Consider the following 55610-nt stretch of genomic DNA (forward strand, 5'->3'; position numbering starts at 1 on the left):
CCGATCAAGGCGGCGGGCTCCGAGCCCATCGTCATCGCCGAGGTCATTTTCAGGGCGGCGTCCGACGATGCCGCCTACACCACCGGCGCGGAATGGCTGGCGGACGGCGGCTTCATGCTCGGTCCGGTGGAGCCGTCATAGCGGCCATTGACAGCAACACCTGTATGGATGTCGTACTCGTGGCTCGCGTGGAGATGCCTGGTGCCGCCGCCCATGCGCCTGGACACATGGGTTGCCCGGAGGTTGCAGCCGCTTCAACGCACGCTGATGCCATCGAGGAACAGACCCGCCAAGTGTGCGATGCGCGACTTGGATGCGTCGCCCTGCTCAACGGCGAGCGAGATCGCCATGACCACGTACACGAGATCGTCGAAGGTCACATCGCCACGAATGACGCCGGCCTCCTGCGCGCGACGAAGCAGTCGATTGCCCTCTTCGCTGGTCGCGCGGCAACCCGGAGTACCGCTCTGGAGAACCGTCCCGAGCGATGTCGCAAGGCCGCGATAGACGTTCGTATGCACCACGAGCTCCTCGAGATAGGCACGCACCGCACATCCCGGCTCCATCTCGCCCCCCCGCGCACGGCTCACCTCTGCGAACGACAGGAGCCGCGCATTGTAGGTGGCCGCCAGAAGCGCCTCGCGGGTCGGGAAACGTCGATACAAGGTGCCGATCCCGACCCCCGCGCGCTTTGCGACGTCTTCCAGGGACGCGCCTACGCCCCGCTCCAGGAATACCTCTTCGGCCGCGGCGAGGATACGTTCGCGATTTCGTTGCGCATCGGCACGCAGCGTAGTGTCGTCGGTCAATGGTTTTCTTCTCATCACTTGAAAACTGGAGGATACCTCCATATTATAAGTGGATCAATCCTCCACTTAAACGACGAGCAGCGAAATGACCAGACAATTCGAGAACAAGATCGTGGCGATCACGGGCGGTAGCGAGGGCATCGGCTTTGCGACAGCGAAGTTGTTCGCGTCAGAAGGCGCACAGGTGTATGTGACGGGGCGCCGGCAAGAGCGATTGGACGAAGCCGTGAAAGCGATCGGCAACGGTGCCGTCGGCATCCAGGGCGACGTCGGCATCCAGGGCGACGTCGGCAACGGCGCTGACCTCGATCGACTCTACGCGCGCATCAAGCGCGATCACGGCAGGCTCGATGTGGTGTTTGCCAATGCGGGAATTTCCGAGTCCGCACCGCTCGGTGCGCTTGACGAGGCGCATTTCGATCGGCTGTTCGGCACCAACATCAAAGGCTTGATCTTCACTGTACAGAAGGCGCTACCGCTGATGACGGCCGGAAGCAGCGTGATCCTCACTGGATCCGTAGTGGGTAGCAAGGGACTCCCCAGCCTGTCGATCTACAGCGCTACCAAGGCTGCGATCCGTTCGTTCGCACGAACCTGGACAACCGACCTCAAAAGCCGGGGCATCCGCGTTAACGTGGTTTCGCCTGGCATGATCCACACGCCAGCGATGCAAACGTACCTGCAGAACAATGCGGGGGCGGAAGACGCGTTGAAGCAAATGACGCCGCTCGAGCGGCTCGGCCAGGCGGAAGAAGTCGCCAAGGCAGTGCTGTTCCTGGCTTCGAGCGATAGCAGCTTTATCGCGGGGGAGGAACTCTTCGTCGATGGCGGTTTCGTGGCGGTATAGCGTTGGATCGGCGGCGGCCACGGCGGCATGGGGCAGTACCAGGTCGACCAGATGCGGCGCTACGCCACCGACGTGACGGGCCTGGTGATGCCTGGCTGCGGTCATTGGCTGCCGGAGGAGTGCACAGCGCCGCTGAACTCGGCGGTGGTTGACTTCCTGCAGGCGCGCTGAGTCGTTGGCTATCCGTTCTCGATGCTCTTCAGATAGGCGCAAAACATGTCGGCCATGGCATTGGCATAGGTGTCGATCTCCGCTCGTGTCCGGGGCGTTTCCGAAAAGCTTTTTCCCACCGTACTGAATGTCGTGGTGATCAGTTCTCCCGCCAGTGCACGGGTGGTGGCGGAGACGTTGGGAAGCAGCTCCTCCATGAACCGTTCTAGGGTCCGGTCCGCCGAGGCGCGCGCCTGCCGCGCCTCGGGGGCGTCGCGATAGAGTGGGGCGGCGTCATTGAGGGCCACACGCATCTCCGCCTCGTCGCACTCCGAACGGATGAAGGCATGGACCAGCGCGCGCAGGCGATCGAGCGCCGGTGTCCCGGTGTCCTCGATAATGTCGCGCAGCATATCGGACGTCCGTCTCCACTCGTCGGTCTGGAGCTGGAACAGGATCGCCGCCTTGTTCGGGAAGTATTGATAGACCGAGCCGACGCTGACCCCGGCCTTCTCGGCCACCCGGGCGGTGGTGAAACGGGTGACGCCTTCCTCGGCCAGGACTTGAACCGCCGCTTGCAGGATCGCCGCGACCAACTCGGTCGAGCGGGCCTGTTGAGGTTGCTTCCGCGAAGAGAGCTGGGGACGACGTCGGTGGGTCATGGTGGCATCGGGGCGCAAGGAGCACGGCAAGTGGAAGGAAGGAGGGGACAATCGACCGGGTTCTTGATGCGATGCATCGGTCGCATTCTAGGCCGGCCTGGCCGAGACCTCAACCGGGCACTTCTATTATCCCGAACTCAAACCTGAGTCATGTCGCCGCGACCCGCCTTGCATGTCCACCCAATCGGGGGCCAGCCCACGCGCCATCAGAGGTTTCGGCGGATCGCACGGGGAAGGAGAACACGACCTGCAATGCGAATATCAAATGTGGATGTCTGGTCGTATCATTCGATTAAATGCGATTGATTGATCGCATTTTATTCCAGCCCTCGAAACAGGGCGCCCGACCCTCGACCGGACACCCCCATGACCACCACACTGACCACCTCGCCACTGGCACCCCTGCTGGACCGCCTGTTCGCCCAGGCCGATGCGGCAACCAGCCCGGCCCTGGCCGGCATTTCCCGCGAAGAGCGCGAGCGGCTGATGCACAGCAGGACCGAGTACCTCGACTTCTACGGGCGGCTGAAGGACCTCTGGCTGCCCGTATCGCGCGAAACCGGCACGCTGCTTTACCTGCTGGCGCGCGGCACCGGCGCGCGCAACATCGTCGAATTTGGCACCTCGTTCGGTATCTCCACGCTGCACCTGGCCGCCGCCTTGCGCGACAACGGCGGCGGTCGCCTGATCGGCAGCGAGTTCGAGCCCTCGAAAGTGGCGCGGGCGCGCGAGCACCTGGCCGAAGGCGGCTTCGCCGATCTGGTGGAGATTCGTGAAGGCGACGCGTTGACGACGCTGGCGGGCGATCTCCCCGACACCATCGACCTGCTGTTGCTCGACGGCGCCAAGGCGCTCTACGGCGACATTCTGTCGCTGATGGAGAGCCGCCTGCGACCGGGCGCGCTGATCGTCGCCGACAACGCCGACGACAGCCCGGACTACCTGGCGCGGGTGCGTTCGCCCGCCGGCGGCTACCTGTCCGTGCCGTTTTCGCGGGACGTCGAACTCTCCATGCGGCTGGGCTGAACGATTTCCAGGCGCGAGGCCGCGCCCCGACCGCAACAAGCTCTGCCATTCAACCCTGAATTTCCAGGAGAAAGCCATGCACGTATTCGTAACGGGCGCCACCGGCTGGGTCGGTTCGGCCGTCACCGACGATCTGTTGAAAGCGGGCCACCAGGTCACCGGCCTGGCGCGCTCCGACGACAAGGCCGCGGCCCTGGCCGCGACCGGCGCGAAGGTGATCCGCGCCACGCTCGATGATCTCGATGCCTTGCGCGACGCCGCGGCGGCGGCGGACGCCGTGATCCATACCGCCTTCAATCACGATTTCTCCAGGTTCGCCGAGAGCGCGGAGCAGGACCGCCGCGCGATCGAGGCGCTCGGAAGCGCGCTGGCGGGGTCCGCCCGCCCGCTGCTCGTCACCTCGGGGCTGTCGGGGCTGGCCCGCGGCGCCGTCGAGTCCGACCTGCCTGGTGAGGCCGGCCCGCGAATGTCGGACGCCACCGCACGGGCCTTGGCGCAACGCGGTGTACGCGCGGCGACCGTTCGCCTGCCGCCGTCGGTGCATGGCCTTGGCGATCACGGCTTCGTTGCGATCCTGATCCGTCTGGCGCGGCAGACGGGGGTGTCGGCCTATATCGGCGAAGGCCGGAACTGCTGGTCCGGCGTGTACCGGCTCGATGCCGCGCGCGTCTATCGCCTTGCGCTGGAGCACGGCGTGACCGAGCCGACCTACCACGCGGTAGCGGACGAGACGGTACCGTTCAAGGCCATCGCGGAGGTGATTGGCCGCCGCCTCGACCTGCCGGTCGAATCGCGGGAGCGCGGGCATTTCGGCTGGTTCGCCAGTATGGCCGGCGCGGAGATGTCCGTTTCCAGCGCACGCACCCGTGAGCGGCTGGGCTGGACGCCGCAAGGCCCCGGCCTGCTCGCCGATCTCGACCAGCCCGGCTACTATGCGCCGGCCCCGGCCCCGGCCGTGGCGGGGGGCGCGCGATGAACCTGAAAAGCGCCCTGTGGCGCAGACCCCTTGCCTTGTCGGGGCGTGTGGCGACGGTTTCCATCGGCTCCGTACCCCGCAAGATGCTGGTGGGTGCGTTCATCGCCATCCTGGGCTGCGGCGTGTGCGCCGCCGCCGCCGACGGCTCCGTGCAGGCAGCGCCATCGCCGGCGACCGGCGCCGACGGCAGCTTGGCTTTCGAAACTGCAAACGGTTCCGGCGCCGCGGTCCTCGACCGGGCGAATGCCTTCATGGCGACGCTCGACAACGGGCAGCGCACCGCCCTGGTCCAGGCCTACACCTTCGCCAACGCCGCCAGGTGGCACACCTATCCCCAATGGGGGCTGAGCCGCGGCCAGGCCCGGCTTGGCCTGGCCTTGGGGACGCTTTCCGACGCACAGTGGAGTGCGCTGAACGCTCTGCTTGCGGCGGCGACCGGCAGCGGCAGCAACGAAGGCTTCGATGAAATCCAGCAGCATCTCGCGGCGGACGACTGGATCCGGCGCAACGGTGGCCGAGAGGGCTACGGCAGGGGCAATTTCTATATCGCATTCTTGGGGGCGCCGTCGGACACCGGCATCTGGCAGCTTCAGTTCGGTGGACATCACCTCGCGCTGACCCACACCTACCGGGACGGGGTTCTGGTCGGGGCGACGCCGTCGTTCCGGGCGATCGAGCCCCACGCCGTCGTCGAACTCGACGGAATCACCCTTCGCCCCCAGCGCGACGAGTGGCAGGCGTTCGTCTCGCTGCTTGCCTCGCTCGACCCGGTCCAGACCGCCGCCGCCGAGCTTGGCAGGCAACAAAGTGAGCTTCTGCTGGGGCCGGAAGCACGGCGCAAGGACTGGAACTTCCCGGCCAGGGCGGAGGGCATCCCGGCGATGTCGCTGCGCCAGACACAACGCGCGCTGTTGCTCCACGCGATCGGCCTGTACGTGAACGACGTCGCCGATGCGGACGCCGAGCTGATTCTCGCCCGGTACCAGCGCGAGCTTGACGCCACGTATCTGGGTTTTTCCGGTTCCACCTCGCTCGCCCGCACCGGCGACTACGTGCGTATCGACGGGCCTTCGGTCTGGATCGAACTGGTCATGGACCCGCCTTACTCCACCGACCAGCCCCACGTCCATGCCGTCTGGCGCGACAAGCGCACGGACTATGGCGGCACCCGACCCGGCGACAGGTAGCCCTTTCGCTCCCGCGGACGCTGTTCGGCGCCGGTTGGTACATCGACGCGGGCCTCTGCGCTCGCGCATGGTGGTTCAGTCAGATCGGCTTGATTTTTTGTTTGCTAGCTAGCATAATTGTTTTATGGCAAACAAATCAGACAAGTTCCAGCACGACTCGGTTGCCGCATGGGCCAAACGCTGCTACCTCGCAGGCCGGGCTGTCATGGACGCGGCTCTTCGTCCCTATGACATCGGCTCCACGCAATGGTATGTGCTGTACCAACTGGCCCATGACGGGCCGACGATGCAGCGCGACCTGTTGCGAATGCTGCAGATCGAACGTGCGACCTTGAGCATTGTCATCGGGGCGCTGGTTCGCAAAGGGCTGGTCGAGCAGGTGCCCGACAGTATCGATCGGCGGCAGAAGCGTTTGCGGATGACGGCGGCTGGCACGACGCTATGGGGCGAGTTGCCCGATCTCACTTTCATTCGCAGGGTGGCGTTCGACGGCATCGACCAGGCCGAGATCGCCACTGCCATCAAAGTGCTCCAGACCGCCACCGGGCGGCTCGATGAGCTTTTACGAAGAGGAACCGACGCATGACGATCTTGATAACGGGTGTGACCGGACTTGTAGGCGCGCGTCTTCTGCCGCGTCTCGTGGCTGCCGGTGAGGATTGCCGCGCCATCCTGCGCGCAGGAAAGGATGTGCCTGCCGGCGTAACGGCCGTGGAGGGTGATCTTCTGAACCCTGAATCGCTCGAACAGGCGGTGGCGGGGGTCTCGGCGATCATCCATCTTGCTGCTGTGTTCCGCACCCCCGACACGGACCTGATCTGGAAGATCAACCTCGAGGGGACACGCAACCTGATTGCCGCCGCCAAAGCGCATGCGCCCAAGGCGCGTTTCATCATGGCGAGTACCAGCCACGTCTATGACCCGGACACCCCGCATCCCGGTCGCGAAGAGGATGTGACCAACCCGACCCTGGCGTATCCGGCCAGCAAGGTTTCAGCCGAGAAGGAATTGCGCGAAAGCGGGCTGAACTGGTCGGTTCAGCGCTTCGGCTTCGTCTATGGCGACCAGGATGGGCATCTTGAAGCGCTGCCCAAGCTGGCGACCAATGCCAAACTTCATCCGGCTCAAAAGATGAGCATGGTTCACCACAGGGACATTGCCACTGCCATCGATCTCGCGCTCTCGGGCGCGCTGGACGGGCGCATCGTCAATATCACCGATGACGCACCCACATCGCTCTACGAGTTGACCGCGCTGGCCGGCGAGGCGATGGAGCCATCGTCCGAGCCGTTGGCCAACCCCTGGCATCTGCACATGGACGGCTCGCTGGCGCGTCGCCTCGGCTTCCGGCCGAGTGTGAGGACCGTCTATCAGGCCGTTGAGGAAAAGTTGTTGTGATGCGACGACGCAATAAGCGGCGACAGCCCCCGCTTATGCGCCGCGCCGCCAGATGCCAATGGCCGCAGATGCCCTGGGCAGTGCCTGCCAAAACCTGAACTGTGGCTTTCAGGGTCGCTGCCACGCGTTCGGTCGAATGGGCCGTTCAAGGCTGCTTTCGCGAGGAAATCCGCGGACGGCGGCGGTGGGTCATCGGCGTGCCAGGACGGGAAAGACAATGCGAATAGGCACAACGAGCAAACCGTCATATCCTTTAATGCGACTGATTGATCGCAATCTGGCCCGCGCAGCAAAGCGCTCATCCGGCGATTGAGTTCCACTCTGACCCCATATCCAGGAGGCCATTGCCGTGCTGGCCCGATATCGCGTGCTCTTGTTCTGCCTCCTTGTGGGCGCCGCATGCCTGGCCCATGCGGAGCAGAGCGCAATGCGTACCAGCGCCGTTGCGCCCATGACCGGATTCGCGGACTTCCAGGCCTACGCGCAGGCATCGCGGAACCGGATCCAGGAAACCCGTGACTTCCAGACGGAAAACCCAGGCGATGAACTGAACTGGAACTCACCCTTCGAGCGTCGTCCCGACGCTCCCTCCCGCAAGGCGATGCTGCTGATTCACGGTCTTGGCGATTCCCCCTGGTCATTCGTCGACATCGCGCAGGATCTCGTGGCCCAGGGCTATGTCGTGCGCACGCTGCTGTTGCCGGGGCACGGCACCAGGCCCGCCGACCTGATCGATGTGCGGCTGGAGGAGTGGCAGCAACTGGTGCGGGAGCAGGTTGCGCTGCTGCATCGGGATTTTCCGGAGGTGTACCTGGGGGGCTTCTCGACGGGCGCCAATCTCGCGCTCGAATACGCCGTGGGCGATCCGCAGGTTCGCGGCCTGTTGCTGTTCTCGCCGGCCCTGCGCTCGAACGAGTATTTCGCTTGGGTCACGCCGTGGCTGGCACATGTCAGGACATGGCTGCTGTCGACGGGTCCTCATCCCCAACAGTCGCCGCTGCGCTATCACAACGTGCCCACCAATGGGTTCGCGCAGTTCCACCGCAGCAGCGTGGCGGCGCGCAGGGCCATCAGGGAGAGAGACTTCGATCGTCCCGTGGTCATGGTGCTGGCCGAGCACGATTCCGTCGTCGACGTGCGTTATGTGCGCAGGGCCTTCGATCGCCACTTCACCCATGCCGCCAGCCGTCTGATCTGGTATGGGCGGGTGGCAGACGACGCGGCTGCCTCGCCGCGCATTCTGGAGCGGACCGACTTCCTGCCGCAGGAGCGCATCAGCCAGTTTTCGCACATGGGCATCCTGTTCTCGCCACAGAACGCGCTGTACGGACGATCCGGCAGCGAACGCATCTGCTGGAACGGTCAGACGGATGAGGCCACGGCGCGCTGCCTGTCCGGCGAGCCGGTCTGGTATTCCGACTGGGACTATCGCGAAAAGGGCAAGGTGCATGCGCGCCTCACCTTCAACCCCTATTTCGACTGGCAGTCGCGGGTGATTCGGGAGGTGCTGGCCTCCACCAGCGACCTTGCCATGAATGATGCGCGGTAACCGACGAATGGCCATGACTGCAACCGACTCCATAGAACGCCGCATCCTTCGCTATGTCATCGGGTCGGTGCTGCTTACCCTGCTGGTGACCATCGCAGGCATATCCTTCGTGAATGGTCTGTTCGAGAAGAGCCTGCTGACCCGCCAGATGCAGGAAGAGCGCAGTTTCATCCTGAGCCAGGCCAATCTGCATGAGCCGTTTGTGTGGAACACGGCGACCGTGCAGGGCTTCTACGTGCCGGCGTCCATGCAGGGCGACGTCGAGATTCCGGAGATTTTTCGCTCCCCTGCATTCCCTTTCACCGGCGAAATCGATGTGGGCGAGAAAAAATACATGCTGCAAAACGCGCCTGTCGACGGCGGACGCATGTATCTGGCCAAGGACATCAGCATTTACGAAATACAGGGTGTGGCCTACAAGTGGGTGCTTGGGGCGATCAGCCTGATGCTGTTGACCCTGGCCGTGCCATTTGCCCGCATCACGAGTCGACACCTGGTCACGCCGCTGGTGGATCTGATGGGGCAGATCAAGTCCATCGAACCCGCGCCAACCATGCCCCACCTTGCCGAGGACGGTGTCGATCAGGAGTTGCTGGTGGTGGTTCGAACGCTCAACCGCTTTCTCGATGAGATGGAAACCTATGTCAAGCGGGAAAAGATGCTGCTGGGAATGGCGAGCCACGAGTTGCGCACACCGATCTCGATCATCGCGGGCGCCCTGGATGGCATAGAGGCGCGCGGGGAGACGCCCACAGCCGATGCCAGGGCCATGCGGCGCATCCGTCGCGCCGTCAATGGGATGGGCACGAGTGTTCACGCCATTCTGAGTCTGATGCGCCACGGTGATCCGGTGAGCGAAGGTGTTGCGCTCCTTCTCGTGGTGCGGGAGGAAATGAAGGATGTCGATCACATCCATCAGGGTGCACGTAAGCGGGTACGCTTGCATGGCGAGGCGGATCCCCGCCTGCTTGCCGACCCTGCGCTGGTGAGGATGCTGCTGCGCAATCTGATGCACAACGCGCTCCAGCACACGAGCGGGGCGGTCAATGTGGTCATCGATACCAACTGGATCGAGTTCAGGGATGAAGGGCCTGGATTGCCGGAGCACTACCGCGCCTTGCTGACCGCGCCACCCGTCGTACCGACGTCGGGCGCGGCGGGGCTGGGGCTGTTCATCGCCACCTTGATCTGCGAGCGCCTGCAATGGCAGTTGAAGTGGGTGAACGCTGCCGCCGGCGGGACGGTGCTGCGTGTGACATTCGGGGCCGTGCCGGCCGATGCATTCACCCGGGGAGACTGCAAGTGGCCCCGGGCCAAAGTGGCTGCCTGATGCCCCCTGCGCCCCTCACTGTCATGGGAAACCAGCATGAGAAACAAGACCCGGGTTCTGATCGTCGAAGACAACGCCGATCTGGCGGAGAACATATTCGAATTTCTCGGCGAGAATGAATATGAGCTGGAATATGCATCGGGCGCATTGACGGCGCTGCACCTGCTCGACAGTCAGAGCTTCGATGTCATCGTGCTGGACATCATGCTCTCCGGCGCCTCGGGACTCGACATCGCCCGTCGGCTGCGCAAGGACATGAACGACCAGACGCCGATCATCTTCATGACGGCAATGGGGGCGATAGAAAACAAGGAAGACGGCTATTCGAGTGGTGGTGACGATTATCTCGTCAAGCCGTTCGATCTCAGAGAGCTGGCATTGCGCATCGATGCCCTGCATCGGCGAAGATCGCGCATCGACACGGTGCTGCGCGCAGGGGATGTCAGCTTTAACCCCGGCACGCTGGAGGTCCATGTCGAGCCCCGGGGAAAGTTCCGGCTCTCGGGATTGGCCGCGCACATCTTCGAGGCGCTGATCCGCAGTCATCCGGATTTCATTTCCTATGCCTCATTGAGCGCCAGGCTCTGGCCGGAACAGGGCGTCGATGCCAATACGCTGCGCACGCATATCTGGCTGCTGCGCAAGCAGCTCCAGGAAGCCTATGGGATGCCCATGATAAAAACGCTGCATGGTCGGGGCTATATCCTCGACGTTTCGGGACAGTGAGGTATGTCCGGGTTGGATTCCCCAGGGCCACCTCGCGTTTTTGGATTGGATGAATTATTGATGCCCCCTTGACAGGGGCTTGGTGGGCAGCCCCGTACAGTTCCAATTATCTATCGTCGTATATGAATCGGCTGACGCCTGAATAGCCGACAGCATTCTGCGTACTCGATGAGTGGCCTGCGCAAGGCTGGTTCTCAGCGTGCTCCGCGCATTTTTCGATGCCCGTGCACGCAGAGATGCCGTGCAGGCACTCGTACCGAAATCGAAGACCTCGAAAAAGAGAGACCCATGGGCCGGAATATGCACCTGGCCGACACAGTCGGCTTCTTCAAAGCGTGGCTCATCGATCCCAGGCGGGTGGCGGCGATCGTCCCCTCGGGACGCGCGCTGGCCAGCCTGATCACCTCGGAGATCTCCGCGCGGACGGGGCCGGTGATCGAGCTTGGGCCGGGCACCGGCGTCTTCACCCGCGCGCTGATCGAACGTGGCGTCGCTCAGGAAAACCTGGCGCTGATCGAATACGACGCGACATTCGCCGCCAGGCTGGAGCGCCGCTTCGAGCGCGCCCACACGGTGTGCATGGATGCCGCGCGGCTGAAGAAAGCCGAACTGTTCGAGGGGATGCAGGCGGGCGCCGTGATCAGTGGCCTGCCGTTGCTGTCGATGCCGCCGCGCAAGGTCATGGCCATTCTCGATGGCGTGTTCGCCAGGCTGCGATCCGATGGGGCGCTCTATCAGTTCACCTATGGTCCGAATTGCCCGATTCCCCGCGCACTGCTCGATCGCCTCGGGCTCAAGGCGCTGCGGATTGGCCACACCTTCGCCAACGTTCCGCCCGCGTCGGTCTACCGCATCGTCCGACGCCCGCCGCGCTATGAGGCCGTTCGCCTGGTCCAGGGAACGCAGCCGTCGGCCGTGGACGCTGTTGACCGCGAGCGGGATCGACATGCCTAGCCCGTGCCGCTGCCAGCCTCCAGCGTGGCGACGCAGACAACCTGGCACCTGGCGCGCGGGTGCCCGAGGCGGGCTCCCGGCGTGCCTCTTCCTGCTGCTTGCCGCCTGTGGCGCGCCGTCCAACGATACCGGGGAAGATGCGCATGTTGCCGCCGCGCGCGTTACCGTGGCGCCAGCGGAGCCCGCCGCATTCGGCGAGCGATTCACCCTCTCCGGAACCCTGACCGCCGAGCGCCAGACACGCCTGTCGCCCCGCGCCGACGGGCTGGTGGCCCAGGTGCACGTCGATGCCGGCGACCCGGTCGAGGCCGGACAGGTGCTGCTCGAACTCGACGCCGCCATTGCCCGTCAGGCACTCTTGCGCGCCCAGGCCCAAACGGAGGAAGCCGAGGCCGCCCTGCGCGAGGCGCAGCGCCTGGTGGTCGAGGCGCAGCGGCTGATCGAACACCAGGCCATCCCGGCCACGGAGGTCGAGGCGCGCGCCGCCGCCCTGGACCTCGCCCGCGCCGCGGCGGCGTCCGCCCGCGCCAATGCGCGCGAGCAGGCGGAGCAGGTCGAGCGGCACGTGCTGCCGGCGCCGTTCGCCGGCGTGATTGCCGAGAAGCTCAGCGAGGCCGGCGAATGGGTGCAGCGCGGCACGCCGGTGCTGTCGCTGGTGGCGACCGAGCGCGTGCGCCTGGATCTGCGCGTGCCGCAGGAACGCTTTGGGCAGATCGCCGATGATGCGCAGGTGCGCGTGTTCGCCGACGCCCTTGGCGGTACGCCGTTGCAGGCGAGCGTCGGCGCGCGGGTGCCGGTCACCGACCCCGGTGCGCGGACTTTTCTGTTGCGCCTGCTGGTGGCAGACCCGCAGGGTCGGCTGCTGCCGGGGATGTCGGCGCGGGCCGAGATCGACCTGCCGCCCGGCGCCGCCGCGCCGGCGATCGACCGCGATGCGCTGCTGCGCCAGCCGGACGGCAGCCACAGCCTGTTCGTCGTCGAGGAGACCGATGGCGGGCCGGTCGCCCGGCGCCGCAGCGTGCGGATTCTCCACGACCGGGACGGCAGCGTCGCCCTCGCGGGCGACGATGTCAGGCCGGGCGAACGGGTGGTGATCCGCGGCAACGAAGCCCTGGCCGACGGCCAGCCGCTGGACCTGGTGGAGCGCTGAGCCATGGGCTTCGACCGCGTTCTGCGCCATGGCACCCTGATCGCCGTGGCGGTCCTGATCCTCTGCGTGCTGGGGGTCAGCGCCGCGCTTCGGGTGCCGGTGCAGATGATCCCCGATCTCGAAGTGCGCACCATCAGCGTCGACACGCGTTGGCCCGGCGCCTCGCCGCGGGACGTGGAGCAGGAAATCCTGATCGAGCAGGAACAGTACCTGCGCACGCTGCCCGGCCTGCGTCGCATGGTTTCCACCGCCAGCACCGGGCAGGCCAGCATCGTGCTGGAGTTCCCCTTCGGGGTCGATATCAACGAGGCGCTGATCCGCACCAACAACGCGCTCAGCCAGGTCTCCGGTTATCCGGAGAACGCGGACGCGCCTGCCTTGACCACGGTCTCGGTCTCCGAGGAGCCGTTCATGTACTTCCGCGTCGGTCCGCGCGCGGATGGCGGCGCGGACCTCGATCTGGCGATGCTGCGCGACTTCCTGCAGGACGAGGTGCGGCCACGCCTGGAGCGCGTCGACGGTGTTTCTCTGGTGGAGATCAGGGGCGCGGAAGAACGCCAGGTGCGCATCGAGGTCGATCCGCATCGCCTGGCCGAGCGCGGGCTGGACATGACCGACCTGCGCGACGCGCTGCGGGCGCGCAACCTCGACCGCTCCGCCGGCGATCTGGACAGCGGCAAGCGCAGCGTGCTGGTGCGCACGGTCGGGCGTTTCCGCACGCCTGCCGAGATCGGCGAGCTGATCGTCGCCGAGCGCCAGGGCGCCCTGGTGCGCCTGTCCGACCTGGCCGACATCCGCCTCAGCCACCACGAACTGCGCGAAAGCGCGTACTACAACGGCCTGCCGGCGCTGTTCCTGGCGGTGCGCCGCGAGACCGGCTCCAACGTGATCCAGACCAAGTACGCGGTGCTGCCCGAGGTCGAGGCGATCAACGACGCGATCATGGCGCCGCTGGGGCTGGAGATCACCCTGGCCAGCGAGGACGCGCGCTACGTCGAGGACTCGGTGGCCAACGTCTGGAGCAACCTGGTCTTCGGCGCGGCGCTCGCGACCCTGGTGATGTTCGCCTTCCTGCGCTCGGCGCGCAGCACCTTCGTCGGCGTGATCGCCATCCCGATCTGCACCATTGCCGCCTTCATCGGCCTGCTGCTGGCCGGGCGCACGCTGAACGTGATTTCCATGGCTGGCGTGGCCTTCGCCATCGGCATGACCCTGGACAACACCATCGTGGTGCTGGAGAGCATCGACCAGGCGCGGCGCCGTGGCCTGGGCCGCTTCGAGGCCGCTGTGGCCGGCGTGCGCCGGGTCTGGCCGGCGGTGCTGGCCTGCACCCTGACCACCGTGCTGGTGTTCGCGCCGACCCTGTTCATACGCGAGGAAGCGGGGCAGCTCTACTCGGATATCGCCATCGCCATTTCCGCCTCCATCCTGGCGTCCATGGTCGTGGCGGTGACCGTGCTGCCGGCGCTGGCCTCGCGGCTGATGCCCTCGGTGACGGCGGGAAAAACCGCCGACGGCGATGCGTTCGAGCGCATCGGCCAGCGCCTGGCCGCGCTCCACGCCACCTGGCCGCGGCGCGCCGCGGTGCTGGTCGGCACGCTGGTCGCCGCCGTGCTGGCCGTGACGCTGCTGACGCCGCCGGCCGAATACCTGCCCGAAGGCGAGGAAGCGAAGGTCTTCTCGCGCATGATCGCGCCGCCCGGCTACAACCTGTCCGAGATGGAGGGCATCGCGCAGGAGCTGATCGCGGCGCTGCGTCCGCGGCTCGACGACGCGCCCGGGCGTTACGCCCGTGGCGAGACGGACATGCCGGCGCTGAACGTCTTCAGCGTGTTCGTGGACCCGCAGGGCATCAGCGCGATGACCGATCCGCAGAACCCGGCCGAGGTCGATGCGCTGATCGGCGCGCTGGAGGCGCTCTACACCGCCTGGCCCGGCATGCGCGCCTTCGCCTCGCGCGGCTCGATCATTTCCAACGACGAAGGCGGCACCCGCAGCATCAATCTGGACATTGCCGGTAGCGACCTGGCGCAGATCTACCGCGTCGCCGGCCTGGCCTACGCGCGCGCCGGCAGCCTGTTCGAGGGCGCCCAGATCGGCTCCGAGCCCGGCTCGCTGAGTCTCGACCAGCCCATGCTGGAGGTGCGGCCGCGCTGGGAGCGGCTGGCCGAAGTCGGCCTCGACGCGGAGCGCTTCGGCTATTCGGTCGCCGCGCTCAGCGATGGCGCCTTCGCCGACGAGATGATCCTGGACGACCGCCGGGTCGACATCTACCTGTTCAGCAGCGCCGGCAGCGGGCAACGGGTCGAGCGCCTGCGCGACCTGCCGATCGCCACGCCGTCCGGCGCGCTGCTGCCGTTGTCCGCGCTGGCCGACCTGCATGAATCGGTCGATAGCGACAGCATCCGCCGGCTGGACGGCCGCCGCACCGTCACGCTGAACATCGTGCCGCCGCGTTCGCTGGCGCTGGAGACCGGGGTCGCGCGCGCGCGGGCCGAACTGATCGACGCCATGCGCGCCGCCGGCGAGATTCCGCACGGGGTCTCGATCGATATTTCCGGCGCCAGCGACCAGCTCGACGCCACGCGCGAGGCGGTCGCCGGCAATTTCGCCATCGCCGTGCTGCTGTGCTACCTGATGCTGGTGGCGGTCTTCCGCCACTGGGGGCGGCCGCTGTTCGTCATGGCCACGGTGCCCATCGGCATGGCGGGCGGGATCGTCGGCCTGGCGCTGCTCAACGGCGTGGGCGCCGCGTTCGGCATCCACCAGCCGTTCGACATGATCACCCTGCTGGGCTTCCTGGTGTTGCTGGGCGCGGTGGTCAACAACCCGATCCTGATCGTGCAGGAAGCCTGCACGCGTATCGAGGAGGGGGCCGCATCGGTGGTGGCGGCGGTGGACGACGCGGTGCGCATCCGCCTGCGGGCGATCCTGATGTCGAGCCTGACCACCATCCTGGGCGTGGCGCCGCTGGTGCTGATCCCTGGCGCCGGCACCGAGCTCTATCGCGGCCTGGGCGCCATCGTGATGTTCGGCATCGCCTGCTCCACGCTGGTCACCCTGACCTTCCTGCCCAGCCTGATGGTGGTGGCCATGGGCTGGCGCCGGCGCAGCGCCGGGCACAAGGCGCTGCACCCGGAGCGGCCATGATCCTTCGACCGATGACGGGCGGTGTCCTGGCCTTGCTGCTTGCCGGCCGCGCGGTCGGCACTTTGATGAATTCTTGACCCCGGCTCGATGTTTGTCTGTTGACTGGCCAGGTAGATTCCCTGGTCATGAAACAAGACGACTTCACACACCAAGGCTTTGCCGCGCCTCGTCATCCCGCCTGGCTGGCGAGATTGCCCCGGTTCCTGGCGGCCGGAGGCACGGCGACCCTGCTGCACTGGGGGGTGATGGCCCTGCTGGTGGCCTGCGGCGTTCAGGCCTGGTGTGCTACGGCCCTGGGCATGGCCGTCGGTGCAGCCGCCAATTATTTCCTGCAGCGCCGCTATGTCTTTTCCCCTGCGCGCGGATTTTCGCTTGGCGTCTATCTGCTTTCCGTCGGCATGGCCTGGTCGGTCAACCTGGTCGCCTTTCAACTCCTGCATGGCGGCGGCATGGGGATCGCGGCGGCCCAGTTCCTCAGCAGCGCAGGGGTTGCGCTGCTCAATTTCCTGTTCCTGCAAAAGTTCGCATGCCGGGCACCGGCATGGATTCGCGTTTCTTCCCGAGAGTCCCATGATGAGTGAACACCTTTCCGTCGTTGAAGCAGCCCGTTGCGTTGGATCATCGATGCCTTTGCCGTTCGATGACCTGGAGCCGGTGGTGCTGAGCGTGATCGTGCCCGCCTACAACGAGATCGCGGTACTGGAACTCTGTCATCGGCGTTTGCGTGGCGTCATGGAGGGCATCGGGCTGCCCTACGAGCTGCTTTACGTCGACGACGGCAGCCACGATGGCAGCGGCGAGGCACTGATGGCACTGGCGTCGCAGGACCGTCACGTGCGGACGATCCGGCTCAGCCGGAATTTCGGCAAGGAGGCGGCGATCACGGCGGGCCTGGATCACGCCCGGGGGGAGGCGGTGATTCTGATCGATGCGGACCTGCAGGATCCGCCCGAGCTGATTCCGGACATGCTCGCGGCTTGGCGCAGCACCGGCGCCGACGTCATCGCCATGCGCCGCCGCCACCGCTCCGGAGAAAGCTGGTTCAAGCGCGGTTGCGCCCATCTGTTCTACCGCCTTTTGAGCCGCTTGAGCGAGTTTCCGATTCCCGAGGACACGGGGGATTTCAGGCTGCTCAGCCGCAGGGTGGTCGATGCGATCAAGCGTCTGCCCGAACGCAGCCGCTACATGAAGGGGCTGTTCGCCTGGGTCGGCTTTCCCACGCATGAAATCCTCTATGACCGGGAACCGCGCGCGGCCGGGCACAGCAAGTGGGGGTTCTTCGGCCTCGTGCGTCTGGCGCTGGAGGGGGTGACCTCCTTCTCCGCGGCGCCCCTGCGCTGGGTCACCGGTCTGGGGCTGGTCACCGCGGCCGCTGGCGCGGCCTTTGGCCTCTTCATCGTCCTCAGGACGCTGCAGGGGCATCCCGCCCCGTCCGGCTATCCCTCCTCCATGGCGATGATGACGTTTCTGGGGGGCATCCAGCTGTTGTCCGTCGGTCTGCTGGGGGAGTACGTCGGCCGGATCTATGTCGAAACCAAGCAGCGCCCCCGCTATCTGGTGCGTGACATGGGCGAAACGGCCGGCAGGCCCGCATCCCGCCGGGAAAACGGCCAGGAGCCTTGCAATGAAGAGGCTTGATCTGCGTCGCCCCGCAGGCGCCATGCTGACCCTGGCGCTGGGGCTGCTGGGATTGCGGCTGGTCAGCATGCTGTGGGTTCCCTATATCGATACCACCGAGCCGCGCTATGCGGAAATCGCCAGGCTGATGGCGCAAAGCGGCGACTGGGTCACGCCGTGGTTCGAGCCGGGCGTTCCCTTCTGGGGCAAGCCGCCGCTTTCCTTCTGGTTGCAGGCGCTGTCGATGAAGTTATTCGGGCTGTCGGAGTGGGTTGCCCGCTTTCCCGCCTGGGTGGCCACCGCGCTGACCCTGTGGCCCCTGCATGCGCTGGCGCGGGCATGGGCGGGCCGCCGGGCCGCCGCCGCTGCCGTGCTGATTCATGTGACCTGTGCGCTGCCGTACATGATGGCCGGCGCGGTACTGACCGATCCCTTCCTGGCACTGGGCACCACGCTGTTCATGGCCGGACTGATGCTGCCGCAATGGCACTGGCGCCTGCTGGCCGCCGTGGGCCTGGCGATCGGCCTGCTCGCCAAGGGGCCGCTGGCGCTGGTTATCGTCGCGGGTCCGGCGGCCCTGTGTCTGCTGGCCTACCGCCGCCGGGTATGGCCGGCGCTATCGATGCGCGGATGGCTGGTCGGCCTGTCGCTGGTGGCATCCCTGGTCGTGCCCTGGTACGTCATCGCCGAGATCAGGACGCCAGGCTTCTGGGACTACTTCCTGATCGGCGAGCATGTACGGCGGTTTCTGGAACCCGGGTGGGCCGGCGATCTGTATGGAACCGCCCATCGGCGGGCCATAGGGGCCATCTGGCTGGGCTGGCTGGCCGCCACGCTGCCCTGGAGTCCCCTCGCCCTGGCGATGCTCGCCGCCGCGCTGCGCCATCGGCGTGGCCGCGGGGCCTTGCTGCGCCTGATCCGCAGACCGATGACCGGCTACCTGATCGCCTGGGCGTTGTTCGTGCCGCTGTTCTTTACGCTGTCCAGAAACATCCTCTGGACCTACGTGCTGCCGGCGTTGCCCGCGTTCGCCATCCTGACCGGCCGGGCGCTGGTCCTTGTCCAGCGACGGTTGAGGCTGGGACGATCACCCGCATTGCACGCGGTCGGCACCGCGCCAGCCTTGTTCGTTCCGGTCGTGACGCTGCTCGCGACGCTTGCGATCTGCTTCAACCCGGGATCGGTCAAGACCGAGAAGGCACTCATCCGCCAGGTGATGTCCGTGGCGCCGCCGGGCGCCACCCTGTGGTTCGTCGACAGCCGATCCTTCTCGGCCCGTTACTACTCGCGAGGGCAGGCATTGCTGATCTCGAGCGAAGAACTGCCGGCGCTGGTCGCCGGGACGGAAGGTGCGATCTTCATCGCCGCTCGCCCGGATGTCATGGCGCGCTTGCAGACCACCTTGCCATTGACCGCCTTGCCGCTGGCGGATAGCCGCCGGTATCGGGTGGGCAGGATTCGCTAGCGCTCGACGCCTGGCTGGCAGGGAAGGGCGCCTGCGTGGCGGCGATGCCGTCGAGCTGCGTCGCTGGCAAGAGCGAGAAGGCCGAGCGCATGTGTCGTGCTTCCTGGCAGGAATGAACCTATCCGACGAGGTGCGGGGGGGCCACAAATGCATCCTGCAAGCCTGCCTCATCTTTAGTTGGGAGATTCGAGAAATGAGCAACAAGACCTGGTCGATTACCGGCGCCGCCCGTGGCCTGGGTGCTCAGATCGCGCAAGCCGCCCTCGCGGCGGGCGACAACGTCGTGGCGACGGCGCGCAATGTGGAAGCCGCCCGCGGTGCGTTCACGGAACATACCGAGAGGCTTTTGATCCTGCCCTTGGACATGACCGACCCCGCCGGGCCGCAAGCCGTAGCGGAGGCGGCCATCGAGCGCTTCGGCACCGTCGATGTGCTGGTCAACAACGCCGGCTACGGCCAGCTTGGCATCCACGTCACCGTGGTGGAGCCCGGCTACCAACTGGCGAACGCGCAAACCCCGCCGTTGCACTTGTTGATTGGCTCCGATGCCGTCAGTATCGCGCGTCAGGAGCTGACCGAGCGCCTGTCTGAGATCGCTGCATGGGAGAGTCTGTCGACCTCCACGGATCACGATGACGTTGCATCGAATCGCTGATTCCACGCATGCCGGAAGCGCTACCGTTGGCTTCACCGGGGGATGCTCCAAAGCCGCTCGCGCAGCGCGCTTGTCGCGGGCTGAGTCCATCGATGTCGAGTTCGGCCAACGCCTCGATCACCCGGCCAGGCGCAGCCAGAGCGGTAGGGTGGCCATGGCCAGCAGTGTCTGCCCGGTGATCAGTGCCGCCATCAGCTCGGCATCACCACCCAACTGTCGCGCCAGGATGTAGGCGGAGGTGGCGGTGGGCAGGGCGGCGAACAGCAGGGCGACGTCACGGGTCACCGGGTCCAGCCCCAGTATCAGGGCCAGCACCAGTACCAGGGCCGGCATCATCACCAGCTTTACCAGGTTGGATGTCCAGACACCGCGGTCCAGGCGTATCAGTGCCTGAGGGCGAAGCGCCACCCCCACGGCCACCAGCCCCAGCGGCAGGGCGGCTCGCCCCAGCAGTTCCACCGCGGACCCGCTCCAGCCGGGCAGGCCGATACCGGAAAGGTTCAGGGCAATCCCGGCCAGGCAGGCAAGAATCAACGGGTTGCGTATCAGCGCCGCCAGGCTCTTGCCCAGGCTGGAAGGGCCCAGCGTACCGGCGGCGATAAAGCTGATGACGCACAGGACATTGACGACCGGAACCATCAACGCCACGGCGACCGCCGCCACGGTGACGCCTGGCGCGCCATGCAGCGCCGCGGCACCGGCAACCCCCACGTAGGTATTGAAACGCAGGGCGCCCTGAAAGACTGAGGTGAAGGCGGCTGCCTCGAGTTTAAGCTGTCGGCGAATCGTCCATAGCAGCCCCGCGAAGGCCAGCATGCTGCCCAGCAGTACCAGGGCCATGCGAACCACCGGCACCTGGCCGACATCGGCGGTCGCCAGGGTGGATACCAGCATGGCGGGAAAGAGCAGAAAGTAGATCAGCCGTTCCATTTGTGGCCAGAAGTCGCCGCCAGGCTGGCGTCTCCAGCTCAGTAGCGTGCCAAGCAGTATCAGTAGAAACAGTGGTCCCAGCGCTCCTGCAACGCCTTCCATGTCGGCTCCTCTTCTCGCCTCGCCTGCGACAACCCTACACACGGTTTGTCATGGGTAAATGCTGTTAAGCTTACCTTCTGTCGCCGTTCATTGAAGTGCTGCTTTCGCCGTCATGAGCTCATCCACTCTGCCCGACTCCTGTGAGCCTCGCTTTCCCGGGCTTCGCCTGATGATGCTGATTACCCTGCTCACGCTGGTCGTGGCGCTGTGGTATCTGGCCTCGCATCTTCTGCGTGGCGACCAGGATATCACCTGGTACGCTGTCGACGGCCCCTGTAATCTACACCGCTCGGCCTGCTCGACGCCGGTCGGCGACGATGGTCGGCTGCGACTGGCCATTGAGGGGCCAAATGGCATTCGAGCGTTGGAGATGATGACATTGACGGTTACGCTGGAGGGTGTCGCGGCCGAGGCCGTTCATGTGGACTTGGTCGGCCGTGACATGGACATGGGCTTGCACCGTTTCCCTTTGGAAGCGCGGGGTGATGGCCGCTTTCAGGGGTTGGGCCAGGTACCGATCTGTACTGAGGCGGTCATGCCGTGGCGAGCCCAGGTAGTCGTTGAAACCCCGAATGGTCGGCTGGGAAGCCGGTTCGACCTGGATGTGGAGCGGAGTGTGCCATGAAGCGGCAACGAATCTGGATGGTGCTTGGCATCGCGATGGTGCTGGCAGTCGCCCTTGCCGGCTACGGCTGGTACCAGCAGCAGATGGGTGGCCAGGATGGTGAGCCTCGTGGCGGCCCCGTCGAGCTGGCCTCCGCGCAGGGGGATTTTTCCCTGACCCAGCTCGAGGATGACCAGCTGGCGGTACTGTTCTTCGGTTATACCTACTGTCCGGATGTTTGCCCCATGAGCATGTCGGTGATGCGCCAGGTCATGCAGGGCCTCGACGACGAGCTGCGGCAACGAGTGGTGCCGGTCATGATCTCGGTCGATCCGGAGCGTGACACGGTGGAGCGGCTCGAGGAGTACGTGGGTTACTTCGGAGACGACTTCATCGGCATCACCGGCAGCGAAGCGCAGCTCGAGGAGCTGGCGGAGCGCTATGGCATCGTCTGGCGGCGAGTGGAGACGCCGGATTCGGCAATGGAATATACCGTCGACCACAGCTCGTCACTCTACCTGGTCGACCGTGACGGCAAGATCCGCCAGCGGGTACTCTATTCGCCCACTCCCCACCTGCTGCGCTCGGCACTGGAAAGCGAACTGGGCAGCTGACGCGAACGCCGCCCTCGGGCGGCGTTGCCTCGGGTCGGAATGGTTCACTCCTGGTCCGAGCTGTTTGTCCGGGTCAATGGCCGAGACTCAGTCGTCCGGGGCCTCTTCCAACCGGTCGATCATGGCCATCAGCGCTCGAACCTGAACGCCCTCCCGGGTGTCATGCAGGGGATCGAGCTGCCAGGTACTTTCGGTAAAGCCCCACCAGTCCCAACAACCCTGTGGATTTGCCAGGCTGGTTTCCGCCTGGGGATAGAGCACCACGCGCCGGTTGGCAGCTGCCCATTCGTTCAGACCGCTGTGACGGACGAAGGCCTCGCCGATCTGCTTGCTGTCCATTCCGCAGCCGTGCAGCGCCACCGTCAGGTCGCAGCCCCCCGGTTCGCACTCGTCGGGAATCAGGAGATAGCCAACCGACCCGAAGCCCCGTACGGCAAAATCATCCTGGTCGAAACGCATCAATGTCGCGGAATCCGACGCTGCCGGGGGTGTCAACTCGCCATGCAGCCAACCCAGTGCCTGGCCGGAGATATCCATGCCGCATGCCAGCAGATGTGTGCCGCCACCAGTGCGGCATTCGGCCAGCCAGCTCGGTGGGATCTGCTCGTTGGACTGTATGGGCCAGCCATGCCCCACGCCAGGGGAACGGGCCACTTTCAACTGCTCGTCAGGGCTGGCCAGCCAGTTGCCCAGTTGCTCACTCAATGCGTCGGAGAGCGATGGGGCCACGATGGTGTCGGCTTCTCCGTGCCAGACAAAGGCACGCAGTCCGGCCAGGCCGGCGGCGTCGCCCACCAGTTCGTGGGCCTGATAGTCACGGAGACGCAGGTTCAGGCTCTCCAGGTCGGGAGGGCCGCGCCGGGTGGCCATGCACTGGCCAAGCGCACGCCCCAGGCTACCCTGGGCGCAGCTCCAGGGGCCGGCTGCCAGTACGGCAAGCCCCTGGAAGCGCTCGGGCCAGGCCACGGCCAGCTGGGTAGCCATATAGCCACCCGAGGAGATACCGATCACGCTGATAGTGCCGGGGGTTGTGCCGAGAGAAGGCAAGTCTGCCAGCGGTTCATCGGCCACGACACCGGCCGAGAGCAGCAGCCCGACGATAAATGGGGGGAAGGCTTTCATGTGTCGGTAGTCAGTCCGTGACGTCGAGCAGTTCGACCTGGAAGATCAGCGTCTCGTTGGGTCCGATTGGCCCCTGGCCCTGGGCGCCATATCCCAGCTCGGGGGGGATGTAGAGCATCCAGGTATCGCCGACGCTCATTAGCTGCAGGGCTTCCTGCCACCCCTCGATGACCTGGTCGACACGAAAACTGACCGGCTCGCCGCGATCGATGGAACTGTCGAATACAGTGCCGTCGACCAGGGTACCTTCATAATGCACCTCGACATGGGATGAGGGGCCAGGGTTGGCGCCGTCCCCGGCTTCCAGGACTTCGTATTGCAATCCCGACGAGGTGGTTTCCACTTCTTCGCGTTCGGCATTCTCGGCAAGGAAGGCCTCGCCCTCGGCCAGATTCAGCTCGGCCATTTCCTGGGTCTCGGCCTGACGGGTCGCCATGGCCTCCTGCTGGAAGCGGCTCAGCGTCTCGGCCATCTCATCGCTGCTCATGGCCAGGTCATTGTCTGCGATGACGTCACGGATGGCTGCGGTAAAGGCGTCCACGTCCAGATCAGCGTATTCCTGGGCGATGCTCTGGCCGTAGGCAACGCCCAGGCTATAGCTGAGGCGCTCGTTCTCGGTTTCCGGCGCGGCCAGGGCGAACGGTGCCGAGGCCACCAGGGCGACCAGGGAGGCGGAGGTCAGCAGTGTCTTCATGCGGAGTCCTATAGTGAGTGAGGCATGGGGCGCAAAGAAACCCGTGGGCAGCTACTCGGACTCTAACAGGGACGGACCGGTTCCGCACCCGCGTGACAGCGCAGTGGGGAAGCCGGTCCGGCAGGCGATACTCAGACGATCAGGGTCGGGCAGTGGGCGCCGCCGGCGACCCGCTGGGATACGCTGCCCAGCAAGTTATCGCCATTGGTGCCCTGGGCACCGATCACGATCAGATCACACTCTCGCTTCCTGGCAAAGCGCACGATGGTGCGCGAGGGGCGCCCACCCTTTACGAAGGCACGCAGCTTGTCGGCGGGCACGCCCAGTTCCAGTGCGTTCGTCTTGGCCTGAACGGCGATCTCGGTGGCGTATTCCTTGAGAGCATCGTCCGGAATATCGAGCTTGTCGGGCCTAACCATCGACAGTGAGGCCTCGAGCAGGCTGTGATGCTTGAAGACACAGAGTATGTATAGCTCGGCCCCGGTCAGCATCTGCAGCCCGACGCCTTTTTCCAGTGCCCGAAGGGCACCCCGGGATCCGTCGACTGGTACGAGTATCCGATTGAACATCACGATCTCCTCGATCAACGGAAGGCCAGGTCACGCAGGAACAACGCAATCTGCGGGAACATGATGATCAGAGCCGCTGCCAGTATCAGTATGAAGATGAAAGGCGGCGTACCGCGAATGACCTCCCAGTAGGGTCGCTTGAAGATGGCGATGGCGGTGAAGATATCGCAGCCGAAGGGTGGCGTCGCCGACCCTATCGCTACCTGTAGGGTGATCAGCACACCCACCAGCACCGGGTCGAGGCCCGAGGCGGCGATGGCGGGGGCGAAGATCGGGGTGAGGACCAGGATCACCACGATGGGGTCGACGAACATGCAGGCCACGAAGAAGGCGATGGAAATGACCACCAGCACGCCGACCGGACCTGCCTCGTTGATTCCCACCGCCGCCAGAATGGTCTGGGGAATCTGGGCGAAGGAGATGATCCAGGCGAAGGAGTTGCCCACGGCGACCAGGATGAACACCACGGCGGTAATGAGGCCGGTGGACCTGGCGATGGTGAAGATGTGCGAAACCTTCAGGGAGCGGAAGATCAGGAACTCGAGAAAGAAGGCATAGAGTACACAAGCCGCCGCCGCCTCGGTGGGGCTGAAGATCCCGCCGTAGATGCCCCCCACGATCAATATCGGAAAGCCCAATGGCCATAGCGCCCGCTGTGTGGCAGTGAGCCTTTGCCCCCACGTTGCCTTGGGCTCCGTGGGCACGTTATGGACCGTTGCATAGATCACGCTATAGATCGCAAACATCAGCAAAATCAGTAGGCCAGGGCCGATGCCGGCGATGAACAGCTCGCTGATGGATGTGCCGGACACGATGCCGTAGATGATAAAGCCGATACTCGGCGGTATCAGGAAGGCAATGTCGCTGGAGTTGATAATCAACGCCAGGGTGAAGGAGTCCTTGTAGCCGGCCTTGAGCATGCGTGGTCGCAATGGCCCGCCTACCGCCACCACCGTGGCCTGGGTGGAACCGGAAACGGCACCGAACAGGGTGCAGGAAGTCGCAGTACTGACGGCCAGGCCCCCCTTCACGTGGCCGACGAAGCTCATGACCATGTCGATCAGGCGGTTGGCCGACTGGCCTCGCGTCATGATGTCGGCGGCCAGGATGAACATGGGAACGGCGATCAATGCGGTGGGGCGGATTCCCCCCATCATCTGCTGGATGAGGGTTTCCATTTGTCCGGTGCCGCCAAACGTCATGTAGAAACCGACGAAGGCTGCGGTGATCAAGGGGATCATCATCGGGAAGCCAAGCAGGAGCAGCACGATCATGATGGTGATGATAATAGTCGTCATGGTGGATCCTCGCGAGCCCTGCGTCAGACTTCCGTTTCCGTATCCTTGTAACCATCGATCACATGGGTCGACAGGTATACGTCACGGGAGGTGAGATTCTTGACTGCGGTGAGCAGGTACTGGATGGCGGTGATGATGAAGCCGACGGGTACCCACACATACATGACCCACACCGGAATGCTCAGCGACGGCAGCACACGACCGCGGCCATAGACGGTCTGGATATAGCCGATCGAGTAGTAGCAGAGTATGAGCATCACCGTGGCCGTGAACAGGCAGATGAAGATCATCAACCAGCGGCGTCCCCCGATGGGCAGGGCATCATAGATGGCCGACATGCGGATATGGCGGCCGTGGCGAGCAGCGTAGCCGATGCCGGCAAAGGTCACCATCACGATCAGGATGCGGTTGACCTCTTCGGAAAAGTGCAGGCTTTCTCCGAAGACGAAGCGGCTGAACACGTTGGCCACGGTGTTGAGCGCCATGAGGATGACCCCTATGGCTAGAATCACCGCCTCGACGTTGCTGATCCAGGTATCCAGCAGACCGAGCGGTCCCGGCAGGGTCGAGCGGTAGTTTTTCTCGGCAATATCTTCTTCGCTTGTTTCCATGTCGGTTGGCTCCGATGGATTCCTACGTACGGTTCATGTCGTTGGTTAACGGGTCTCGTCATGCCAGGACACTGGCTGGCACACCGGTAGGCAGGGTGGTGAGAGGAAATCGCCTGCCCCAAAGAACAAGAGGGCAGCCAGCCGGCTGCCCTCTTGCACGCTCATGGTGAGTCGCCCTGGGCTTACTCGCCAGTTACGGCTTCCAGGTCCGCCTTGAACTGTTCCAACAGCTCGGCACCACGGTCGCCTGTCATCTCGACGAAACGCTCTTCGACCTGCGGGGCACGCTCGCGGAAGGCCTGGATCTCATCCTCATCGAGGCGGGTCACGGTGACCTCATCGGAGGCTTCCTGGATCTTGGCCAGCGAGTCGTCAGCCAGGCCGGAGATGTGCTCCAGGGTGTGCTCATAGGCCGCCTCGGTGGCGTCACGCACCAACTGCTGTTCTTCCTCGGACAGGCCGTCGAAGAAGTCCTGGTTGGCCATCATGGCGGTGGTGAACCAGCCATGCCCAGTGAATACCAGGTGCGGAGACACCTCATAGAGACCGCCGGATTCGATCCAGAAGATCGGGTTCTCTTGGCCCTGGATGATGCCGGTCTGCAAGCCGCCATACACTTCACCCCAGGGCAGTGGCGTCGGGGTGGCCCCGAAGGCCCGGTAGGTCTCGGAGAGCAGTGGGTTGGTCATGGTGCGAATGTTCTTGCCACGCAATTCTTGCGGAGTGCGGATCGGCTCGTCGACGGTAACGACCATCTCGCCTTCCGGGTACATCTTGAGAAGCTCGAGACCCTGCTCGGCGTAGAGTTCCGGGAAGGTTTCGTTGATAGCCGTACTGCTGTTGAAGAACTCGATGACGGTTTCTTCATCGGTGGGGAGCAGATAGGGAATGAAGAAAATCTGTGCTTCGGGAATCAGTGAGCCGGTAAAACCGGGGGATTGGTTGACGAACTGAAGGATGCCGGCCTGGGTTTGCTCCATGATGTCATCGGATTCACCCAGCTCGCCGAAGCGATAGATCTGTACCGTATTATCGGAATTTTCTTCGATATACTCCTTGAAGGCGACGGCGAATACGTCCTGTACATCTCCCTCGAATTCCTCATGCGCATAGCGCCAGTTGGCGGAATGAGCGGCAGCCGACATGCCGAACAGCAGCGCGCCGATACTGGCAGTGGTCAACAGCTTGGTTGCCTTCATTATTATGTTCTCCTCGCAGGTTGGGCCCGTGAAAAATTTCACATCAGCAGGCATCGGGCAGCCTCTCGGGCTGCACAACTGTTTTTAGGCTAGCGTGGCCCCCAGAGAGGGTCAAGCTGGCATTCAAGGGTTTGCAAAGCTAAAAGTTGCGCTTTTTTCTGTAGTTGCCAGCGAAATGAGAGAGAAGTTTTCAGACTTGGCCGTGGCTCTGGGAGGGGGCTCAGGGTTTGAAGGCGCTCGGCCAGAGCCTGTAGACGCTCAAGAGTTTCCCGCTCTGCCGCGAGCTCGGCTCGCTGCAATTGACGACGTACCTCGGCCACTCCGGCACGCTCCTTGGCGTCGGATTTCAGATGACGGCGCAGCGTTCGCAGCACGACCGTGACCTCCTTCTGCCACTGACGGATCGATGCCAGTTCGGCGGGTTCTTCATCCAGCCTCAGGCCATGGCGATAGAGCCAGCAGTGCCAAAGGAGCTCGCAGACATCCATGCCAGCCTCGTCCTGAAGCTGCAGACAGGCCGTTTCCACACCGTCCCTCGCGTAGAATGCCAGCGCGTAGTCCCATAGCGGGTCGGCGGCAAGCCGAGTCCGCAGATCGTCGGCCATTGGGGTAGAATCGTCGCTCATGATCAGGCTGGCGCCGACGGCGTCGGCTTCCTTAATTCGCCACTTGGAGTCTGCATGATTGCACTGCGCCAGGTCGCCCTGCAACGCGGCACCCAAATCCTGCTCGAGGAAGCCGAGCTGACCCTGCATGCCGGCCACAAGGCCGGCATTGTCGGACCCAACGGGGCCGGCAAGTCGAGCCTGTTCGGCCTGCTGCTGGGCCATCTCGCACCGGATCGCGGTGATATCGAGATGAGTGGGGGACAGCGGATCGCCCATATGGCTCAGGAGGTGGAGGCGCTGGAGCGTCCCATCGTCGACTATGTGCTCGATGGTGACCAGGAACTGCGCCAGACCGAGGCGGCATTGATGCGAGCCCAGAAGGAGGACGACGCCCATCGCGAGGCAGAGCTGCATGGCGCCATCGAGGCGCTGGACGGCTACAGCGCACCGGCTCGTGCCGCCCAGTTGCTGATCGGCCTGGGCTTTACCCAGGCCGATCTCGCACGTCCGCTGTCGGACTTTTCCGGTGGATGGCGCATGCGGGTCAACCTGGCACGAACCCTGTTCATGCCATCGGATCTGCTCCTGCTCGATGAACCCACGAACCATCTGGACCTCGATGCCCTGCTCTGGCTCGAGCAGTGGCTGATGCGCTACCCCGGCACGCTGCTGCTGATCTCGCATGATCGCGACTTCCTCGATGCCGTATGCGATCACATCGTGCATTTCGACCGTCAGCGGCTGGTGCTCTATCGTGGAAACTATTCCACTTTCGAGCGTACCCGCGCCGAGAAGCTGGCCCTGCAACAGGCGGAGGCCGCCAAACAGCAGGCACGCCGCGAGGAGATCGAGCGCTTCGTGGCACGCTTTCGAGCCAAGGCTACCAAGGCCCGCCAGGCTCAGAGCCGGTTGAAGATGCTCGAGCGCATGGGCGATATCGCCATGGCCCATGCCGACTCCCCCTTTCACTTCACGATCCCTTCCTCGGACAAGATATCCCACCCGTTGCTGGTGCTGGATGAGGCGCGGCTGGGCTATCGCAACGCTCAGGGCAACGAGACGGTCCAACTGGAGGGCGTGAAGGCAAGTCTGCTTCCGGGACAGCGAATTGGCCTGCTGGGCCCCAACGGGGCCGGCAAGTCGACCCTGATCAAGTCGCTGACCGGCGAGCTGCCGTTGCTGGCCGGCAAGCGCGTGCCCGGCGAGCACCTGGCCATCGGCTATTTCGCTCAGCACCAGCTCGAGAGTCTCGATCTTGGTGCTACGCCGTTCCTGCATGTGCAGCGGCTCTCGCCCACCGCCAGCGACCAGGCGATTCGTAACTTCCTGGGGGGCTTCGGCTTCCATGGCGACACCGTCTTTGCCGACGTGTCGAGTTTTTCCGGTGGCGAGAAGGCGCGCCTGGCCCTGTCGCTGGTGGCCTGGCAGAAGCCCAACCTGCTGCTGCTCGACGAGCCGACCAACCATCTGGACCTGGAAATGCGCGAGGCGCTGACCGAGGCACTGGCTGCCTTCGAGGGCACGGTGATCATCGTGTCCCACGATCGCCACTTGCTGCGTGCCACCGTGGATGAGTTCTGGCGGGTGGCGGATCACCGGGTCGAACCCTTCGACGGAGACCTGGAAGACTACCGTGCCTGGCTCAAGGCTCGTCTGGAGGGCGTGCGCCGCGAGGCTCGGGCCGACAAGGCCGAGCGTCAGGCGGAGAGTGCCGCGCCGAAGGAGGACCGCAAGGCGGCTCGCCGCGCGGCGGCCGAACTTCGCGAGAAGCTCAGGCCGCTGAAGCGGGAGCGTGACCAGGCCGAGAAGGCCATGGAGAAGGTGCAGGCCGAACTGGGCAGTGTGGAAGAGGCCCTGGGCGACGCCGAGCTGTATACCGACCCGGCGCGCAAGGCGGAACTCACCGAGCGGTTGGCCCGCCAGGGCGAACTCAAGTCGCGGCTGGAGACGCTGGAGGCCGAGTGGCTGGCTGCCGAAGAGGCGCTGGAGGAACTGGAGGCGGAGTTGAAAGAGGCGTAAGCGGCACGTAGCTGCCTTCCCCGCGACTGACCCCGGGAGACAGGGACGGAGGAGGCGCACCGAGCCCATCCATGGAAGCTACCGGCGCCATCCATGGGCCGGACCTCCTCCTTTCCCTGTCTCCCGGCGCCGCTGTGCCGTGGCTCAACGTGTTGTGCTCAACTATCCAGCAAAAACGTCACCGGCCCGTCGTTGACCAGTTCGACCTGCATGTCGGCGGCGAACTCGCCGCTCTCGACCCGGGGCCAGGCCACCCGGGCACGGTCGAGAAGGTAGTGGAACAGCCGCTCGCCGTCGGCGGGCGATGCGGCGCTGGAGAAGCTGGGGCGCAGCCCCTTGCGCGTATCGGCGACCAGGGTGAACTGGGAAACGAGCAGCAGCCCGCCGTCGACCTGCTGCAGGTCGAGATTCATCTTGCCCGCTCCATCGGCGAAGACCCGATAGTGCAGCAGCTTGTGCAACAGCTTGTCGGCGGCGGCCTCGTCGTCGCCCTTCTCCACCCCGACCAGTGCCAGCAGGCCCTGGTCGATGGCCCCCAGGGTTCGTTCATCGACCACCACGCTGGCGCGACGCACGCGTTGAATCAGGGCTTTCATCCGGCGACCTTCCTTCTGGCTGTGGATCAGCCGGCAAGGGTAGCACGCACCCTCAAAGGAGAACGAAGAGGCTTTACCAGGCGCGGCACAGCATGATATCGCAGTGGGGTTCGGAGAGCAGCGCCTCGGTGATGTGGCTATGACGGCCCAGTTGACCGCGGCTGCCCAGGGCCAGCAGGTCTGGCGGCTGGCGGCGTAATCGGGTCAGCAACACTTCCAGCGGATCACCCTGCTCCAGCACCAGCTCCAGCTCCGGTACGCGATCGAGCTCGCCCATCAACTGATCGGTTTCACGCTCCAACTGGCCGCGCAGGCGATCTACCTCCCGGTCGCGCCAACGGGCGTATTCCCGATCGGAGCCCAGCTCCCGCTCGCCGGGGATGTCCCAGGCATGCAGCAGCGTCAAGCGGGCCTCGGGGAAGCGCTTGAGGGTCTCGCGCAGGATGTGGCGGCTGCCCAGGGAGAAGTCCACCGGCACCAATATGTCCTGCCAGTCGCGATTGGCCGGCTGGCTGACCGTGAGTACCGGGCATGGGGCGCTGCGCAGCACCCGTGCCAGAGTCGTGCCGACGACCAGGTCGGGCTGGCCGCGCTTGCGGTGGGCGCCGAGAATGATCATGTCCACTTCGCGGTCATGGGCTTCCCGGATGATCTCGGCATAGGTGGCGCCAGCGACCGTCTGCAACAGGGTCTGTGGTTCCGGCAGGGCATAGTCCTCCCGGATATCTGTCAGGGTGGCCTGCATGTCGGCCACTACCGCTTCCTCCAGGCTGTGAAGGACGCGGCGCGGCAGGTAGGGGTCCAGCACGTGGATGACATCGAGCCGTGCACCACTTTCCGTGGCCAGCCGAACGGCACGGGCGTAAGCGGCGCGATTCTCGGCAGAGAGGTCGCAGGCAAACAGCAGAGTCTGGGTCATGGTGTCTCTCCATGAAGGATGAGCCTGACAGGACAGACTTCAGCATGGGTGGGAGCTGGCGTAGGCGCAAGCCGGGTTTGCTACCACCAGCCATGGAAGTGGTGTACCGGGCCATGACCCTGACCCACGTCAAGGTGATGGCTCTCGGCGAGAGCCGCTTCGAGCCAGCGCTTGGCCGATATGATGGCCTCGGGGAGGGTGTCTCCCAGCGCCAGGCGGGCCGCAATGGCGGAGGAGAGCGAACAGCCGGTGCCGTGCAGGTTGGACGTGGCGATACGCGTGCCCTCCAGCCAGCGGGTTCCATCGGGGGTGATCAACAGGTCGGGGCAGCACTCGCCTTTCAGATGTCCGCCCTTGAGCAGCACCGCGCCGGCACCCAGAGCCGCCAGTGCCGGTGCCATGGCTTCCATGTCGGCACGTGTCGCGGGAGAAGGGCAGTCCAGCAGTACGGCGGCCTCCGGCAGATTGGGTGTCATCAGGTCGGCCAGGGGGACCAGCACCTCCCGTACCGCGGCGATACCGACGTTATCGACCAGAATATCACCGCTTTTTGCCACCATGACCGGATCCAGTACGATCCAGCGCGGACGACGGGCTTCGAGCGAGTCACGTAGTGTCTCGGCCACCTCGCGGCTGGCGACCATGCCGATCTTGACGGCATCGAGGGACACGTCGTCGAGCAAGGTATCGAGCTGAAGGCGAATGAAGTCCTCTGGCACCGGATGCACGCCCTTGACGCCCAGGGTGTTCTGGGCGGTCAGGGCGGTGATCACGCTGGTACCATAGGCGCCCAGCGCCGAGAAGGTCTTGAGGTCGGCCTGGATGCCGGCGCCGCCGCTGGGATCGGAGCCGGCAATGGTCAGTGCATTGGGTATCGAGCGCTCGGGGGTCATGATGATGGAACCGTCCTGTGACATGGGGCGCATGGATCACGCCATGGGCACGGCGTGTCGCGCATGTTGAGTCTTTTCGTGGTTGCGCTGGTCAGTGCCACTTTGCTGCCGGGTGGCTCCGAGGTGTGGCTGGCGCGACTCTGGTGCCTGGGGGAGCCGGTCTGGATGCTGTGGCTGGTGGCCACGTCCGGTAATACGCTGGGCAGTCTGATCAACGTCTGGATGGGGCGCTATGCGCGCCGCTTTCAGGATAGGCGCTGGTTTCCCGCTTCGCCTCAGGGGCTGGCCCGGGCCGAGCGCTGGTATCACCGCTTCGGCGAGTGGAGCCTGCTGCTTTCCTGGGCCCCGGTGATCGGCGACCCGCTCACCGTGCTGGCCGGCGTGTTCCGGCTGCCCTGGTGGCGGGCCATCCTGCTGATCTCCCTGGCCAAGGGGACCCGTTATGCCGTGGTGCTGTACCTGGCGCAGGCCTGGCTGGTGCCCCTTTGCCAATGAAACCGCCACCGGGCTGAACTCTCCATGCAACAGGAGAGTTCAGCCCGTGTCTGCCGAATTACAGTACGGAAGGCAGCCAGGTGGCGAGTTGCGGGAAGATGGCCAGGGCCAACAGTACCCCGAGCTGCAGTATGATGAACGGTATCACCCCCCTGTAGATTGTCGACGTGGGTACCGAAGCCGGTGTGACGCCGCGGAGGTAGAAGAGGGCAAAGCCAAACGGCGGGGTCAGGAAGGAGGTCTGCAGGTTCACCGCTATCATGATGCCGAGCCAGATGGGATCGACCCCCATCATCAGCAGCACCGGGCCGACGATAGGCACCACCACGAAGGTGATCTCGATGAAATCGAGGATGAAACCAAGCAGGAAGATCACCACCATCACCACCAGGGTGGCCCCCACCACACCGCCGGGAAGTGCCTCGAACAACTCGGTGACCAGCTCCTCGCCTCCATAGGCGCGGAACACCAGCGAGAACAGCGCGGCACCGATCAGGATCAGGAACACCATGCTGGTGACCTGAGCGGTGGTGCGTACCACCTCGCTCAGCATGGTGAAGTCGAGGCGACGGCTGGCCAGTGCCAGCACCAGGGCACCGAAGGCGCCCACCGCAGAGGCTTCGGTGGGCGTGGCGAAGCCGCCCAGAATCGACCCCATGACGGCCACGATCAGAAGCACGGGTGGAATCAGCCCCTTGAGCAGCAGCGGCCAGATGCTGCCGGTGTGGCCGAGTTCACGCTTCAGTGCGTCTCGGTCGGCGGGCGGAGCGCTTTCCGGTTTTAGCCAGGCGGTGAAAATCAGGTAGGCGATGTAGGCCACCACCAGCAGCAGGCCCGGAATCACGGCACCGGCGAACAGGTCTCCCACGGAGACGGTCTTGGGGCTCCACACCCCCATCGCCAGCTGGGCGCGCTGATAGGCGTTTGACAGCACGTCACCGAGCAGTACCAGGGCGATGGAGGGCGGGATGATCTGTCCCAGCGTGCCGGTGGCGCAGATGCTGCCGGTGGCAAGTGCCGGTGAATAGCCCCGCTTCAGCATGGTGGGCAGCGACAGCAGGCCCATGGTCACCACGGTGGCGCCGACGATGCCGGTGGAGGCCGCCAGCAGCATGCCGACCAGGACCACTGAGATCCCCAGCCCTCCACGCAGTGAGCCGAACAGCAGTGCCATGGCGTCGAGCAGGGTCTCGGCGACCCGAGACTTCTCCAGCAGCACGCCCATCAGCACGAACAGCGGCACGGCCAGCAGGGTCGCATTGGTCATGATGCCGTAGAGACGGTTGGGCATGGCTCCCATCATGCGTGTCTCGAAGGGCACCGGCACACCCATCTGCAGCAACAGGTAGCCAAGGCCGGCAAAGATCAGCGCGGTGCCCGCCAGCGACAGAGCGACCGGATAACCCAGCATCAGCACCACACAGATGGAGAGGAACAGGAACAGTGGCATGAATTCCAGCAGAGCCTCCACGTTAGAGTGCCTCCCCGTGGTCATGCGTATTGCCCGGCAGCTTACCGCGCAGTATCAGTACCTGTCGGATGGCTTGGGCAACGCCCTGGATCAGCAGCAGCAACACCATCACCAGTATCAGTGTCTTGAGGAGATAGACAGCGGGGATACCACCATCCGGGGAGCGCTCGAGGATGGCCCAGCTGCTTCTCACGTAGCCGTAACCGCCGATGCCGATGAACAGCATGACCGGGAAAAGCAGGAAGAGCGTGCCGCACAGGTCGACCCAGGCGCGACCGCGATCGGAAAGCCTGCGATAGAAGATATCGACTCGCACATGGCCGTCATGTCGCAATGTCCAGGCGGCCCCCAGCATGAACACGGCAGCGTGCATGTACATGACCGACTCTTGCATGACGGTGCTGTGGATGCTGAAGGCATAACGCATCACCACGATGGCGAACTGCACCACCATCATGACGATGACGAGCCAGGCAATGGAGCGACCCACGACCTCGGTGAAGCCGTCGAGCCAAGTGAGCAGGACCGGTTCACGGTTCGCAGTTGGCATGGGGGGATTCTCGTCCAGAAAGAAGTAGGGGACGCATCATCGCCGATTCGACGCGATGCGTCATCCCCGTGCCTCAACTCCCTGGGTCGAATCCGTCATCCAGGCAGGGAAGCGGGTGCATGTGGCAGGAACGCTAACGGGTCTGGTGCTTGAGCAGAGCGGTGAGGTTCTGGAGGCAGGCCGCCGGCAGTGCCACATCCACGGCAATCGGCAGATGGTCGGAAAACAGGTGATCGAGCACGCGGACGTCCCGGGCCACCAGGGAACTGGAGATCAGGATGTGATCCAGGGCGCGGCGCGGTTGCCAGGAAGGGTAGCTGAGCAGTGGGCGCACCGGGTGCAGCGGCAGGGAAGCACAGAACCGGGAGTGAGTGTGCAACTGGTCCGGCGTGCAGTTGAGATCGCCCATGACGACCACATGGCGCAGCGGCTGGATGATCTCGCTGAGGTAGTCGAGTTGGCGGATTCGACCGCGGTGGCTCAGGGCCAGGTGGGCGACGAAGAGGTGCAGGGCATCGGGGCCATCGCCGTAGCGGGCATGAATGGCGCCTCGGCCAGGCAGCGTACCCGGCAGTCGATGCTCCTCGATCTGGGATGGTGTCAGGCGCGAGAGCAGCCCGTTGCTGTGCTGGGCGAAGCGGCCAAGGTTGCGGTTGAGCTGCTGGAAATGGTGTGGAAACCCGCCTCGGGTGGCCAGGTATTCGACCTGGTTGATATGGCTCGATCGGAAACTGCCACCATCGACCTCCTGGAGGCCCACGATATCGAACCGCCCCAGGACGTCGCTGACCATGTCCAGGCGGTGCCTGCGCTTGGGGTGCGGCAGCAGGTGCTGCCAGCTCCGGGTCAGATAGTGATGATAGGCCGACGTCTGGATTCCCACCTGCATGTTGAAGGTGAGCAGCTTGAGGTGCCCACCTTCCAGGGTGGGCGTCCTGGCGTCGGCCAGGTGTGACAGTTCAGTCTGCACGGCTTCGGTCTGCACGGTTCAGTCTTCGCGCTCCTGGCGCACCTTCTCGATCAGGGCATCGGCGATCTGTGGCATGTTTTGCAGGCTGCCGGCACTGCTGGGCGTCACCAGGTAACGGCCATCCACGACCAGGGCCGGGACCCCCATCAGGCGCATGGCGCGCATGCGGGAGTGGGCCTGGTTGACCTGGGACTTGACGGCGAAGGCATCCATGGCCTGGCGGGCCTCGTCTTCGCTGACACCATAGTCGCTGAAGAAGGACGCGATGCTGTCGGGATCGGTCAGCCTCTGGCCGTTCGCATGGATGGCTTCGAAGATATCGGCGTGAGCCTCTTCGCGAATGCCCAGCTCCTCGGCCGCATAGAAGACCGCCGCATGGGTGTTCCAGTCGCCGCCCATGGTGGCCGGCAGGTGCACCACGCTGACATCGTCTCCCAGCGTTTCGTACCAGTCGGCGACGGGGCCCTGCAGGTTGTAGCAATGGGGGCAGCCGTACCAGAAGGCTTCGGTCACCTCGATCTGACCATCGTCGACGCGGGTCTCGACGGGCTCGGGAAGCACCTCGTAGTGCTGCCCTTCCACCAGCGTGGCGGCCGAGGCGAGCGTCGATAGGCCGAAGCCTGCCAGGGCAAGCAGTGCGGTCTTGAGGATGAGGGGGGACTTGAACATGCGAGATTCACTCCTTGGAGGGCCGGGTACGCTTGGCGGTACCGTCGGTTGCGTCGACAACTTGGAGCGCGCCGGCAAGCCAGGGTTCCCGGCTGCTGCCCGATAATGGCGAAGGCGGCCATCGGCCGCCTTCCGGTTCGGCCGATGGCCGGCATGCGCTGCAGGCCAGGCGGTACACGGTTGTCTGAAAATGTCGCTCGCTCGTCGGTTTTTCGGGCAAGGCTTAGTGCAGGCCGAGAATGTAGTTGGCCACGGCTTCCATGTCGGCATCGCTCATCTTGGCGGCGATGTCGCCCATCATGTTGCCGGGGTCGTTGACCCGCTCGCCCGAGGCGAAATCCTGCAGGGTAGCGACGGTATATTCGGCGAACTGGCCGGACAGGGCCGGATAGAGAGCGGTGTGAATACCCTCGCCTGTGGGGCCATGGCAAGCGGCGCATGCCGGGATGCCCTTGGCCATGTCGCCGGCGCGGTAGAGCTCCTGGCCACGGGCGATCAGTTGCTCGTCAGGGTCGGCCTGGCCGATGTTGGCATCCTGTTCGGCATAGTAGGCCGCCACGTCCCAGGCATCCTGGTCGGAAAAGTCATCCACCTGGCCAACCATTTCAGGCACCAGGCGATCACCGTCGCGAATTTCCATGATCTGCTTGGCCGTATAGGACATCTGCTGGCCTGCCAAGTGCGGGAAAGCGCCGGATGGGCTGATGCCGCTTTCTCCATGACAGGCGGCGCAGGTCTGTGCCAGCTCGCGTCCGGCTGCCGCATCGGCATCCGCTTCCAGGTCCGCGTGGGCGGCGCCAACGGCGCCCATGGTCAGTGCCAGGCTTGCCAGTAACTTTCTCATCGCAGTTTCACTATGCCGTTGTGTTGTTTACCGGTACGCATCCTGGGTGCTCCGGGCCCCGCAGGTTCCAGGCCGGGTTTGCCCCGCTGCCCGAAGCGCCGACTGCATCGGTCGCTGCCGGCAAGAGCACGGTGGTACACTAGCGCGCCCAGGTCGCAGAGAAAAGACACCGCATTATAACGAATCAAGCCCGCCTCGGGAATGCAGGCCAAGAACCCGGTGGCGGGGCGCTCTTACTACTTTCGGCAGGATCTCGTTGCCATGTCCCGACTCAGCCAGTCCCAATCGCTCAACTACCAGACCGCGCGCTTCATGATCAGCGCGCCGACGCTTGCCCAGTGCCCTCCGGATGACGGCGCCGAGGTGGCCTTTGCCGGTCGTTCCAATGCCGGCAAGTCAAGCGCAATCAATACACTGACTCGGCAGAAAGCGCTGGCGAGAACCTCGCGTACCCCGGGGCGCACCCAACTGATCAACCACTTCTCGCTGGGTGACGACACCTCCCGGCGCCTGGTGGACCTGCCCGGCTATGGCTTTGCCAAGGTGCCGGAAGAGGTCAAGCGTGAATGGCAGCGACACCTGGCGGAGTACCTGCGCGGGCGCCGTTCGTTGAAAGGTGTGGTGCTGGTGATGGACGTTCGCCATCCCCTCACCGAATTCGACCAGACATTGCTGGGCTGGGCCGACGATCAGGACATGCCGGTGCACATCCTGCTGACCAAGGCGGACAAGCTGAAGTCCGGTGCGGCCAAGCAGGCGCTGCAACAGGTGCGCCAACGGCTGCAGGAGTGGGAAGACCTGGTGACGATCCAGCTCTTCTCGTCGCTGAAGCGTGAGGGCGTCGATGAGGCCAGCGCGCGTCTCGATGCCTGGCTGGCGACCGAACCGGGGTAGATCGCCGCCTCGCTCACCGTATCAGTCACGCCCCGTGCCGGCCAGCCGGTGCAGCAGGCCGGGCAGTTCCCGTACGTGGTTCAGTCGGTGAATGCCGGCCGGCAGGGCCATATCGTCGATATGAGGGGAGATCCAGGCGACCTGCATCCCCAGCCGGCGAGCCGGTTCCACGTCCTCACGCCAGGAGTCGCCCACGTGCAGGGCCCGGGAGGGCGGCGTGCCGAGCCGAGACAGGGCGGCCAGGAAGGGCCGTGCATCCGGTTTGGGGGCGAATAGCTCACCAGCGGCGATGGCCACCGGGAAGTGATGGCTCAGTGCCAGTCGACGAACATCCACGTTGCCGTTGGTGATGCTGGCCAGCCGGTAGTACCGGCCCAGTTCCGACAGCAGCGGCTCGACTTCCGGGTGGGGAGCGACCCGATGTCGCAGGGTCATGAAGCGCGACATGGCGGCGCTGGTCCACAGCCAGGCGGCCGAGTCATTCAGTCCATAGTCCCGCAGCAGCGCCAGCAGGGCCCGCTCCCTCAGCCAGGTGAAATCCCCGCGTCGAAGCGGGTTGGCGGCGGCCAGTTCACGCCGTCGGTCGGCGAAGGTCTCCAGCGGAAAATGCTCGGCGAAGCGCCGTATCGGGGCATTCCCGCGACTGCGCTGCCACTTCTCCAGTGCCTCGTCGAGCCAGTTGTAGTGGCCGGTCTCGGTATCGACCATCACCTGATGGTTGTCCCACAAGGTGTCGTCGAGGTCGAAGGTCAGGGCCTGGAGCCGTCTCGTTGCGCTCATCTCGGTCACTTCCCGGACGGTTCGGGGCGTCGGCGTGCTCGGGGGTGGGCCGCGTCGTAGGTGGCGGCCAGGTGTTGCCAGTCCAGCTTGGTGTAGACCTGGGTGGTGGACAGGTTGGCGTGACCCAGCAGCTCCTGGACGGCACGCAGATCCTGGCTCGACTCCAGCAGGTGGCTGGCGAAGGAGTGACGCAGCCGGTGCGGATGAAGGTGCTCCGGCAGGCCTCGGTGCCGAGCCAGCTCTGCCAGTCGTTTCTGGATGGCGCGATGCCCCAGGCGGGAGCCGCGAGCGCCCACGAAAAGCGCCGTCTCCCCGGCGTCCGCCAGCGCGGGGCGCAGTGCCAGCCACAGGTCGAGCGAGCGTCGCGCACTACCGCCAACCGGAACCTGGCGGGGCTTGCTGCCCTTGCCCATCACCCTGACCCGGCGCGGCTGCAGGTCGGCCAGGTCGAGGCCGGCCAACTCGGCCAGCCGCAGCCCGCTGGAGTAGAAGAGTTCCAGCATGGCCTGGTCGCGGGTGGCCAGCGGCGAACCGTCATGAGGGGTATCGAGCAGGTGCGCCAGTTGGTCCACATCCAGCGGCTTGGGCAGATGGGCGGGTTGACGCGGGGTCGATACCAGCTCGGCGGGGTTGTGCCCGAGAAGCCCGGCTTTCACCAGATGATTGGCAAAGTGTGATGCGGCGGCCCGCCGCCGGGCCAGGCTGCGCGGGGACAGCCCCCGGGCTCGCTCGGCCCCCAGGAAGCGGCGCATCAGGCTGGTCTGCAGCGCGGCGCCATCCTCGATGCCCCGCTCTTCCAGAAACAGGGCCAAGGCCAGCAGATCCTGCCGATAGGCCGTCACGGTGGCGGGGCTCGCGGTACGCGCCAGTTCGCTCAGGCAGTCATCGAGCTGGCGCCGCAGGGCGGTCTCAGCCATGGGGCGAGGGGCTCAGGCTCATCAGCAGACGTGCCAGCACATCGCTGAGGTACTCGGTGAACAGGGTATCCATGCTGGCGCGGAAATGATCGGGATCGGGGCTGGCAAGGACCAGGTAGCCCATCGGTTCGCCCAGCGTCAGGCGGGCCAATACGCAGGAGCCGGCCTGTCGCGGTGCTTTCGCATGGGGCAGCAGACGGCTCCAGTCAGTGGGCGTCAGCCGGGTGCAGCGACTGGTGCGCCCGTCGAGCAGGGCCGCCAGACGCACGCCGGCATGGTCATCCAGCACCTGCCTGGGCGCCTGGGGAGGCAATGGCTCATGGTTGGTGAGCTCGGACGGACACCACAACGCCACCGCCGGGGTCTGGAAGTGTTCGGCCATCTGGGTGGCCAGTGCCTGGCCCAGGGCGTCGGCATCCTCGGCTTCCAGCAGCGCAAGCACCAGTCCGCGGGTGCGACGGAACTGGGACTCGTTATGGCGAGCCGACTCCAGCAGCTGTTCCAGCCGCCATTCGGCCTGCTCGGCACGTCGGCGAAGGTCGTACACCAGGCGCTCCAGCAACGACGTGGTGCCCTGTGCTTCGGGGTGCGGCACCTTGAGCTGTTGCAGCAACCCCTCGCGGCCGACGAAGAAGTCAGGATGGCGTGCCAGCCATTCGGCGACTCGGTCCGGGTCCAGGGTCTTGCGCGGTTCGGGGACGGCTCGGGTCATGCAGGACTCCTTGTTGTTGGGACATCAGCCGGCTCTGTCAGGACAGGGCGACTCGACCGTCGAAGACACGCTCGGCAGGACCGGTCATACGCAGCGAGGCGTTGTCACCTGCCCATTCGATACGCAGGTCACCACCGCGCAGATGGACCGTGACGGGGCTTTCCAGCAGCCCCTGACGAATACCGCAGGCCACGGCGGCACAGGCGCCCGTGCCACAGGCCAGGGTTTCGCCGCTGCCGCGCTCATGGACCCTGAGTCGGATGTCGTGGGGCGACACTACCTGCATGAAGCCTACATTGACTCGCCGTGGAAAGCGCGGGTGATGCTCGATCGCCGGACCGAGTCGCTCCACCGGCGCCCGATCCACATCATCGACCCGCAGTACCGCATGGGGGTTGCCCATGGACACCGCACCGATCTCGAGAGACTCGCCGTCCACCTCGAGCCCATGACGTAAACGGTCTTCATCGGCCTTGAAGGGCAGCGCATCGGGGGTAAAGCGCGGCGCACCCATGTCCACGGTGACCTGCCCATCATCCTCCACCAGCAGCGTCAGCGGGCCGCCACTGGTTTCCACCCGTATCTCGTGCTTGTGCGTCAAGCGCTGGTCGCGCACGAAGCGGGCGAAGCAGCGGGCGCCGTTACCGCAGTTTTCCACCTCGCTGCCGTCGGCGTTGAATATCCGGTAGCAAAAGTCCATGTCGGGATCGCGGGGGGGCTCGACGATCAGGAGTTGGTCGAAGCCCACGCCGAAGCGACGGTCGGCCAGTTGGCGGATCTGCTCGTCGCGCAGCCTGGCCCGCTGGGTGACCAGATCGATCACCATGAAATCATTGCCGAGGCCATGCATCTTGGTGAAGTGCAGCAGCATCAGCGTTCACCCTCCGCTTCCCGGTGGGAATCCCGGGGCAGCAGCGACTCGCCGGCCCACAGGGATTCGACGGACTCGCGCTGGCGGACGATGTGATAGCGGTCGTCGTCCACCATGACCTCGGCAGGCCGCGGGCGGCTGTTGTAGTTGGACGCCATGACGAAACCGTAGGCGCCCGCCGAGCGTACCGCCAGCAGGTCGCCCGGGGCGATGGCGAGGGCACGGTCCTTGCCCAGGAAGTCGCTGGTCTCGCACACCGGGCCTACGACATCGTAGGTCTCGACATCGCGGGAGTGGCGTACGTCCACCGGCAGGATCGCCTGCCAGGCCTGGTAGAGCGAGGGCCGGATCAGGTCGTTCATACCGGCATCGACGATGGCGAAGTTCCTGGTTTCGCCTGGCTTGAGGTATTCCACCCGGGTCAGCAGGACGCCGGCATTGGCGGCGATCGAACGACCCGGTTCGAACAGCAGCGTCAGGTGAGCGCCATGTGGCCACTGGGCCAGACGCTCCAGCAGCGAGGCGGCATAGTCGAAGGGCTGGGGTGGGCGCTCGTTGTGATAGGGTACGCCCAGCCCGCCGCCCAGATCCAGGTGTTCCACCGTGATGCCGCGCTCGCGCAGCCGCTCCAGCAGGATCAACAGCCGGTCGAGGGCATCGAGGAAGGGAGCCAGTTCGGTGAGCTGTGAGCCGATATGACAGTCCAGCCCCACCACCTTCAGGCCGGGCAGGGTGGTGGCCAGCTCGTAGACAGTGAGCGCTTCCTCGACGGGAATGCCGAACTTGTTGCCCTTCAGGCCGGTGGAGATATAGGGATGGGTGCCGGCATCAACGTCGGGATTGACCCGCAGCGACACCGCAGCCACCTTGCCGAGCCGGCTGGCCACGGCGCTCAGGCGCTCGAGTTCCGGGCGTGATTCCACGTTGAAGCACTTGATGCCCACTTCCAGGGCGCGAATCATCTCGGCTTCCTGCTTGGCTACGCCGGAAAAGACCACCTTGGCGGGGTCGCCGCCGGCGACCAGTACGCGCTCCAGCTCGCCCACCGAGACGATGTCGAAGCCGGCCCCCAACTGGGCCAGCAGGCCCAGCACCGCCAGATTGGAGTTGGCCTTCACCGCATAGCAGATCAGGTGAGGATGGCCGCCCAGCGCCTCGGTGTAAGCGCGAAAGTGCCGTGCCAGGGTCGCCTTGGAGTACACATAGCAGGGGGTGCCGACCTCGTCGGCCACCTGCGTGAGCGGGACTTCCTCGCCGTAGAGCACGCCATCGCGGTATTCGAAGTGATCCATGTTCAGCTCTCGTCGTCGGAGTTGGCCGCATCCGGGGAGGCCGGGCCGCCGTAGCGCTCGGCGGCCTGCTCGTCGTCCGGCAGGTAAAGCGGGCCCGCCTGGCCGCAGCCGGCCAGCAGCACCAATAGCAGGGCGGCCAGTGCCAGATACCCTCTCATGCCTGGCTACCCGGGTTGCTGGAAGACAGCGCGGCCAGGGCCTCGCGGGCGCGCTGGGCAGCGGCGCGGACCTGGTTCGGGGCGGTGCCGCCGATATGATTGCGAGCGGCCACCGAGCCTTCCAGCGTCAGCACGTCGAAGACATCCTCCTCGATGATGTCGGAGAACTGCTTGAGCTCCCCAAGACTCATCTCGGAAAGGTCCTTGCCTTCGCGCAGGCCGAAGGCCACCGACTGGCCGACGATCTCATGGGCATCACGGAAGGCCACGCCGCGGCGCACCAGGTAATCGGCCAGGTCGGTGGCGGTGGAGAAGCCGCGGCGGGCGGCATCAAGCATGCTCGCCTTGCGCGGCGTAATGGCCGGTACCATGTCGGCGAAGGCCTTGAGACAGTCGCGAGCCGTATCCAGGGTGTCGAACAGCGGCTCCTTGTCCTCCTGATTGTCCTTGTTGTAGGCCAGCGGCTGGGACTTCATCAGCGTCAGCAGCCCGATCAGGTGGCCATAGACGCGGCCGGTCTTGCCGCGCACCAGCTCGGGAACGTCGGGGTTCTTCTTCTGCGGCATGATCGAGGAGCCGGTACAGAAGCGGTCGGGCAGGTCGATGAAGTCGAACTGGGCGCTGGTCCACAGCACCAGCTCCTCGCTCATGCGCGAGAGGTGCATCAGCAGGATGCTGGCGAAGGCGGTGAATTCGATGGCGAAGTCGCGATCGCTCACGGCGTCCAGGGAATTTTCGGCGGGACGCGAAAAACCCAGCAGCTCGGCGGTGACGTGGCGGTCGATGGGATAGGTGGTGCCGGCCAGGGCCGCCGCGCCCAGCGGCATCACGTTGACGCGCCCCCGGCAGTCCAGCAGCCGCTCGTGGTCGCGGGCCAGCATCTCCTGCCATGCCAGCAGGTGATGGCCGAAGGTGACCGGCTGCGCGGTCTGCAGATGGGTGAAACCGGGCATGATGGTGCCCGCCTCGCGGTCGGCAAGCTCGATCAGCCCTTCACGCAGCCGGATCAGCTCCGCTTCCACCACGTCGATCTCGTCGCGCAGGAACAGGCGAATGTCGGTAGCCACCTGGTCGTTGCGTGAGCGGCCGGTGTGCAGCTTCTTGCCGGTGATGCCGATCTTGTCGGTCAGTCGCGCCTCGATGTTCATGTGCACGTCTTCAAGCGCCACCGACCACTGGAACGCGCCGCGCTCGATCTCGCCTCGGATCTCGGTGAGACCGGCGACAATGGCGTCACGCTCCTCGTCGGTCAGCACACCCACCCGGGCGAGCATGGTGGCGTGGGCGACGGAGCCCTGGATGTCCTGCAGGGCAAGGCGCTGGTCGAAATCGACCGAGGCGGTGAAGCGTTCGACGAAGGCGTCGGTGGGCTCGCTGAAACGACCGCCCCAGGACTGGTTGGTGGCTTGGCTCATCGGCGTGGGCATCCTGCGTGGTTCGTGCTTTGGCGTTCATGGGCGGAGCTGCGCACGGCGGCCCCGGATCATGGTTTCGCAGTGTACCAGAGTCGGCGGGAGTGGCGAGGGGCACCGCGTTGGGGACATGCCGTACGGACGCGCGGAGGCGGTGAGTTTTTCCTGTCTCGCCAGGTGCTTTATGATGAAGGGTAGTGACTATCATTGGCCGCGACCGTTTGCGGCGCCAACAGCAGAGCAGGGTTCGTCCGGACCCGCTGCATGGGGAGAACCACGTGCGATCCATCAATACGCTGCGCATTGCGACCCGCAAGAGCCAACTGGCGATGTGGCAGGCAGAACACATTCGAGACCTGCTCATGTCCCAGCATCCTGGGCTGGCAGTGGAGCTGGTGGCGATGTCCACCCGTGGTGACAAGATCCTCGATACGCCGCTGGCCAAGATCGGTGGCAAGGGCCTGTTCGTCAAGGAGCTGGAAGAGGCGATACTTGACGGTCGCGCGGATATCGCCGTGCACTCCATGAAGGACGTGCCCATGCACTTCCCGGAAGGTCTCGGGCTGTCGGTGATCCTCGCCGGCGCCGAGCCCACCGATGCCTTCGTATCCAACCACTACGGCTCCCTGGACGAACTGCCCGAGGGTGCCAGGATCGGGACGGCCAGCCTCCGGCGCGGCCTGCAGATGCGTGAGGCGCGCCCCGACCTGGAGATCCTCAATCTGCGCGGCAACGTGCAGACTCGCCTCGGCAAGCTGGATGCCGGCGAGTACGATGCCATCCTGCTGGCTACCTCGGGGCTCAGGCGCCTCGGTCTCGAGTCACGCATTACCCAGGAGCTGCCGCCGGAGGTGTGCCTGCCGGCCTGTGGCCAGGGCGCTCTGGGTATCGAGTGCCGCATCAACGATCCCGATCTGGTTAGCCTGCTGGCACCTCTGGACGATCCGGTCACGGCGACGCGGGTGCGCGCCGAGCGTGCCATGAATACGCGTCTCGAGGGTGGTTGCCAGGTGCCGATCGGCGGCTACGCCAGCTTCGAGAACGATGGTCAGACCCTGTGGCTGCGGGCGCTGGTCGGCAATCCCGAGGGCACCGAGGTGCTGCGTGCCGAGGGGCGCGGCTCCATCCATGAACCCGAAGCGCTGGGTATTCGTGTCGCCGAAGATCTGCTGGAGCGGGGGGCTGGCGACATCCTGGCGCAGGTCTACGGCGGCTGATGCCCGCCTTGCAACCGGTATTGATCTGCCGTCCGGGCGGGCGGGCCCGGGCACTGGCCGAGGCCATCGAGGCCGCCCGGCTTCCGGTGGCCCATCTCGACGTCATGGCCTTGGAAAGGCTGCCGGAAACGCCCGAAATGCGCAGCGCCTGGCTCGACTTCGATCATTTCCACAAGGTGGTGGTGGTTAGCCCCTTCGCTGCCGATTGTCTCCACGAGGCGCTTGATCGCTACTGGCCGCAGCTGCCGCTGGGTACGGCCTGGTATGCGGTGGGGGCCGCCACCGCGGAAGCGCTGCATGCCTGCCTGGGCGTGCGTGTGCATGTGCCGCCGGTGCGGGCCGGCGAGGATACCAGCGAGGCCCTGCTTCAGCTGGCATCGCTGCGCTCACTCGAGGGCGAGCGGGTCCTGCTGGTGGCGGGCGAGGGCGGGCGCACGCTGCTGGCCGATACCTTGACCTCGCGCGGTGGGCGAATCACCCGCCTGGCGCTCTACCGGCGCCGGCTGCGGGAGCCTTCACCGACGATGCAGGACAGGCTTGCCAGTGGCGATTTTCGCGCCCTGGTGGTCAGCAGCGGAGAATTACTCGAACATCTGGCAAGATGGTGTACCGAGGCAACCTTGAACCAACCGCTAATCGTGTCCAGTCGCCGTTTAGCTACACTGGCCGACGACCTGGGGTTTTGCACGCCCGTGGTGGCAGCGGGCGCCACACCGGCTGCTTTGGCTGAGGCGGTGGCCGAGGCCTGCGCCCCGGAGGATGCCGATGTCGATCACGACGATCTCGAAAAGGGCTAGCGACAGATGAGCAAGCAATCCAACGAGCAGGATGAACAGAAGGCGCCTTCCGGCGAGGCCAAGGCCACGGACAAGACCGACGGCACCTCGGAGAAGAATCGCTCGCGAAGCAGCGGTAAACCGTCGCAACCCATGGGCGGTGCCGACGAACCGGTGAATGCCCCGCCGAATCGTTCGGGATCGACCAGCGAGACACCTCCGTCCAGTCAGGCGCCCGAGCCCCGGCCTTCCGAAAAGGCGGCTACTGGCCAGGCTGGCGGCAATACGCCAGCGGGAAGCGAAAAGGCGCCGGAAGGCACGTCATCGAGCGCCACCGTCGACAAGGCCGCGGCGGGCAAGGGCAAAGGCCAGCCGGCAGCTGCCAAGCCTGCCGGTGACAAGCCAGTCGGCAGTGACAAACCCGCCACTGATACGTCCAGGGCCGCCCCGCCGGACGGGAATCGTGCCACACCGCCTCCCACTGCCACTGCCGATGGAGGCAAGGGTGGCGGCGGCAAGGGCACCCTGGCCCTGATTCTGGTGTTACTCCTCGGCATTGGCGCCGCGCTGTTTGCCTGGCAGGCCTGGGACAGGTTGGACAGCCAGCAGCAGCGGCTGGATGAGCTGGAAGAGCGTGCCGGTACCGCTGCCACCGCCGACGAGCTCGGCGAGTTGGAAAGGCGTGTCGAGGCCGGGGAGAGCGAGCGTGACGCCGAGCTGGCTTCCGCCCTGGAAACCCTGCGTGAGGAATTTGCCAACTATCGCAGCGAGGTGGATGGCACCCTGGACCAGGTCCTGGACGAGCTCTCCAGCGAACAACAGACAGACGAGCGCGAGTGGCTGCACGCCGAGGCCGCCTATCTGCTGCGCCTGGCCAACCAGCGTCTGCAGCTGGAGCGCGATGTCGAAGGGGCCGCGGCCCTGCTGCGTACCGCCGATGCCCGCCTGAACGAAGCCGACAACCCGGCCCTGCTCTCCATCCGGCGTGCCATTTCCTCTGAACTGTCGATCCTCGAAGGCGTGCCCCAGGTCGATCGTACCGGCCTCTACCTGGCGCTCAACGCCCAGCAGGAGCGACTGGCGATGCTGCCGCTGTCACGGGAGCTGGAGGAGATTCCGGCCCGCTCCGGCATGGAGGAGGCTCCCGCCGGGGGCTGGCAGGAACAACTTTCACGCTTCGGCCAGGAACTGAGGGATCTGGTGGTCATTCGTCACCATGACGAGGCACTGGAATCCCTGATCACGCCCGAGCAGGAAAGCTATCTGCGGCAAAGCGCGAGGCTGGTGCTGGAACAGGCTCAACTGGCCTTGCTGCAGGAGGAGCAGGACCTCTATGAGGCCAGCCTCGACAAGGTGCTGACCCTGATCCATGGCTACTACGACACCGACCGTGACGAAGTCCAGGCCGTGATCGGGCGTCTCGAAGCGCTCAAGGCCGAAACCATCCGGCCCGAGCTGCCGGACATCAGCGGCTCCCATCAGGCCCTGGGCATTTTCATCGAGCGTCGTTTCGGCTCGCGTGGCGAGCGGGGAGATGACGCATGAGAAAGCTGCTCCTGATCGTTCTCCTGGGCCTGGCGCTGGGGGCACTGTTCGGCCAGTTGATGGTCTCGGTGCCGGGCTACTGGCTGGTGCGCGTGGGGGACACCTCCTTCCAGACCTCTTTCTGGTTCGGCTTGATACTCCTGCTGGCGGCCTTCCTGGCGCTGCATTTCACCCTGCGCATTCTGACGCGCATGAGCTATCCGATCAGCCGGCTCAAGGTGTGGAACAGCCGGACTCGTCAGCGTAATGCCATGAAGCGTACCGTGCGTGGTCTGGTGGCGCTGGCGGAAGGCCGCTGGAAACGCGCCGAGAAGTCGCTGGTCAAGGCGGCCGACGACTCCAGCACGCCGCTGGTCAACTACCTGTCGGCCGCCCTGGCGGCCCATTACCAGGGTCACTATGACCAGGCGGATACACTGCTCAAGAGGGCCCACCTCAGTACCCAGGGGGCCGATACCGCCGTTGGCCTGATGCAGGCTCAGCTCATGCTGGATCGCCAGCAGTACGAAGAGGCGCTGGCCATCCTCACTCGACTGGACCGCCAGTTGCCCAACCATCCGCAGGTCCTCAAACAGCTCAAGCAGGCCTACCTGAGCGTCAGCGACTGGGATGGCCTGCGCCGGCTGATGCCACGCCTGGCAGCCCGCCAACTGATCTCCCCGCAGGAGCGCAATCAGCTGGAACTGCGCGCCTACAAGGAACTGCTCGTCCAGGAGGCACGCGACCCGGGCAATGTGGAGCGGGTTCGCAGCCTGTGGGCCGACATGCCGGACCCGCTGCGCAACAACGTCGAACTGGTGGCGCTCTATACCGAAGCGCTGGTGCATGGCAACGAGGAGGGGCTTGCCGAACGCCTGCTGCGCCATTCCCTCAAGGAGCATTGGGACAGTCGTCTGGTGCTTCGTTATGGCCTGCTCAACGTCGACCCGGCACGACAGCTGGTGCATGCCGAGAAGTGGCTGCAGGAGCGCCCCAACGATCCGGACCTGCTCCTCACGCTGGGACGCCTGGCGTTGCGCAATGCCTACTGGGGCAAGGCTCGGGAATATTTCGAGGCGAGCCAGCGGCAACGCTCCAGCGGCGTGGTCTGTGCGGAACTGGCCCGGCTGTTCGCCAACCTGGGCGAACACAACAAGAGCCAACTCTACTATCGCCAGAGCGTCGAGCTTCTCGACAAGTCATTGCCGTCCCTGCCTCAGCCTGACGAGCAGGCCAACGGTGAAGAGAGCAAGAGCAGGAAGAAAGCATGAAGCAGTCTGAGGGGCGCCAAGGCGCCCCTTTCTCGTGGCCGTTCTTGTCATTGGCCGCGGAGAGCGGCACTCAGCTCTCGTCGAAGTCGCCCTTGAACTTGGGGTTGGGCTTTGCCCTCGGGTCGTAGCGGTCGTCGGCATGGCTGTGCTTCGACTTGGGCTGGCCCGCAGGGCTGCCGTCGATGGTGAAATCCTGCTGCATGACACGCAGGTTGGCGGGTGCTGCCGATCCGGTCTTGTCCTGCCCGAAGTAGAGCGTCGTGTGGGGGAAGGGGATCTCGATGCCCTTGGCATCGAAGTGCAACTTGACCAGGCGGTTGTAGGCACGTCCAACGCCCCACTGCATGCCCGGCGTGGTCTTGATGCGCACGCGGACATTGATCGCACTCTTGTCGAGCGCCGTGACCCCGGCCACCTCCAGAGGCGCGAGGATATCCATCTTGTGCTCATCGCTCGCGGCCAGCTCATCGAAGGCTTCGCGCAGGACGATGATTGCCTCGTCGATGCTTTCACGGTAGGCAATGGCGTACTCGCCCACATGGTAGCCGAACTCGCGCATGTAGTTCGACACGGTGTCGACGCTGGAGAAGGGCACGATGTGGTAGGTGCCCGACAGGTCGCGAATGCCAACCGAGCGGATGCTGAGCCGTTCGGCGGTGCCGGTGATGCCGCCCACCGTGACCACGTCACCGGTGTTCATGGCGTTCTCCACCTGGATGAAGATGCCGGTGATGATGTCCTGCACCATCTTCTGGGCGCCGAAACCGATGGCCAGGCCAAGCACACCGGCACCGGCGATCAGAGGCCCGATGTTGATACCGATTTCGGCCAGCACGATCATCGTCGTCATGGTGACCAGGGCGATGGCCAGGGCATTGCGGAACAGGGAGAGCAGGGTCCTGGCTCTTGCCGTGGGTTCACCGGTGCCGGTTTGGTTCAGTTTGTGCTCGATCAGGCTGGCCAGGCCCAGCCAGACGGCAATGGCGACGATCAGGATCGTCGCCACGCTGATCAGTATGCCAACCAGGTTGCGACCCGCCTCGGAGGCATACCAGGCCGCCAGGTCGAAGGCGCCCCAGGCGCTGAGCACCAGCAGGATCACCATGATCAGGATGAGCGTGCGAATGGCGCGCAGGGCGTTGGGCACGTAGCTGTTGAGGCGTGGCTCCAGCATCGGCAGCTTGCGGCACACGTCGTCGGAGAGCCGGATGCGCCGTCCGATGGTCTGGGTCAGCAGGTTCGACAGGAGCATGCCCATGATGATTGCCGCCAGGGACTTGAGGGTGGCGAAGAGAACGAAGGGCAGTGCGTCGGCTGGTTGGGTCAGCGTCAGTACCAGTACCATCAGGAAATAGGCCAGGGCGAACAGATGCCAGGTGCGGGCGAACAGCTGCAGGGAGACCCGGGTCGCCGTCAGGTCGCTACGGGCCGCCAACTCGTTGAGGTTGTCGCGAATCCGTATCCGGTTCTTGATCACTACCGCCACGGCATAGATGAAGGCGCCAAAGATGACGAGGGCCCCGATGCCTCGCCCAAGGGCCGGTGCCAGGTAGACGTTGGCCAGGGGCACCACCACCATCAGGCCGTATCCCACCAGGCCAATGAGGCGGGCGATCCAGCGATTCCAGTAGGAAGCCTCGGTAGCCGAGATGGGCAACAGCCTCAATCCCTCGTAGCGTGATGAGAACAGCATGCGGACCGCAGCCTTCAACAGCTCGATGACGAGGAAAGCGTTGAGGAACAGCGAGGCTCTCGTGGAGAGGTCCCCGGCTTCACCGATGGCGAACGTGGCGATCAGATTGCCGGCCATGTAGGCCAGCGCCACGACCAGGATATCCACCAGGGCGGCCAGCGTCACGCAGAGAACCAGGCGCAGAACCGGGGTCATGTCGCTGCTCTGCTGCGACCAGCTGCTGAGGCGGGTGAACAGCGGCCTGGCGAAATGACGGAACGAGACGAAGAAGACGAGGGTGGCGAGGATCACCAGGCCCAGATTGATCGCCGCCGAGGTAAAGGCACCCGTGTCGAAGGCCGAGGCGTCAGTTTCGCCGGTGAACAGGTTGCCGACGATGCTGACCAGGTTGCGAAGCTCCCCCCCGATATCGCTGGCGACGCGGCTGGTCAGCTCGGCCAACTGCCTCGGCAACGACACCAGTTCGGGTTCCTGGTCCGTCTGGGTGGCTTCGGCCGCCGCCCGGGCCCGGTCATCGATGGTCTGGCTGCGCAGTTGCTCGATCAATTGCTGGCGGGCTTCATCGTCCTCCAGTATGTCGGCCAGTGTCGAATACGCCGGGCCGCTGGTGGCATCGGCCGGCTGGGCCAGGGCAGGCGTGACAGCCATGAGGGTCATCAGCAGGCAGCCAATGAGCCAGGGGAAGAGTCGTGTTGATGTCACGCGGTGACCTCCATTTCGGGCGTGTTGGCAGGGGTATCGATCCTGAGTGGCATATATAGTACGGACTTTGGCATCATGCGACTAACGGGGCTGTGTGTTTTTTTGGTCACCGTCCGGGGGTGGTGTCGAGGTGGCGGAGGGGCAGGTCCGGAAACGTTCGCGCACCAGCGCCAGCAGCCCCTGCGTGGAAGCATCGAAGTCCTGGGTCTGGGTGTCCAGGCGTTCGCTGATCTCGCCGGCGATACGCTTGCCCAGCTCCACCCCCCACTGGTCGAAGGAGTTGATGTTCCAGATCACTCCCTGGACGAAGACCTTGTGCTCGTAGAGTGCGATCAGGGCGCCGAGGTTCTTCGGCGTCAGTTCGTCGAGGAGCAGCACGCTGGAGGGGCGGTTGCCCGGGCAGCTGTAGGGATCGAGCCGTCCGCCGCCCTCGCCCTTCCCCTTCAGGCTTCCCTCCATGAAGGCATTGGCCTGGGCCAGCATGTTGGTGAGCAAGGCGAAGTGGTGCTCCTCCACGCCGGGTTCCGGCTTGAGGGAGGCGATGAAGTCGATGGGCACGTAGCGGGTGCCCTGGTGCAGCAACTGGAAGAAGGCATGCTGACCGTTGGAGCCGGTCTGCCCCCAGACGATGGGCCCGGTCTTGTAGTCGACGGGGTGGCCGAAGATATCCACCGACTTGCCGTTGGATTCCATGTCCAGTTGCTGAAGAAAGGCGGGCAGCTGATGCAAGGCCTGATCGTAGGGCACGATGGCCTGGGTCTCGGCACCGTGGAAGTTGAGGTTCCAGATGCCGACCAGTGCCATCAGCACCGGCATGTTCTCGGCGAAAGGGGCGGAAAGGAAATGCTGATCCATCTCGTAGGCGCCTTCGAGCATTTCCATGAAGCCATCGAAGCCCACCGAGAGTGCGATAGGCAGTCCGATCGACGACCACATGGAATAGCGTCCGCCGACCCAGGCCCAGAACTCGAAGACGTTTTCTTCGCGGACCCCGAAGTCCATGGCGGCCCGGCGGTTTGTCGAGGCGGCGACGAAGTGGGCGCCCACGTCGGCGTCGGGACCGGCGTTCTCGAGGAACCAGCGTCGCGCCGTCTTGGCGTTGAGCAGCGTCTCCTGGGTGGAAAAGGTCTTGGTGGAGACGATGAACAGCGTGGTGGCCGGGTCGAGGCGGCTCAACACCTTCTGGATATGGGCACCATCCACGTTGGAGACGAAATGGAAGCTGAGCTCCGGATGGCGGTGCTTGAGCAGCGCCCGGCTGGCCATGTTGGGGCCAAGGTCGGACCCGCCGATACCGATGTTGACCACGTCCCGGATGCGTTCACCGCTATAGCCCTTCCATTCACCGCTGCGCACGGCATCGGCGAACTGGCGCAGCTGCTCCCATGAACGGCGGATCTTCGGCATCACATCCTTGCCGTCGACCATTACCGGGTTGTCCCCGAGATTGCGCAGGGCGGTATGCAGTACCGGGCGATCCTCGGTGACATTGATGATATCGCCAGAGAACATCTGTGCCCGGCGCTGTACCAGCGCCGAGTGGTCGGCAAGCTCCAGCAGCTTGATCAGTACCGCGTCGGAAACCAGATGCTTGGAATAGTCGAGAAACAGGCCGCCGACACGCAGGCTCATCTTCTCGAAGCGCTGCGGGTCGGCAGTGAAGTAGTCCTTGATCCTGTCGTTGGCCGTTTCCTGCTGGAGCTGTTTCAGGGCTTGCCAGGTGACACTGCGAGTAAGCTGGAACATGCGGTTTCCTCAGACGCGACAATCGGGCGAGGCCGGCGCAGGCCGCCTGTCAACCCTGTGAGCTACGGGATGCCGCCCAGGCCTTGGCATCGGGAATGGTCATTTCATAGGGCTGGCCCAGCCAGGGTGAACTGGCCAGGAAGTCGGCGCTGGCGGCATTGCACGCCACCGGGATGTTCCACAGGGCCGCGAGTCTCAGTAGCGCCTTGACGTCCGGGTCGTGGGGCTGGGGAGCGAAGGGGTCCCAGAAGAAGATCAGCAGGTCGAGAGCCTGGTCGGCGATGCGGGCGCCGATTTGCTGGTCCCCGCCCAGCGGGCCGCTCATCAGCCCTTCCACGGCCAGGCCGATCTCACGCGAGAGGCGACCGGCGGTGGTGCCGGTACCGACCAGGTCGTGGTCGGCCAGGGTGTCGCGCCAGCGCGCGGCCCACTCCAGCAGTTCATCCTTCTTGCCGTCATGGGCAATCAGCGCAATGCGCTTGCGGGCCGGCAGGGTGCGCTGCACGGTGCGATGCGGGCGCGGGTCACTCATGGCTTCACACCTCACGTATCTTCAGGGTATGGGTACCGCAGTGGGCGTTCATGTGGTCGCCCGGGTCAGAATGACATGATCCCCCGGCATGGCAATCCCCGCTCCACCAATAATGCGGATTAAATGTAATGTTACTACATTCCCTCCATTGAACCATCTCCCCTGCGCCTTGGCCGCCTGGTTGCCCTATGATTGTATAGCACAAAGCATGTTGCGCTGTAGGAGAGCACGAAGGGCCAGGCCGGTCTGCAATGGATGTTGTAATATTACCAAAAACCTTGAGACTCTACGGCTAATGCATCACATTGAAGAGAAAGTAGAGCCCACCTCCCGGGAGGAAGATGCCATGATCCTCAAGATCGCCATCAACGGTTTCGGCCGAATAGGTCGAAACGTGCTTCGCGCGCTGTACGAAAACGGTTACCGCAGCCGTGTTCAGGTAGTCGCCATCAATGATCTGGGCGCCCCAGCCCTCAACGCTCACCTGCTGCGCCATGATACCGTCCACGGTCGCTTTCCCTTCGCCGTGGAGCATGACGAGGAGAGCCTGACCGTGGATGGTGATCGCATCGCCATCTTGTCTGAGCGCGATCCGTCGGCCTTGCCCTGGAAAACTCTTGGGGTCGACCTGGTCATGGAGTGCACGGGGCTGTTCACCAAGCGCGAGGCGGTGGCGAAGCATCTGTCAGCTGGCGCCGGCCGCGTGCTGATCTCGGCGCCGAGCTCCGATGCCGATGCCACGGTGGTCTATGGCGTCAACGAGGGCGTGCTCCGGCCCGGGCACAAGGTGGTATCCAACGCCTCCTGCACCACCAACTGCCTGGCGCCGATCGCCCAGGCCCTCAACGAGGCGGTGGGCATCGAGAACGGGCTGATGACCACCGTGCATGCCTACACCAACGACCAGAACCTTTCGGACGTCTACCACCGCGACCCCTACCGGGCGCGCAGTGCCACCCAGTCGATGATTCCCACCAAGACCGGTGCCGCTGCCGCGGTCGGGCTGGTGCTGCCCGAACTGGCCGGCAAGTTCGATGGCCTGGCGGTACGCGTGCCGGTCATCAACGTGTCGCTGGTGGACCTGGTGTTCACTGCCGGTCGTGGCACCACCAGGGAGGAAATCAACGCCATCGTCACCAGGGCGGCGGAAGCCTCCCCGGTGCTGGCGGTCAATGCCCAGCCGCTGGTCTCCATCGACTTCAACCACGACGCCAATTCGTCCATCTTCGACGTCAACCACACCCGGGTGAATGGCCGCCTGGTCAAGGTGATGGCCTGGTACGACAACGAGTGGGGCTTTTCCAACCGCATGCTCGACACCGCCCTGGCCATGCAGACCGCTTGCGACACCAGGCAGGATACCGCCTGACGCGGTGAGTTGATCATTGCCCCCCTCCGCGATCCTTGACTAGGGCGAGATGACGAGGCCGCGCCTGCCGAAGCAATCGTCGGGGGTGCGGCCTTTCGATGAACAGCTATCCTGGTCCCTGCTCAGTCGGGGATATACCAGGTTTCCGGGCACTCCACGGTTCGGAACAGCCGCTGGGCGGTAGTGGCGTTGCGGCGCTCGACGAGCACGTCTCGTCCTTCGCTCAGCCGTTCCAGTATCGACCCGCTGGGATGTCTGACGGTAAGCAGGGTCAAGCCCTCCTGCCGCTGCAGCGTGTAGTCGGCATCCAGTGACT

55 protein-coding genes and 1 pseudogene (1 of these 56 running past the window's edge) are annotated in these 55610 nt (G+C 64.9%); 27 read left to right on the forward strand and 29 right to left on the reverse strand.

Annotated elements, in window-relative coordinates; all coding sequences use genetic code 11:
- Positions 1–254 precede the first annotated feature (254 nt).
- Positions 255–809 carry a TetR/AcrR family transcriptional regulator gene (locus C1H69_RS22395; protein WP_102655599.1) on the reverse strand — a complete coding sequence of 185 codons (555 nt, stop codon included), beginning with the start codon at positions 807–809 and terminating at the stop codon, positions 255–257.
- Positions 810–894: 85 nt separating this feature from the next.
- Between C1H69_RS22395 and C1H69_RS22400 the strand changes: the two genes are divergently transcribed.
- Entirely contained in the window at positions 895–1656 is a 762-nt protein-coding gene (locus C1H69_RS22400) for an SDR family oxidoreductase (protein WP_102655600.1), read from the forward strand.
- A 27-nt stretch (positions 1657–1683) separates the two neighbouring features.
- The gene (locus C1H69_RS23355; protein ID WP_133155006.1) at positions 1684–1827 is read left to right on the forward strand and encodes an alpha/beta fold hydrolase; all 144 of its coding nucleotides are present in this window, start codon (positions 1684–1686) and stop codon (positions 1825–1827) included.
- Between the two features lie 8 nt (positions 1828–1835).
- Here C1H69_RS23355 and C1H69_RS22405 read toward each other — a convergent pair whose 3' ends face one another.
- Positions 1836–2468 carry a TetR/AcrR family transcriptional regulator gene (locus tag C1H69_RS22405; RefSeq protein WP_102655601.1) on the reverse strand — a complete coding sequence of 211 codons (633 nt, stop codon included), beginning with the start codon at positions 2466–2468 and terminating at the stop codon, positions 1836–1838.
- A gap of 366 nt (positions 2469–2834) precedes the next feature.
- On the opposite strand from C1H69_RS22405, the gene C1H69_RS22410 reads away from it, so the two are divergent.
- From C1H69_RS22410 to C1H69_RS22480, 15 genes are all read left to right on the forward strand, one after another.
- Positions 2835–3494 (forward strand): O-methyltransferase, encoded by a 660-nt coding sequence (locus tag C1H69_RS22410; protein ID WP_102655602.1) that lies wholly within the window; start codon positions 2835–2837, stop codon positions 3492–3494.
- A gap of 76 nt (positions 3495–3570) precedes the next feature.
- Positions 3571–4470 carry an SDR family oxidoreductase gene (locus C1H69_RS22415; protein WP_102655603.1) on the forward strand — a complete coding sequence of 300 codons (900 nt, stop codon included), beginning with the start codon at positions 3571–3573 and terminating at the stop codon, positions 4468–4470.
- Positions 4467–5657 (forward strand): DUF3500 domain-containing protein, encoded by a 1191-nt coding sequence (locus tag C1H69_RS22420; protein ID WP_205738591.1) that lies wholly within the window; start codon positions 4467–4469, stop codon positions 5655–5657. Before C1H69_RS22415 ends, C1H69_RS22420 begins: the two co-directional genes overlap by 4 nt.
- Before the next feature lie 124 nt (positions 5658–5781).
- Positions 5782–6243: a MarR family winged helix-turn-helix transcriptional regulator gene (locus C1H69_RS22425; protein WP_102655604.1), complete on the forward strand. Its 462-nt coding sequence runs from the start codon at positions 5782–5784 to the stop codon at positions 6241–6243.
- Entirely contained in the window at positions 6240–7055 is an 816-nt protein-coding gene (locus C1H69_RS22430; RefSeq protein ID WP_102655605.1) for an NAD-dependent epimerase/dehydratase family protein, read from the forward strand. Before C1H69_RS22425 ends, C1H69_RS22430 begins: the two co-directional genes overlap by 4 nt.
- Positions 7056–7404: 349 nt before the next feature.
- Positions 7405–8604: an alpha/beta hydrolase gene (locus C1H69_RS22435; protein WP_205738592.1), complete on the forward strand. Its 1200-nt coding sequence runs from the start codon at positions 7405–7407 to the stop codon at positions 8602–8604.
- 13 nt (positions 8605–8617) lie between these two features.
- The gene (locus C1H69_RS22440) at positions 8618–9934 is read left to right on the forward strand and encodes a sensor histidine kinase (protein WP_165789567.1); all 1317 of its coding nucleotides are present in this window, start codon (positions 8618–8620) and stop codon (positions 9932–9934) included.
- 36 nt (positions 9935–9970) lie between these two features.
- The gene (locus C1H69_RS22445; RefSeq protein WP_102655607.1) at positions 9971–10660 is read left to right on the forward strand and encodes a response regulator transcription factor; all 690 of its coding nucleotides are present in this window, start codon (positions 9971–9973) and stop codon (positions 10658–10660) included.
- A gap of 288 nt (positions 10661–10948) precedes the next feature.
- Complete coding sequence (locus tag C1H69_RS22450) at positions 10949–11614, forward strand: class I SAM-dependent methyltransferase (protein WP_240610051.1); 666 nt, start codon at positions 10949–10951, stop codon at positions 11612–11614.
- Between the two features lie 166 nt (positions 11615–11780).
- Complete coding sequence (locus C1H69_RS22455; protein WP_240610052.1) at positions 11781–12764, forward strand: efflux RND transporter periplasmic adaptor subunit; 984 nt, start codon at positions 11781–11783, stop codon at positions 12762–12764.
- Positions 12765–12767: 3 nt separating this feature from the next.
- On the forward strand, positions 12768–15914 hold the full coding sequence (locus C1H69_RS22460) for an efflux RND transporter permease subunit (protein WP_102655609.1): 3147 nt from the start codon (positions 12768–12770) through the stop codon (positions 15912–15914).
- Between the two features lie 125 nt (positions 15915–16039).
- Positions 16040–16495 carry a GtrA family protein gene (locus C1H69_RS22465; RefSeq protein WP_102655610.1) on the forward strand — a complete coding sequence of 152 codons (456 nt, stop codon included), beginning with the start codon at positions 16040–16042 and terminating at the stop codon, positions 16493–16495.
- Positions 16496–16538: 43 nt separating this feature from the next.
- Positions 16539–17552 carry a glycosyltransferase family 2 protein gene (locus C1H69_RS22470; RefSeq protein ID WP_102655653.1) on the forward strand — a complete coding sequence of 338 codons (1014 nt, stop codon included), beginning with the start codon at positions 16539–16541 and terminating at the stop codon, positions 17550–17552.
- The gene (locus C1H69_RS22475) at positions 17539–18996 is read left to right on the forward strand and encodes an ArnT family glycosyltransferase (protein WP_165789568.1); all 1458 of its coding nucleotides are present in this window, start codon (positions 17539–17541) and stop codon (positions 18994–18996) included. The genes C1H69_RS22470 and C1H69_RS22475 overlap by 14 nt, the downstream gene beginning before the upstream one ends.
- Positions 18997–19189: 193 nt before the next feature.
- Positions 19190–19651 (forward strand): SDR family NAD(P)-dependent oxidoreductase, encoded by a 462-nt coding sequence (locus C1H69_RS22480; RefSeq protein WP_102655612.1) that lies wholly within the window; start codon positions 19190–19192, stop codon positions 19649–19651.
- Positions 19652–19768: 117 nt separating this feature from the next.
- On the opposite strand, the gene C1H69_RS22485 is transcribed toward C1H69_RS22480, so the two are convergent.
- Positions 19769–20683: an AEC family transporter gene (locus tag C1H69_RS22485; RefSeq protein ID WP_102655613.1), complete on the reverse strand. Its 915-nt coding sequence runs from the start codon at positions 20681–20683 to the stop codon at positions 19769–19771.
- Between the two features lie 112 nt (positions 20684–20795).
- Here C1H69_RS22485 and C1H69_RS22490 point away from each other — a divergent pair, with 112 nt between their 5' ends.
- Both C1H69_RS22490 and C1H69_RS22495 read left to right on the forward strand, forming a co-directional pair.
- Positions 20796–21308: a hypothetical protein gene (locus C1H69_RS22490; protein ID WP_102655614.1), complete on the forward strand. Its 513-nt coding sequence runs from the start codon at positions 20796–20798 to the stop codon at positions 21306–21308.
- On the forward strand, positions 21305–21901 hold the full coding sequence (locus C1H69_RS22495) for an SCO family protein (RefSeq protein WP_102655615.1): 597 nt from the start codon (positions 21305–21307) through the stop codon (positions 21899–21901). Before C1H69_RS22490 ends, C1H69_RS22495 begins: the two co-directional genes overlap by 4 nt.
- Before the next feature lie 87 nt (positions 21902–21988).
- On the opposite strand, the gene C1H69_RS22500 is transcribed toward C1H69_RS22495, so the two are convergent.
- The 7 genes from C1H69_RS22500 to C1H69_RS22530 all read right to left on the reverse strand — a co-directional run bounded on the left by C1H69_RS22500 (position 21989) and on the right by C1H69_RS22530 (position 28149).
- Positions 21989–23023 carry an alpha/beta hydrolase family protein gene (locus C1H69_RS22500; RefSeq protein WP_102655616.1) on the reverse strand — a complete coding sequence of 345 codons (1035 nt, stop codon included), beginning with the start codon at positions 23021–23023 and terminating at the stop codon, positions 21989–21991.
- 10 nt (positions 23024–23033) lie between these two features.
- Positions 23034–23717 (reverse strand): BamJ family beta-barrel-assembly machinery protein, encoded by a 684-nt coding sequence (locus C1H69_RS22505; RefSeq protein ID WP_102655617.1) that lies wholly within the window; start codon positions 23715–23717, stop codon positions 23034–23036.
- Between the two features lie 131 nt (positions 23718–23848).
- Entirely contained in the window at positions 23849–24286 is a 438-nt protein-coding gene (locus tag C1H69_RS22510; protein WP_102655618.1) for a universal stress protein, read from the reverse strand.
- 14 nt (positions 24287–24300) lie between these two features.
- Positions 24301–25584, reverse strand: a complete 1284-nt coding sequence (locus C1H69_RS22515) for a TRAP transporter large permease (protein ID WP_102655619.1) — start codon at positions 25582–25584, stop codon at positions 24301–24303.
- 23 nt (positions 25585–25607) lie between these two features.
- Complete coding sequence (locus C1H69_RS22520) at positions 25608–26195, reverse strand: TRAP transporter small permease (RefSeq protein ID WP_102655620.1); 588 nt, start codon at positions 26193–26195, stop codon at positions 25608–25610.
- 182 nt (positions 26196–26377) lie between these two features.
- Positions 26378–27394: a TRAP transporter substrate-binding protein gene (locus C1H69_RS22525; RefSeq protein ID WP_102655621.1), complete on the reverse strand. Its 1017-nt coding sequence runs from the start codon at positions 27392–27394 to the stop codon at positions 26378–26380.
- An 89-nt stretch (positions 27395–27483) separates the two neighbouring features.
- Positions 27484–28149, reverse strand: a complete 666-nt coding sequence (locus C1H69_RS22530) for a TIGR02444 family protein (protein WP_240610053.1) — start codon at positions 28147–28149, stop codon at positions 27484–27486.
- On the opposite strand from C1H69_RS22530, the gene C1H69_RS22535 reads away from it, so the two are divergent.
- Positions 28075–30021, forward strand: a complete 1947-nt coding sequence (locus C1H69_RS22535; protein WP_102655622.1) for an ATP-binding cassette domain-containing protein — start codon at positions 28075–28077, stop codon at positions 30019–30021. The two genes, C1H69_RS22530 and C1H69_RS22535, sit on opposite strands and share 75 nt — an antisense overlap.
- Positions 30022–30179: 158 nt before the next feature.
- Here C1H69_RS22535 and dtd read toward each other — a convergent pair whose 3' ends face one another.
- The 3 genes from dtd to thiD all read right to left on the reverse strand — a co-directional run bounded on the left by dtd (position 30180) and on the right by thiD (position 32429).
- The gene (gene dtd, locus C1H69_RS22540) at positions 30180–30617 is read right to left on the reverse strand and encodes a D-aminoacyl-tRNA deacylase (protein WP_102655623.1); all 438 of its coding nucleotides are present in this window, start codon (positions 30615–30617) and stop codon (positions 30180–30182) included.
- A gap of 73 nt (positions 30618–30690) precedes the next feature.
- Positions 30691–31536, reverse strand: coding sequence for a universal stress protein (locus C1H69_RS22545; protein ID WP_102655624.1), 846 nt, complete (start codon positions 31534–31536; stop codon positions 30691–30693).
- Positions 31537–31616: 80 nt separating this feature from the next.
- On the reverse strand, positions 31617–32429 hold the full coding sequence (gene thiD / locus C1H69_RS22550) for a bifunctional hydroxymethylpyrimidine kinase/phosphomethylpyrimidine kinase (RefSeq protein ID WP_102655655.1): 813 nt from the start codon (positions 32427–32429) through the stop codon (positions 31617–31619).
- 63 nt (positions 32430–32492) lie between these two features.
- On the opposite strand from thiD, the gene C1H69_RS22555 reads away from it, so the two are divergent.
- Positions 32493–32924, forward strand: coding sequence for a YqaA family protein (locus C1H69_RS22555; RefSeq protein WP_102655625.1), 432 nt, complete (start codon positions 32493–32495; stop codon positions 32922–32924).
- A gap of 58 nt (positions 32925–32982) precedes the next feature.
- Here the strand turns inward: C1H69_RS22555 and C1H69_RS22560 are convergent, their stop codons facing one another.
- From C1H69_RS22560 to C1H69_RS22580, 5 genes are all read right to left on the reverse strand, one after another.
- Positions 32983–34386, reverse strand: coding sequence for a TRAP transporter large permease (locus C1H69_RS22560; protein ID WP_240610055.1), 1404 nt, complete (start codon positions 34384–34386; stop codon positions 32983–32985).
- 10 nt (positions 34387–34396) lie between these two features.
- Positions 34397–34945 carry a TRAP transporter small permease subunit gene (locus C1H69_RS22565; RefSeq protein WP_102655627.1) on the reverse strand — a complete coding sequence of 183 codons (549 nt, stop codon included), beginning with the start codon at positions 34943–34945 and terminating at the stop codon, positions 34397–34399.
- Between the two features lie 133 nt (positions 34946–35078).
- Positions 35079–35834, reverse strand: coding sequence for an endonuclease/exonuclease/phosphatase family protein (locus C1H69_RS22570; RefSeq protein ID WP_102655656.1), 756 nt, complete (start codon positions 35832–35834; stop codon positions 35079–35081).
- A gap of 99 nt (positions 35835–35933) precedes the next feature.
- Positions 35934–36584 carry a thiol:disulfide interchange protein DsbA/DsbL gene (locus tag C1H69_RS22575; RefSeq protein WP_240610054.1) on the reverse strand — a complete coding sequence of 217 codons (651 nt, stop codon included), beginning with the start codon at positions 36582–36584 and terminating at the stop codon, positions 35934–35936.
- 223 nt (positions 36585–36807) lie between these two features.
- On the reverse strand, positions 36808–37428 hold the full coding sequence (locus C1H69_RS22580) for a c-type cytochrome (protein WP_102655628.1): 621 nt from the start codon (positions 37426–37428) through the stop codon (positions 36808–36810).
- 261 nt (positions 37429–37689) lie between these two features.
- On the opposite strand from C1H69_RS22580, the gene yihA reads away from it, so the two are divergent.
- Positions 37690–38322 carry a ribosome biogenesis GTP-binding protein YihA/YsxC gene (gene yihA / locus C1H69_RS22585; RefSeq protein ID WP_102655658.1) on the forward strand — a complete coding sequence of 211 codons (633 nt, stop codon included), beginning with the start codon at positions 37690–37692 and terminating at the stop codon, positions 38320–38322.
- 21 nt (positions 38323–38343) lie between these two features.
- Here the strand turns inward: yihA and C1H69_RS22590 are convergent, their stop codons facing one another.
- The 7 genes and pseudogenes from C1H69_RS22590 to argH form a co-directional block, all read right to left on the reverse strand.
- Positions 38344–39102, reverse strand: coding sequence for an HAD family hydrolase (locus C1H69_RS22590; protein ID WP_102655629.1), 759 nt, complete (start codon positions 39100–39102; stop codon positions 38344–38346).
- 5 nt (positions 39103–39107) lie between these two features.
- Positions 39108–40019 (reverse strand): tyrosine recombinase XerC, encoded by a 912-nt coding sequence (locus C1H69_RS22595; RefSeq protein WP_102655630.1) that lies wholly within the window; start codon positions 40017–40019, stop codon positions 39108–39110.
- Positions 40012–40731: a DUF484 family protein gene (locus tag C1H69_RS22600; protein WP_102655631.1), complete on the reverse strand. Its 720-nt coding sequence runs from the start codon at positions 40729–40731 to the stop codon at positions 40012–40014. Before C1H69_RS22600 ends, C1H69_RS22595 begins: the two co-directional genes overlap by 8 nt.
- Positions 40732–40768: 37 nt before the next feature.
- On the reverse strand, positions 40769–41602 hold the full coding sequence (dapF, locus tag C1H69_RS22605; protein ID WP_102655632.1) for a diaminopimelate epimerase: 834 nt from the start codon (positions 41600–41602) through the stop codon (positions 40769–40771).
- On the reverse strand, positions 41602–42894 hold the full coding sequence (lysA, locus tag C1H69_RS22610; protein WP_102655633.1) for a diaminopimelate decarboxylase: 1293 nt from the start codon (positions 42892–42894) through the stop codon (positions 41602–41604). Before lysA ends, dapF begins: the two co-directional genes overlap by 1 nt.
- 47 nt (positions 42895–42941) lie before the next feature.
- Positions 42942–43052, reverse strand: a pseudogene (gene lptM, locus C1H69_RS23735) (LPS translocon maturation chaperone LptM); the annotation flags it as partial.
- Positions 43049–44467 (reverse strand): argininosuccinate lyase, encoded by a 1419-nt coding sequence (gene argH / locus C1H69_RS22615; protein ID WP_102655634.1) that lies wholly within the window; start codon positions 44465–44467, stop codon positions 43049–43051. The pseudogene lptM and the gene argH, both read right to left, overlap by 4 nt.
- 275 nt (positions 44468–44742) lie before the next feature.
- Here argH and hemC point away from each other — a divergent pair, with 275 nt between their 5' ends.
- From hemC to C1H69_RS22635, 4 genes are read left to right on the forward strand one after another with little or no spacing between them, the layout of a single operon-like run.
- Positions 44743–45681: a hydroxymethylbilane synthase gene (gene hemC, locus C1H69_RS22620; RefSeq protein ID WP_102655635.1), complete on the forward strand. Its 939-nt coding sequence runs from the start codon at positions 44743–44745 to the stop codon at positions 45679–45681.
- Positions 45681–46478 (forward strand): uroporphyrinogen-III synthase, encoded by a 798-nt coding sequence (locus C1H69_RS22625; RefSeq protein WP_102655636.1) that lies wholly within the window; start codon positions 45681–45683, stop codon positions 46476–46478. Before hemC ends, C1H69_RS22625 begins: the two co-directional genes overlap by 1 nt.
- Positions 46479–46484: 6 nt before the next feature.
- On the forward strand, positions 46485–48002 hold the full coding sequence (locus C1H69_RS22630; protein WP_102655637.1) for a uroporphyrinogen-III C-methyltransferase: 1518 nt from the start codon (positions 46485–46487) through the stop codon (positions 48000–48002).
- The gene (locus C1H69_RS22635; protein WP_102655638.1) at positions 47999–49252 is read left to right on the forward strand and encodes a heme biosynthesis HemY N-terminal domain-containing protein; all 1254 of its coding nucleotides are present in this window, start codon (positions 47999–48001) and stop codon (positions 49250–49252) included. Before C1H69_RS22630 ends, C1H69_RS22635 begins: the two co-directional genes overlap by 4 nt.
- Positions 49253–49322: 70 nt before the next feature.
- Here C1H69_RS22635 and ybiO read toward each other — a convergent pair whose 3' ends face one another.
- The 3 genes from ybiO to C1H69_RS22650 all read right to left on the reverse strand — a co-directional run bounded on the left by ybiO (position 49323) and on the right by C1H69_RS22650 (position 53925).
- Positions 49323–51647, reverse strand: coding sequence for a mechanosensitive channel protein (ybiO, locus tag C1H69_RS22640; RefSeq protein WP_102655639.1), 2325 nt, complete (start codon positions 51645–51647; stop codon positions 49323–49325).
- Between the two features lie 81 nt (positions 51648–51728).
- Complete coding sequence (pgi, locus tag C1H69_RS22645) at positions 51729–53393, reverse strand: glucose-6-phosphate isomerase (protein WP_102655640.1); 1665 nt, start codon at positions 53391–53393, stop codon at positions 51729–51731.
- Between the two features lie 49 nt (positions 53394–53442).
- Positions 53443–53925 carry a methylglyoxal synthase gene (locus C1H69_RS22650; protein WP_102655641.1) on the reverse strand — a complete coding sequence of 161 codons (483 nt, stop codon included), beginning with the start codon at positions 53923–53925 and terminating at the stop codon, positions 53443–53445.
- Positions 53926–54271: 346 nt separating this feature from the next.
- On the opposite strand from C1H69_RS22650, the gene gap reads away from it, so the two are divergent.
- Positions 54272–55294: a type I glyceraldehyde-3-phosphate dehydrogenase gene (gene gap / locus C1H69_RS22655; RefSeq protein WP_102655642.1), complete on the forward strand. Its 1023-nt coding sequence runs from the start codon at positions 54272–54274 to the stop codon at positions 55292–55294.
- A 122-nt stretch (positions 55295–55416) separates the two neighbouring features.
- Here gap and C1H69_RS22660 read toward each other — a convergent pair whose 3' ends face one another.
- Positions 55417–55610, reverse strand: partial view of an aspartate kinase gene (locus C1H69_RS22660; protein ID WP_102655643.1) — the end only. 1105 nt of this gene lie beyond the right edge of the window; 194 of the gene's 1299 nt are visible here — the last part of the coding sequence; its start codon lies beyond the right edge, outside the window — the gene reads right to left on this strand; it ends in the stop codon at positions 55417–55419.

The organism is Billgrantia endophytica (genome assembly GCF_002879615.1).
Lineage (GTDB): Bacteria > Pseudomonadota > Gammaproteobacteria > Pseudomonadales > Halomonadaceae > Halomonas > Halomonas endophytica.

What these genes read in the sequence shown, in the direction of transcription:
- C1H69_RS22420 (WP_205738591.1), top strand. Translation starts at nt 4,467, where the DNA reads ATGAACCTGAAAAGCGCCCTGTGGCGCAGACCCCTTGCCTTGTCGGGG.
- C1H69_RS22465 (WP_102655610.1), top strand. Translation starts at nt 16,040, where the DNA reads ATGAAACAAGACGACTTCACACACCAAGGCTTTGCCGCGCCTCGTCAT.
- C1H69_RS22440 (WP_165789567.1), top strand. Translation starts at nt 8,618, where the DNA reads ATGACTGCAACCGACTCCATAGAACGCCGCATCCTTCGCTATGTCATC.
- C1H69_RS22470 (WP_102655653.1), top strand. Translation starts at nt 16,539, where the DNA reads ATGCCTTTGCCGTTCGATGACCTGGAGCCGGTGGTGCTGAGCGTGATC.
- C1H69_RS22630 (WP_102655637.1), top strand. Translation starts at nt 46,485, where the DNA reads ATGAGCAAGCAATCCAACGAGCAGGATGAACAGAAGGCGCCTTCCGGC.
- C1H69_RS22400 (WP_102655600.1), top strand. Translation starts at nt 895, where the DNA reads ATGACCAGACAATTCGAGAACAAGATCGTGGCGATCACGGGCGGTAGC.
- C1H69_RS22500 (WP_102655616.1), bottom strand. Translation starts at nt 23,023, where the DNA reads ATGAAAGCCTTCCCCCCATTTATCGTCGGGCTGCTGCTCTCGGCCGGT.
- gap (WP_102655642.1), top strand. Translation starts at nt 54,272, where the DNA reads ATGATCCTCAAGATCGCCATCAACGGTTTCGGCCGAATAGGTCGAAAC.
- C1H69_RS22530 (WP_240610053.1), bottom strand. Translation starts at nt 28,149, where the DNA reads ATGCAGGGTCAGCTCGGCTTCCTCGAGCAGGATTTGGGTGCCGCGTTG.
- C1H69_RS22495 (WP_102655615.1), top strand. Translation starts at nt 21,305, where the DNA reads ATGAAGCGGCAACGAATCTGGATGGTGCTTGGCATCGCGATGGTGCTG.
- C1H69_RS22515 (WP_102655619.1), bottom strand. Translation starts at nt 25,584, where the DNA reads ATGACGACTATTATCATCACCATCATGATCGTGCTGCTCCTGCTTGGC.
- C1H69_RS22565 (WP_102655627.1), bottom strand. Translation starts at nt 34,945, where the DNA reads ATGCCAACTGCGAACCGTGAACCGGTCCTGCTCACTTGGCTCGACGGC.
- C1H69_RS22570 (WP_102655656.1), bottom strand. Translation starts at nt 35,834, where the DNA reads ATGCAGGTGGGAATCCAGACGTCGGCCTATCATCACTATCTGACCCGG.
- C1H69_RS22600 (WP_102655631.1), bottom strand. Translation starts at nt 40,731, where the DNA reads ATGACCCGAGCCGTCCCCGAACCGCGCAAGACCCTGGACCCGGACCGA.
- lysA (WP_102655633.1), bottom strand. Translation starts at nt 42,894, where the DNA reads ATGGATCACTTCGAATACCGCGATGGCGTGCTCTACGGCGAGGAAGTC.
- C1H69_RS22480 (WP_102655612.1), top strand. Translation starts at nt 19,190, where the DNA reads ATGAGCAACAAGACCTGGTCGATTACCGGCGCCGCCCGTGGCCTGGGT.
- C1H69_RS22525 (WP_102655621.1), bottom strand. Translation starts at nt 27,394, where the DNA reads ATGAAGGCAACCAAGCTGTTGACCACTGCCAGTATCGGCGCGCTGCTG.
- C1H69_RS23355 (WP_133155006.1), top strand. Translation starts at nt 1,684, where the DNA reads ATGGGGCAGTACCAGGTCGACCAGATGCGGCGCTACGCCACCGACGTG.
- C1H69_RS22415 (WP_102655603.1), top strand. Translation starts at nt 3,571, where the DNA reads ATGCACGTATTCGTAACGGGCGCCACCGGCTGGGTCGGTTCGGCCGTC.
- C1H69_RS22575 (WP_240610054.1), bottom strand. Translation starts at nt 36,584, where the DNA reads ATGTTCAAGTCCCCCCTCATCCTCAAGACCGCACTGCTTGCCCTGGCA.
- argH (WP_102655634.1), bottom strand. Translation starts at nt 44,467, where the DNA reads ATGAGCCAAGCCACCAACCAGTCCTGGGGCGGTCGTTTCAGCGAGCCC.
- C1H69_RS22475 (WP_165789568.1), top strand. Translation starts at nt 17,539, where the DNA reads ATGAAGAGGCTTGATCTGCGTCGCCCCGCAGGCGCCATGCTGACCCTG.
- C1H69_RS22555 (WP_102655625.1), top strand. Translation starts at nt 32,493, where the DNA reads ATGTTGAGTCTTTTCGTGGTTGCGCTGGTCAGTGCCACTTTGCTGCCG.
- thiD (WP_102655655.1), bottom strand. Translation starts at nt 32,429, where the DNA reads ATGACCCCCGAGCGCTCGATACCCAATGCACTGACCATTGCCGGCTCC.
- dtd (WP_102655623.1), bottom strand. Translation starts at nt 30,617, where the DNA reads ATGAAAGCCCTGATTCAACGCGTGCGTCGCGCCAGCGTGGTGGTCGAT.
- C1H69_RS22635 (WP_102655638.1), top strand. Translation starts at nt 47,999, where the DNA reads ATGAGAAAGCTGCTCCTGATCGTTCTCCTGGGCCTGGCGCTGGGGGCA.
- C1H69_RS22460 (WP_102655609.1), top strand. Translation starts at nt 12,768, where the DNA reads ATGGGCTTCGACCGCGTTCTGCGCCATGGCACCCTGATCGCCGTGGCG.
- C1H69_RS22590 (WP_102655629.1), bottom strand. Translation starts at nt 39,102, where the DNA reads ATGAGCGCAACGAGACGGCTCCAGGCCCTGACCTTCGACCTCGACGAC.
- C1H69_RS22485 (WP_102655613.1), bottom strand. Translation starts at nt 20,683, where the DNA reads ATGGAAGGCGTTGCAGGAGCGCTGGGACCACTGTTTCTACTGATACTG.
- C1H69_RS22510 (WP_102655618.1), bottom strand. Translation starts at nt 24,286, where the DNA reads ATGTTCAATCGGATACTCGTACCAGTCGACGGATCCCGGGGTGCCCTT.
- C1H69_RS22520 (WP_102655620.1), bottom strand. Translation starts at nt 26,195, where the DNA reads ATGGAAACAAGCGAAGAAGATATTGCCGAGAAAAACTACCGCTCGACC.
- C1H69_RS22545 (WP_102655624.1), bottom strand. Translation starts at nt 31,536, where the DNA reads ATGACCCAGACTCTGCTGTTTGCCTGCGACCTCTCTGCCGAGAATCGC.
- pgi (WP_102655640.1), bottom strand. Translation starts at nt 53,393, where the DNA reads ATGTTCCAGCTTACTCGCAGTGTCACCTGGCAAGCCCTGAAACAGCTC.
- C1H69_RS22425 (WP_102655604.1), top strand. Translation starts at nt 5,782, where the DNA reads ATGGCAAACAAATCAGACAAGTTCCAGCACGACTCGGTTGCCGCATGG.
- C1H69_RS22445 (WP_102655607.1), top strand. Translation starts at nt 9,971, where the DNA reads ATGAGAAACAAGACCCGGGTTCTGATCGTCGAAGACAACGCCGATCTG.
- C1H69_RS22505 (WP_102655617.1), bottom strand. Translation starts at nt 23,717, where the DNA reads ATGAAGACACTGCTGACCTCCGCCTCCCTGGTCGCCCTGGTGGCCTCG.
- C1H69_RS22490 (WP_102655614.1), top strand. Translation starts at nt 20,796, where the DNA reads ATGAGCTCATCCACTCTGCCCGACTCCTGTGAGCCTCGCTTTCCCGGG.
- C1H69_RS22580 (WP_102655628.1), bottom strand. Translation starts at nt 37,428, where the DNA reads ATGAGAAAGTTACTGGCAAGCCTGGCACTGACCATGGGCGCCGTTGGC.
- C1H69_RS22450 (WP_240610051.1), top strand. Translation starts at nt 10,949, where the DNA reads ATGGGCCGGAATATGCACCTGGCCGACACAGTCGGCTTCTTCAAAGCG.
- C1H69_RS22535 (WP_102655622.1), top strand. Translation starts at nt 28,075, where the DNA reads ATGATTGCACTGCGCCAGGTCGCCCTGCAACGCGGCACCCAAATCCTG.
- C1H69_RS22430 (WP_102655605.1), top strand. Translation starts at nt 6,240, where the DNA reads ATGACGATCTTGATAACGGGTGTGACCGGACTTGTAGGCGCGCGTCTT.
- C1H69_RS22625 (WP_102655636.1), top strand. Translation starts at nt 45,681, where the DNA reads ATGCCCGCCTTGCAACCGGTATTGATCTGCCGTCCGGGCGGGCGGGCC.
- C1H69_RS22410 (WP_102655602.1), top strand. Translation starts at nt 2,835, where the DNA reads ATGACCACCACACTGACCACCTCGCCACTGGCACCCCTGCTGGACCGC.
- yihA (WP_102655658.1), top strand. Translation starts at nt 37,690, where the DNA reads ATGTCCCGACTCAGCCAGTCCCAATCGCTCAACTACCAGACCGCGCGC.
- C1H69_RS22650 (WP_102655641.1), bottom strand. Translation starts at nt 53,925, where the DNA reads ATGAGTGACCCGCGCCCGCATCGCACCGTGCAGCGCACCCTGCCGGCC.
- dapF (WP_102655632.1), bottom strand. Translation starts at nt 41,602, where the DNA reads ATGCTGCTGCACTTCACCAAGATGCATGGCCTCGGCAATGATTTCATG.
- C1H69_RS22595 (WP_102655630.1), bottom strand. Translation starts at nt 40,019, where the DNA reads ATGGCTGAGACCGCCCTGCGGCGCCAGCTCGATGACTGCCTGAGCGAA.
- C1H69_RS22405 (WP_102655601.1), bottom strand. Translation starts at nt 2,468, where the DNA reads ATGACCCACCGACGTCGTCCCCAGCTCTCTTCGCGGAAGCAACCTCAA.